The sequence below is a fragment of the Schaalia sp. ZJ405 genome (genome assembly GCF_011038885.2).
GTDB lineage: Bacteria > Actinomycetota > Actinomycetes > Actinomycetales > Actinomycetaceae > Pauljensenia.
Genome location: NZ_CP064952.1, coordinates 2,239,966 through 2,297,636 on the forward strand (window position 1 = coordinate 2,239,966; position 57,671 = coordinate 2,297,636).

A 57,671-nucleotide genomic window follows, 5' to 3' on the forward strand; every position below is an offset into this window, starting at 1 on the left:
TCGAGACGCGGTCAACGAGGATGGCGACGATGATGAGGACGCCAACAACCGCTCGCTGCCAGAATTTGTCCACTCCGATCGCTGTCAAAGCGGATGTGATGGTGTTGAGCAGGAGAGCGCCAATAGCCGCGCCGTATGCGGTTCCCACGCCGCCGGTAATGGCCACACCACCGACCACGCAGGCCGCAACGATGTCGAGTTCCATTCCCGTTCCGGTGGTTGCCCCAACTGAGTTGAAGCGCGAGGCGTAGAGGACACCGCCGAGCCCAACTAACGCACCGTTTGCAACGAAGGCCGCGAATACTCGCTTGCCCACGGGGATTCCGTAGACGGCGGCGGCCGCGCGGTCAGAGCCGATGGCGTAGAGGTCGCGTCCCGAACGGGCGTACTTTTGATAGAGGGACACGAGGACGACGACGACAATCGCGAGGATTGTCAGAACCGGGAAGCCAAGCACTGTGGCAACACCCATGTCACCGAAGGATTTGGGGCGGTCACCGGCGAAGTACTGCGTGGAACCGGCCCACCAGTTCAACGCCCCTCGGAAAACGTAGAGCGTGCCGAGCGTGATGACCATCGCGGGCACTTTCGCCTTGGTCACCAGCAGACCGTTGATCGCTCCCAGGAGCGCCCCGAGAAGAGTCCCGGCGATAAAGACAACGATGATCGGGATATTTGGGACGTTCACGAAAAGGATTCCCGTGAAGAATGCGGAGAATCCCAGGATCGAGCCGACGGAGAGATCAACGCCCTCGGAGGAAATAATCAAGGATTGTCCGGCGGCCATGAGCATGGCGATCGTTGCGTTGAGGAAGAGGTCTTTGATGCCTTGCGCAGTGAGGAACCTCGGGTTCAATGCCCATGTGATGAGGACGAGGGCGATGAGCGCAACAAAGACCGGCATTTCTCGGATCGAGAAAATCTGTCTGAACAGGTTCGGACGAGATGTCGAGGGACGCACATTATTCGCAGCGGAAGTGGAAGCGGTTGTCATCGTGATGCCGCCTTTGCGTGATCGGTTGCCGCAGTCATGACGTTCTCCGAATTTGCTTCTTCGCGGGAGAATTCACCGGTGATGACGCCTTCACACATGACGAGGACCCTGTCGGACATTCCGAGAACCTCGGGGAGTTCGGAGGAAATCATGATGATGGCAACCCCGGACTGGGCAAGGGTGGACAGGAGGCGATGGACCTCGGACTTTGTGCCGACGTCAATGCCTCGGGTTGGTTCGTCAACAATGAGGATCCGAGGATGCGTGGCCAGCCACTTCGCTAAAACGACTTTCTGCTGGTTTCCCCCTGACAGCGCGGAGACGGGGTCGTGCTGGCTCGCGGTTTTCACCTCAAGTTTCTTCGACCATTCGATGGCTTCACGAGCTTCGCGGCTGGAGTTAATCAGGCCCCATTTCGCTAGCCGGTCCCGGAGGGTCAGTGCTGTATTTCTCAGCACTGAGACGTCCATGACGAGTCCCTGTTTGCGTCGGTCCTCGGGAACGAATCCCAGGCCAGCTTTGATTGCTCCCGTCGTGTCACCCAGGCGCAAGGGTTTACCGAAGACTTCGACGCGTCCAGCGTCAACTGAGTCGATGCCCATGATTGCGCGGACAACTTCGGATCGGCCAGCCCCAACGAGCCCGGCAAGGCCAACGATCTCACCGGAACGCACCTCGAATGAGACATCTCGGAAAACACCGGTACGTGTCAGTCCCTCAACTTTGAGAACGGTGTTGCCGATGTCTGCTTCAAGTTTGGGGAAGAGCTGATCGATACTCCGACCAACCATGTCGCGCACGAGTTCTGGCTCATTGGTTTCGCTGATCATGCGGGTCGACACGTAGCTTCCGTCGCGCATGATGGTGACTCGATCGCACAGCTGAAAGATTTCTTCCATGCGATGAGAGATGAACATCAAAGCGGCACCGCGGTCACGAAGCGCAGTTGCGATCTGGAAGAGACGCTCGACCTCGTGCCCTGAGAGCGCGGCTGTTGGTTCATCCATGATGAGGACTTTGGCGTCCAAGGAAATTGCTTTCGCAATTTCTAGGATCTGCTGATCAGCGATGGACAGTCCTTCGGCGGGATGAGACGGGTCGATGTCAACTTCAAGGCGATCGAACAGCTCTTGCGCATCCTTGCGCATCTTCGCGTGGTCGATCATGCCGAACTTATTCGTTGGCTGGCGTCCGATGTAGATGTTCTCAGCAACGGTCAGGTCTGGGAAAAGCGTGGGTTCCTGATAGATCACGGAGATGCCAGCGGCTTTCGATTCCGTTGGGCTGCGGAAAGTCACGGGTTTTCCGTCGACGAGGAATTCACCGGAGTTCGGCTGGTGAATACCCGCAAGCACCTTGACGAGGGTGGACTTGCCAGCTCCGTTTTCTCCGGCGAGAGCATGGATTTCTCCCGGATACAGCTCAATACACCCGTCTCCCATCGCAACGAAGTTTCCAAATTTCTTCACTGCGTGTTGGAGCGAGACGATCGGCTGAATATGATCGCGTCTCACACGACCACCTCCACATTGAGGGTGAAACGATTCAGTGGACTGAGTGTGGCATGTTTGCGCACATACTGTCAACAACATCACCGTGGCGTCACACTGTTGTTATCCGAAGATTCATTGAACAATTGAAACGTTTTTACGACAGAAACACCGCCGACGTTCTTTCCGTATCGCACAGCCTCACTGTCAGCTCGCCCAGCCCAATCGCCTGGCCCCGCTGTCAGCGTTCACACCCTGGCGCGCCCCTCCTTCAGCGGTATTTCACGCTCAGTGCAGCGTTCACATGCAAGAATGAAGCAGCTTATGTTTCGCATCTCAAGGGATAGACATGGTTTCTGCTCGTCGTGCCTCTTCACGTAGCTCATCCGCAAAGGCACCCAGCGTCAAAGATGTTGCTCTCACGGCCGGGGTAAGCGTCGGAACGGTATCCAACGTCATCAACGGACGCGGAACTGTAGGCCAAGATGTTCGCCAGAGAGTCAATGACGCGATACGCACGCTCGGCTACGTCCCAAATCCAACAGCCCAAGCACTGCGGCGCGGAGTTTCCCCGCTGGTGGGCGTCGCCGTTTTCGACTTGACCAATCCGTTCTTCATGGAAGCAGCCGCCGGAATGGAACGCCGCCTTCACGAAGCCGGATGCGTCATGTCTCTGGCATCAACCCATGCTGACCCTCAATCGGAGGCAACACTGCTGCGGGCGCTCGCTGGCCAGGCAGTCCGGGGAATCCTCCTGACCCCGGCAGATTCCGATCTTGAAGTCGCCCATGAACTCGTTCGCCGCGGACTCCCCGTGGTTCTCTTCGACTCTCCCGACACCCCAGCTGACATGTCAGCAATCTCCATTGATGACCGTGCCGGAGCAACCCTCGCGATCGAACACCTCCTCGGCCTCGGCCACCGTCGCATCGTGTTCCTCAACGGGCCATCGAATGTACGCCAAGCACGGCAACGTCTCCTCGGCGTCGAGGATGCCGTTCATCACTGGACCAAGCGCCTCAACGGCAGCGGTGAAGAAAGTGTGTCACTTGAGGTGCTTGAGGCCGAGGACTTCACCGCACGGGCCAGCCGCGCCTGCATGTACGACCTCCTTGAAAAGCACACGATCCCGCTTATTGATCCAAACTCCCCGTCCGCACAAACGGAGACATCATCGCGACAAGACCCGCTCCCCGCGGACTTTCCTACCGCGATTTTCTGCGCAAACGATCTTCTCGCATTCGGAGCAATTTCCGTTCTCAAGGAAGCGCATATCCGCATCCCCGCTGATGTATCGATTGTCGGATTCGATGACATCGCCCTCGCCGCACAGCTGTCCGTTCCACTGACAACCGTGCGTCAACCGATGGAAGAACTCGGAGAGGAAGCCGCCGATCTGCTCCTGCGAGCGGCCACCGACAGGGAATCCCCCGTTGTTCATCGGAAATTCTTTCCACACCTCGTTGTCCGCAAGTCAACAGCTCCTCCCACACGCCGGTAATTCACACCACCCCCATTGCCTGCGCGTGTTTTCTCTAACATGCACTGACATGAGCGGGTGAAAATAAGGCAGAATGGGCGCCGTGCGTTCCCCGTCAACACTTAGCCAGGCCACACAACACGGCGCTGCGGACAGCAAGGACAGCAATGACTCCCCCTCGTTGCTTCTGACCGTTGTGTCCTCGCTGGGAGAATTCGGGTCACGCAGCGTTGCGCGTCTCCTTGAAGACTGGGGCTTCCACGCTGGAATCGTGGGATTTGGCGGCTACGGGTCCACGCGACAAGCACGTGTTCTTGGACGCGTCGTTATGGAACGCGAACACGACCAGCGCTCCTGGCTCAGCCAAAGGCGCGGATGGCGTCAATTCTTTGACGCTCAGGTCCCACGCCAACCCGTCTTGGTGACAATCGGGGATCGCCGGTCTATTACCTTTGCCGATCGCGGAGGCTACATCGATCTCACGCTCTCAGGTCACGGGCTGAGCGCCGGCTGGCACACCGCGTGGATTCAGGTGCTCCACCCCGGCGATGTCAACGCCCTGGGTTTACGTGAAGGCGACACCGTGGTTCCCCGGTTCACCTACACGGGTCGCACCTCGTCCTCGTCAATGACGAAACCCAGACGCACGTCACGTGTGCGCGCAGGAAAACCCGTTCCCGTGACCATCCGAATCATCGGCGACAGGGAACGGCTCGGCATTATTTCGGACATCGACGACACCGTCATGGTGACGATGCTGCCGCGTCTCCTGGTTGCTGCGCGCCACTCCTTTGTTGATCGCGTGTCTTCACGCGAAGCCGTCCCAGGGATGGCGAAGCTGCTGACAACGATGGCGAATGCCGGTGCTGTACTGCTGCGCAGCGAAGATCAACAGGATGAACGTCGGCATCTTAAAGGGCCGGCGCTGTCACGTGAGCCGTCGTCGAATCTTCCGCAGGCCGCTTTACGCGCCGACATTCTCGCCGGAGCAATGGAGAGCCTTGAAACAATGGGAACGGTTCCGCCCCCCGGAGTTCCCGAAGGTACCCACATTCCCGTGATCTACCTGTCAACGGGCGCGTGGAATGTTGTGCCCACACTGCGGGATTTCCTCGCCCGATGCGACTACCCGCTCGGCGGCTATCTGATGACAGATTTTGGCCCGTCAAACACCGGGTGGTTCCGGTCAGGGCGCGAGCATAAGCGTCGGGAGTTGCGTCGCCTCGCGCGGGCTCTACCGGATGTCAAGTGGCTGCTGGTCGGAGATGACGGTCAGCGTGACCCTGAGATTTACGCCGAGTTCGCTCGCGAATATCCCGATCATGTTGCCGGAATTGCGATTCGTTCACTCTCGCAAATTGAGCAATTCATGTCGCACGGATCTTTCGAGTCGATGGTTCCCGATGCTCTGTGGTCTGTTCCCAGGGAAATTCCCGTGTGGTACGGATCCGACGGCGATGTACTTCTTGAGGAGATCCGCGCGGGCGGTCTCAATGAACGTTTCTTCCGTCACCACATCACGGGGAACGAGGACGAGCGCGGGGACGAGGACGAGCGCGCGCCTCGGGGCTAGCAGACTACTTCTTCTTTGACGAACCCGACTGAGCACCCAATTGGGCTCCAGATTGTGCTCCCGATTGTTCGGCAAGATCAGCTAGCTGGTCAGGATCCAGGTTCAGGCACGACTGCGGGGCAACGAGCGGAGACTTTGATTCGACGATTTTCTGCGTCTCCTCGGCGCTCAAAGGACCGGTGTAGAACGTCCCCAACACGACCGTGACGGTCTTGTCGGTGGCAGCGGTCAACGACACCTTGGATTTGGGGAAGAAACGGGCAACGGTGTACGCCTCGTTGATGGCCCGGGGACCGGCGTCGATCTCAACAACTCCGGGGTATCCCACATTCGAGTTACCCGGCTCCATCGGCTTGAATCCCGCTGCGGTGAGCATCGTCGTTGCCTCACCGGCAATTCCTTGACGATCCGTGGCATTGAGAACTTGAACGTTGATCGATGCGGGATCAACCGGGCGCGCGCCCTCAGCCGGACAGGGCATGTCACCCGGTTGGGCGAACTTGACGGCACGCGAGAACTCATTGCCGAAAGGAATGGGGATGATTCCCACGAAGACAAGCACCGACAGCAACGCAGCAACAAGCATGACCGCAGACGAGATCGCGAACGCAAGGTTCTGCTTCATGCGTCGCTGCTCAAGAAATCGTTGACGCGGGGTCATCGGAGGATTGGGAGAACTCACGCAACCAACCTAGCGGAACACGGGGCCTATGCGCATCTGATTTCGGCGTGAACTTCCCCCTCGGGTCTTCCTTGGCGGATGTTCCTGAGCATCCTGCCCCATGTGCGACTAGCGTGGGTGTCAGCGTTCCAGACGGAGCGTTCGTGAAACGTTGACCGCGAAAGGGCCTGTGATGGAGTTCCTGACCGACGAACTTTTGGACAGAATCCACTCCCGTGCCGCCACACATGACAGCACGAATACTTTCCCCAGCGACGACCTCGACGATCTGCGTGCAGCCGGCTATCTTTCAGCCTTTGTTCCTGAGCAGTACGGTGGCGCTGGCTTGACTTTGCCGGAGATTGCCGCGGAACAAACTCGCCTGGCGAAAGCCGCACCCGCAACGGCTCTGGGGATCAACATGCATCAGATCATCGTTGGTCTCGGCAGACACCTGGTGCGCCACGGCAATCCTCGCGGTGAAATCATTCTTCGGGAGGCCACCAAGGGTGAGCTTTTCGGCTTCGCCATTTCGGAACCGGGCAACGACCTCGTGCTTTTCGGTTCAATCACGCAGGCAACACCTGACGCAGACGGCGGCTATTCGTTCACGGGAACGAAGATCTTTACGTCATTGGCACCCGCATGGACGCGGATCCTGACATTTGGCCGCGACGACTCTGACCCCGATGCACCTCAATCTGTGTTCGCGATCCTTAACCGCGAGGACGGTGGCTTCACCATTAAGGATGATTGGGACACCCTTGGGATGCGTGCCACGCAGTCAAATTCGACGATCCTTGAAGGAGCGCATGCCCCCGAATCGCGGATTCTCACGCGCACCGATCCGGGGCCGTCGAAGGATCCCGTTGTTTTCGGTATTTTCTCTAACTTCGAGATCCTCCTCGGTGCCACGTATCAGGGAATCGGCGAACGCGCCGTCGAAGTTGCCGCTGAGCATGTGAAGACTCGCCGGTCCGTGAAGAATCAGACGACCTACGCCAACGACCCGGATATTCGGTGGCGTATTGCCGAGGCCGCGCTCGCGATGAACGCTGTTGGCCCTCAGATTCGGGAATTGGCCAATGACATTGAGCACGGCGTTGACCGCGGCCCCCTGTGGATGCCGCAGCTTTCTGCCGCGAAGAATGCCTCAGCCGAAGCCACTCTACGCGCCGTGGAGCAGGCAATTCGCGCATGCGGCGGATCCTCGTATTACAACTCTCATGAGTTGTCTCGTCTCTACCGCGATGCTCTGGCGGGCCTTTTCCAACCGTCGGACCAGGAATCCCTGCACGGGGCGTGGGCAAACGTCATTCTCGGTCCCATCGAGAAGTAGGCGTTTGTTGCCTGCTTAGTCACCCGGACGGAACACGAACGAGTCGAAACCTAAGGATTCGATGTCGTTTGCGAGCGCTCGGACCTGATCGTCCCATCCTGCGCCCTGCGCTCTAAATCCCTTAGGGGTTCCCTCTTGGCGTGCCTGTTGGAGAGCGAAGACCCGTGCCCCCGCGTCGCGGACGCGACGCGCCACGTCCAGCCCGTCAGCTGGTCCGTCAGGGTACACGGTCAAGCGCACCTCGTGGTCAACCTCGGGATGAGACAGGAGGATGTCCAATGATTCCCAGGCCCGGGTACCCGAGGCGTCGCCGGGAATACCGGACACCTGGGAATAGTTCGCGGGCGTTGCCTTAATGTCGATCCCCACCCAGTCAACAAGCCCTTCGTCAAGGAGAGCGCTCAGGCGCGACGGGTAGGCACCGGCGGTGTGGAGACCCACGGCATAGTCAAGTTCACGCAGCCGACGCATCGCGGATGCCACAGCGATCTGGCGCGTGGCCTCACCGCCGGAAAAAACCACACCGTCAAGGAGTCCGCGTCGCCGAGACAGGAGATCTTCAACCGCTGACCACGCAACAACTCCGGGAATCCGCGGGTCAATGATTGCGCTGTTATGACAGTACGGGCATGACCACGGGCATCCTTGAAGGAACACCGACGCAACAAATTTCCCCGGCCAGTCAACGGTTGACAGCGCCACGAGCCCCGCGATCTGAAGATCATCCGGGGAATCATGTCGCCCACTGAAATCCCGGGGGGACGAGGCCGAGCTCGTCCTCGTCCCCTGAGATTCCGATACCGACGCAACCCCCGTGTCTAAGCGGGGCACGTCCATCTCGGGAAGTGACTCACTCACGACCGGGCCTGACGCTCCTCGACGGAGGCGAATGCAGACACCAGCTCGCCGTGGCGCTCAGCAGCCGACTCGGTGAACATCTCACGTTCGGCGTACTCGCCTTTCTTGCCGATATTGAAGGACTGAACGGGACGGAAATAGCCCATCACCCGGGTCCACACTTCGCAGGGCTGAGGCTCGCGGTCTGGGTGAGCCTGCGCGCACTTCTCACAGGTGAAATGCTCACCCGCAAGGTATCCGTGGACCGGGCACACCGAGAACGTCGGTGTGATCGTGATGTAGGGAACCTTGAAGGCCGTCAACGATCGGCGCACCATCGTCTTGCAGGCCTCACCTGAACTCAGACGTTCACCCATGTACAGGTGCAAGACCGTGCCACCGGTGTACTTGCCCTGGAGTACTTCCTGATCCTCTAGAGCTTGGAATGGATCATCGGTGTAGCCCACTGGGAGCTGCGAGGAATTCGTGTAGTACGGCTGCTCAGAGGTCCCGGCCTGAATGATGTTGGGGAAGCGCTTACGGTCTTCCTTGGCGAAGCGGTAGGTCGTGCCCTCAGCCGGAGTGGCTTCGAGGTTGTAGAGGTGGCCTGTTGATTCTTGAAGCTCCACCATGCGGTCACGCACGTGATCGAGCACGCGCACGCACATGTCGAAGCCACGAGGATCCGTCAGGTCATAGTCGCCGCCGGAGAAGTTGCGGACCATCTCGTTCATCCCGTTGACGCCGATCGTTGAAAAATGGTTGTCCAGCGATCCCAGGTAACGCTTCGAATAGGGGAAGAGGCCGTGGTCCATGTGGAACTGAATCGTCTCACGTTTGCTTTCCAGTGACTGTGAGGCCAGGTCGATGAGTTCGTCGAGGCGAGCGATCAGTGCATCCTCGTTCCCCGCAAAGAGGTAGCCCAGGCGCGCCATGTTCATCGTGACAACTCCGATGGAACCGGTGAGTTCTGCCGACCCGAAGAGCCCGTTGCCACGCTTGAGCAGTTCACGCAGGTCCAGCTGGAGTCGGCAGCACATCGACCGGATCATGTGGGGATCCAAGTCTGAGTTAATGAAGTTCTGGAAATACGGCAGCCCATACTTCGCAGTCATCTCAAAGAGGAGGTCGGCGTTAGGGGTGTCCCAGTCGAAATCCGGCGTGATGTTGTAGGTCGGGATTGGGAAGGTGAAGACTCGTCCGTCAGCGTCACCCGCCATCATCACTTCGATGAATGCGCGGTTAATCAGGTCCATTTCTTCTTGAAGATCACCGTAGGTGAAGTCCACAACCTCGTCACCGATCATCGGGTATTCGTCACGGAGGTCATCGGGGCACGTCCAGTCGAAAGTCAGGTTCGTGAATGGGCACTGCGATCCCCAGCGGCTGGGGACGTTGAGGTTGTAGATCAGTTCCTGGAGGCTTTGGACGATCTCCTCGTAGCTCATGTTGTCGAGCCGCACGAAGGGCGCCATGTATGTGTCGAAGGAACTGAAGGCCTGCGCTCCTGCCCATTCGTTTTGCAGTGTGCCGAGGAAGTTGACGATCTGCCCGCATGCTGATGAGAAGTGTTTCGGTGGCGCGGACGCGATCGCACCCGTCACTCCGTTGAATCCTTCCTGGATGAGGCGTTTGAGTGACCATCCCGCGCAGTATCCTGCGAACATGTCGAGGTCGTGGATGTGGTAGTCGCCGTCGCGGTGTGCCTGGCCGATCTCCGGGGTGTAAATCCGCTCTAACCAGTAGTTCGCGATGATCTTCCCCGCCGAGTTGAGGATCAGTCCACCCAGGGAATATCCCTGGTTTGCATTCGCATTGACCCGCCAGTCCGACCTGTCGAGGTATTCATCGACCGTCGCGATAACATCAACGTCATAGCGTGGTGCAGGGTCTGCGAGAAGAGCGCGGTTGTCCATGATTCACCTTTTCGGCTTTGTTCGTTTCCACGTCACCCGTGATGTTTGCCGACATTCATTGACGAGGACGACGCTGCGGTCCTCGCACATGGCATTGTGTGAGGAGCGCACATTTCGGCGGTCAAGTCGGATGGGCACTCGGTGACAAATATTTTCCGTCGAAGCACTAGTTCTAGTGCCCTGAGCGGATGCTGACCACTATATCTAGTGGATGTTGTGATCTCGACGCACAAACACCGAGACACGCCAGAGGCAATTGACCGTTCCGCGCCCGCCAGTCTTTTTCGGGACCTTTGACCCAGTTGGGCTCTACGGGTCATCAACACGTTCTCACTGTTGACGCTTCGTCAATCTTCTCGTGTCTACCTGTGTTCACTCTGATGTTGCCCTTAGGCAACTCCATCCCTTGCGCATGGACGCTCACGTCGCAATGAATCTATTCGCTGTGACGTTTTTGGCGCAAATCAGCCAAAATCGAGGGTTTTTAGGCCACTCACGTCACAACGAAACTATTCATTGTGACGTTTTTGGCACAGATCAGCCAAAATCAAGGGTTTTCCGACCACAAACGTCACAACGAAACTATTCGCTGTCACGTTTTTGGCGTGACCACGTGTTTTCTCCAGGGCGAAGCTCGAACACAGAGGGGGTTGAAGTCCAAAGAGGCCATGACGAAGAAACACAAAGGTGGCCCCGGGAGATTTCTCTCCCGAGGCCACCTATCTGCTGAGAATCAGCTGCGTGATCTACTGATCATCAGTCGTTCTGCTTGCGTCGACGAGCCAGCAGAGCACCGAGACCGGCGAGACCACCTGCTGTGAGCAGGGCAGCACCCGCAGTTGCACCGGTGTGCGCGAGTTTGCGCTTCTTGGCAACTTCACGGTCCTTCGAGTTGGCAACGAGCGGATCGGTTCCGTTCTTGACCTCGTCACCGTCATTGATGCCATCGCCATCGGTATCGGGGTTGTTCGGGTTAGTCGGAGCGGGCTTGCCGTTCTTATCAACTCGGTTCACCTCGTCACCGTCGCTCAGACCGTCACCATCGGTGTCGGGGTTCTTCGGATCGGTGTTACCCGGCTTACCGTTCTTGTCGAACTTATCGTCCTTGAACGGATTCTTCGCCCCGCTGACCTCGTCACCGTCGTTGATGCCATCACCGTCGGTGTCGGCCTTCTTCGGATCGGTTCCGAGTTTCTTCTCTTCACCGTCGTTGAGACCATCACCGTCAGTGTCAGCCTTCTTTGGATCAGTGCCATCCTTCTTCTCGTCACCGTCGCTGACACCGTCACCATCGGTGTCGGCAGTGTTCGGATCGGTTGGAGCGGGCTTGCCGTTTTCGTCGACTCGGTTGACCTCATCACCGTCGTTCACGCCGTCACCATCGGTGTCGGGGTTCTTCGGATCAGTCGGCTTACCATCGAACTTGTTCCCATCACCGCTGACTTCATCACCGTCATTGATGCCGTCGCCGTCGGTGTCGACCTTCTTCGGGTCGGTTCCGAGCTTCTTCTCTTCACCGTCATTGAGACCATCACCGTCAGTGTCAGCCTTCTTCGGATCGGTACCATCCTTCTTCTCGTCACCATCGTTCACACCGTCACCATCGGTATCAGCCTTGGTGGGATCAGTACCGTCCTTCTTCTCGTCACTATCGCTGACGCCGTCACCATCGGTATCCTTCGAGTTCGGGTTGGTCTTGGGATCCTTTGCATCCGGATCATCAACCGTCTTACCCGTAGTCGGATCAACCTTGGTGTTGAGCTCTTCACCATCCTTCACACCGTCATTGTCGGTGTCGGGATTCTTCGGATCAGTGTTACCCGGCTTGCCGTCCTTATCGAACTTATCGTCCTTGAACGGATTCTTCGCCCCACTAACCTCATCACCATCGTTGACACCATCGTTATCGGTGTCAGGGTTCTTCGGATCAGTGCCGAGCTTCTTCTCTTCACCGTCATTGAGACCATCACCGTCAGTGTCAGCCTTCTTCGGATCGGTACCATCCTTCTTCTCGTCACCATCATTCACACCGTCACCATCGGTATCAGCCTTGGTGGGATCAGTGCCGTCCTTCTTCTCGTCACTATCGCTGACGCCGTCACCATCGGTATCCTTCGAGTTCGGGTTGGTCTTGGGATCCTTTGCATCCGGATCGTCAACCGTCTTACCCGTAGTCGGATCAACCTTGGTGTTGAGCTCTTCACCATCCTTCACACCGTCATTGTCGGTGTCGGCGTTCTTCGGATCAGTGTTACCCGGCTTGCCGTCCTTATCGAACTTATCGTCCTTGAACGGATTCTTCGCCCCACTAACCTCATCACCATCGTTCACGCCGTCACCATCGGTGTCAGGGTTCTTCGGGTCGGTTCCGAGCTTCTCTTCATCCTTGTCGGTCAGGCCATCACCATCAGTGTCAGTATCGTCCGAGTTCGGGTTGGTCTTGGGATCCTTTGCATCCGGATCGTCAACCGTCTTACCCGTAGTCGGATCAACCTTGGTGTTGAGCTCTTCGCCATCCTTCACACCGTCATTGTCGGTGTCGGCGTTCTTCGGATCAGTGTTACCAGGCTTGCCATTCTTGTCGAACTTATCGTCCTTGAACGGATTCTTCGCCCCACTAACCTCATCACCGTCATTGACACCATCGTTATCGGTGTCAGGGTTCTTAGGATCGGTTCCGAGCTTCTTCTCCTCACCATCATTCAGACCATCACCATCGGTGTCAGCCTTCTTCGGATCAGTGCCATCCTTGACCTCGTCACCATCGTTCACACCGTCACCATCGGTGTCAGGGTTCTTAGGATCGGTTCCGAGCTTCTCTTCATCCTTGTCGGTCAGGCCATCACCATCGGTATCCCTGGTGGAGTCCTTGACACGAATAACGAAGGTTTCGGTATCGGTGACCTCACCGTTATCTTCTCCAACCGTATCGGTCACAGTGACACTAACGGTGTACTCCTGGTCCTCATTTGTGGTCGGAGCACCCGAAATGACATTCGTCGCACTATCGAAGGTTACGCCAGCAGGCAGTCCTGCGACTGTCACTTTTCCGGTGACGTCAATCGGCGCGCCAGCCAGGTCGGAGGCAGTTACGGTGACCGGCTTGATCGGATCACCCGACCACACAGACTGATCGGAGATCGTCCCAACATTCAGAGCAGTACGCTCTCTGACGGTCACAGTAAAGGTCTCCGTATCGGTTGAACTATCCGGGTAGGTATGGTTCACAGTCACTGTGATTACGTCTCCCGGCGTTGCGCTCTCGGGAATCATCACGGTTACGGTGCCATTTTCATCAACAGTTGCGGTGGCACCTTTGTCTGCCGTAGCGGTCGATGTTGTTCCATTCGGGAGACCTGTTCCATTGTTGGGAACATCAACGCTCTCACCCGGTCGTCCGGAAACATTGTCATAGCTCGGGGTGACCCGGTCAGTGATCTGAGCTTTCCTCGTCACTTCAACTGGGACATTCACCTCGTCGGTGGAACCGTCCTTGTACGTCACCTTCACAGGGATCGAGTAGCTACCGACAGGCGCATTATCGTTCGGATGAACTGTAATCGAGCCATCTCTATTCACCGTGATTGTTCCGGGGAAGTCACCTTTCTGGCCACTGGGCAGCGTGATATCGCCGTTCTTCTCGAACCTGGTCCCTTCGGGGGTTGGGTTCTTTTCAACCTTGTCAGTGGTCTTGGGATCATCGAAGGTCGGAACCGGAATTGACACTGAGCCGCCCTGCGGAACGCTGGAGTTGGCAACGTACGTTGGGTCATTACCCCTCGTCTGCTTCGACAAAAGACGGACGAAAAGGTTCGGAGTCTTTCCGGTGATCGTGATCTTACCGTCATTAACAAGGTCACCGTTGGAGTCAACTCCGTACTCGGAATTTGCAGCTAGGCCATCAATTTTCACCGTGTACTCCCCCTTGGGGAAGAACACCGCGCCGAAGTTGCGGACGAGCGGCTTTTCCTCGGCACCAAGCCACGCATCCGCATCACCCGATTCGAAGCGCGTTCCCTTGGCCACCGTGACCGTTCTGTCGGGATCGAAAGGATCCGTGTAGGTCATCTCCTTGTTAGCAATCAAGGTGACAGTCACATCGCGCAAGGATTCAGGAAGCTCAATGGCCCCATCCTCATCGTCACCATTGGACTTGATAATCTCGCCATCAACGGTGATACCGTGCGTCAGATTCTGGTAGTCGGCGTCTTTCGCATCGTTATCAGTTTTGCCACCATTGGTGTCATCGGGATCGGTGGCATCAGGAATACGGTCACCATCCAAATCATTGAGCACAATGAAGGAGTCAGCAGCAATATCGTTGTTTCCCGCAACGAGAACGGCGGTAATCGCTGCTCCGTCTGGCACATTTTCGGGCACCGTGAAGGTGCAGGCATTGGCCTGGACAAGCGTTGTCAGACCCTGTCCATTGTTGTCACAGGTTGCAAGAACCTTGTCACCCTGCCTCCACTCAATTTTATTGAACAGGGGGGACAGAGTCTGTCCCTTGACGCTCAGACGAGCCGTATCACCATGACGGGCGGGGTTATGAGTCGTGTCATAATTCGTCACATCGAGAGAAACCAGCGTATCTGGAACGACGGCGAAGTTCAGGTCATTGATCGCATGACGCACAGGACGAACATACGGCCTTACCTCCGGAGTCCACGGCTCATTTGTCTTGATTCCACGGAATTCGGGAACAGTGTACGGTGAGTACGCATTGACGATTTTCCCTTTCGGATCCATCACATATGCGTAGAGCTTCCCGACGTCGAGTTTGCCCTCATCGAAGCGCAGCGTGTACCGACCATCCGCGTCCGTTTCGCCGTAAACGGTTTGCGAAATATATTCCGGATGGTCAAGCAAGAGACGCTTTACAGCTTCAGCCTTAGCGGGCTGCGGAAGGTCATCAATTTGGGCCCGATAAGCTTGGACACCCTCAGGGGTAAGGGAAGAAGCCACCACGGTATACCCCACAGCATTAGCTTCATCTGTTCCATAAATCTGTGTGTTGTCGTTACCTGACTCAAACCACACGCGTCCCGCGATGAAGTCGTTGAGCCGAGTAGTCGTATCCGCTTCAGTTTGGGAAAGGGGTTTACCGGTGTCGTGCTTCCACGTCTCACGTTTTCCGGTCATGTAGTCGCTGTCAGTCCGCACGGTCATAAATACCGCGGTCCTTTGCACGTTGACGCCTGCGAACAGGAACTGACCATTGTTCCTAGTCGTGAGCGAATTGGTGAAAACACCGGGGAAAATTCCGCCGGCCTGTCTAAACATCGAGAAGGTGTTTCCTTCACCTGTCTTGAAATCCTGGATCCACAAACGGTAGGACTGACCTACTACAGCTTTGTACTTGTGCAGCTTTCCAGTCGCATCCTTCCACCCAGCACGGAGGTCAAACGCATATCCACCTCCTGCACGAGCCTCGCCATAGACAGGAACCTTGCTTTGGACTTTTGCGGAATACACGGGCGAAACAGATCCGTCCTTATCCATCCACTGCATGTAGACAACAGTTCCATCCGGGACCGGCGTCAAGCCATTCAGGTTTGAATTTATCTGGCCAACATCAACGATGAATGCCCCGCCCGAGAGTGTGTTCGCGGCATTGGTCGCATCGACATTGCTTCGAATATAGCCGTTAGCGATAGCATCAGCTTCGATGACGCGAGCATTGTTTTCCTCAGGAGTTGGACGAGCTTCGGCAGTGTTAGCCGTGCGATCCGTTCCTGGCTGAGGATTATCTGCGGCAAATGCGTGCCCTGAGCTCACGCCCATGCCGGCAAGAAGAGTGAGCGCACTGAGCGCTGCCAGAGTCTTTCTCCTAGACCTCATAAGACCCCATTTCGATGGTTTCGACGTGAATGTTTCACGTACATTCCTCACTTGGACAAAACATCTGATCAAAGCGACACCTGGGCAACGAGATGAGTAACCGTTGCCAGCAATGGATTGTTCGCTAAGCGTCTGACCTTCGGCAGCATAGCAAGGATGGTTACCGGATGGAAGCAATTGATCGAACGAGCACCCCCCCCCCGTGCGATTTCACGTATTTCGGCTAATCAGAGGGGATAGTGAGACTTCATTAGCGGTCACCATTTGATCGATACCATCGACAATACCGGTGATTCTGAGAGCAAAATCACACGATATTCTCTCGGTGACGCCACATCTTTGACCGCGCGAGCCACGGTCGTCCCACGGATAGAGACTCTGAAAAATCTCACTCCTCGCAGAGCACATCGACCTCGTGAATGATTGCCCCGCAGAACCCAATGACCCACAGGCCCGCCGCAATCGACAGGAGCCGAGCACGCCACGGCTGAGAATCGAGGAACTCTCTAAAGCCGTAACCCAGTGAACGCGGGGACGCTACCGAGGTGACATCAATTCCGACCAGAGCAACAACGAGCAGACACAGTCCAAGGACCAGCGCCACGCCCGTGATGACCCACATGATCCGCGCAGCACGCGGCACATGCCGACGCCTGCGCTCAATCGGCGTCAGAAGCAACGCCCAGACCCCGCAGATCGCCACAGCAACAAGCACGTCAACAATGCGGTGCCACCCCTGCATCATCACCGTGATCCCAATGATTGAGGCCCACGCCCATCCGATCCAGGCAGCCGGCTCACGGAGCCACTCAGGGGCAACAATGATCAACGCCAGACACAGCGACATCGCGATTGTTGTGTGCCCGGAGGGAAGGGAATTCGGAAGGTCAGCTGTGGACACAAGCAGGGGACGATCCAGAACACCTTTGAGTAGCTGCGTGGTCACATTCGCAGCCAGGACCATGCCCAGAGCGCGTCCAGCAAGAGTGGTGCGCCGACGAAAGACCGCCACAACGGCAACAAAACCACCGACGATCACAATGACGGGAATCGAGATCAAGCTGGTCATCAGGCGCGCAAAATCACCGAGCCGATGACCCCACCCCATGACCGACTCCATCAGGAGCGTGTCAACCGATTGACCCCACGCCGAATACAGAGCAATCCAGGTGCCCACGATGGCAAAGAGTGCACACAAGCCAGCCCCCAGCAGCCGCCGCCGGAGTTTGCGGCGGTACCACTGACCACCGCCCACATGCGACGACAACTCACCCGAGGGATTCATACCGGACGGTCGGCCAACCGCGCGCTCCCTTTGCCCTCGTCGTGCAGGCGAAGTTGACCGCACGCGTTGAGACTCAGATCGGAACTGATTCCGTGGCCGGGAGGGTGACGGAGGGCGTGAACGCGTCATGCGAACTCCCCCTTCATTTCGGCGTGATCTGCTAGTTCCCCCCTACATTAATTGCCATCCACGCTGGCCGCGCTCTCGACGCGTCAGATCCAGAAACGACACCCGCAATTCGCACCTGACGGTCGGTCACCTATACACGACTGGAGCACATCGCGAGGGCAAAACGGAGGAACCTCATTCATGCGCAAGTTCACACGTGGATGAACTCGCGCTCAGGGTCGACACCATCGAGCGCAAATATGCAGGTCACGTGGCACGTCGGACGCGGATATCGGACGGTGGTCCTCACGCAACAACACACAGGGAAAAATTCCAGCGCGCCCAACGAGTCCACCTTAGATACAGTGAGAGCCCCGACCGATACACACGCAGATGACAAAGGAGAGCGATCGTGGCAGCATCCGCACCCGCACCCGTTGACATTGAACGCCTCCGACAAATGCTTTCGGGGCGCAACGTCGAATTCGGCGAATACGAGCAGTCAGCGCTCGCGTGCCCCACCCATAACGCCGTCTATTTATGGGACGCAACGAACCCGAAAGTCCTTCAACTGCGCGCTCAATGGCGCGGAGTGGCAACGAACGAAGACCAGTACTGCCAGCTCGTCGAACAAATCGCCCTGTGCAACTCGGTCCGAACAGGCCCGAAAGCCTATCTCGCTCCCTTCGAGGACGGCCAGAACTACGGGCTCATCGCCGAATGCAACATCATTGCAACGTCTGGACTCACCGAGAAACAGCTCAACGTTTTCTTCGAGACATCCATGTCAATGATCATGGGGTTCTTCGCTGATCTTGAAGTCGAACTCCCGTCATTCGTCACGTGGCCGGATGAGAACTCCTCCTCGTTCCCAGAAAATCCCCAAGCAGGTGATCACGCATGACTGGGCCCTACTCAGTTCCCGACGACTCATCCACCCCCTATCCCATCACCTTCGAACGCGTTCAAGCGCTCATGCATTCAATGGGCTACCAGATTGACTTCCTGGTCGAAGGCCGAGTGGCAGGCGCCGTTTTCGACAAGATTCCCTTCCTTTTCTCCGTTGATTCAGCCGGTCGTTTCCTCTCGGTACGCGCAATTTGGGAGGTCGACACTCCCGCGCAGGAACTTGATGGCACGTATTTCACAGCCGCTGACCAGTGGAACCGCGAGAATTACTTCCCAACGATCTATTCGACAACAACAGAGAACGGACGTGGCCACGTCTGCGCAGATTTCGCTCTCGACGCGGAAGCAGGCGTCTCTGACGATCAGCTGCGTGACGCGATTTCCGTCGGGATCTCCACGGGAATCGAAGCGATCACCTACATGAAGTCCACGACCGGCACGAATTCCGCAGCGGACCGCTGAGAGTCAATGGGTTCGTCCTCGCGAATCGACGGCACACCGGAGCCTAAACTTCCCGGGAATGGCTCCGACGACCTCGTCACCCTCCTCGGGCAACTCTCGCAGGGAAGCGATTCCCTCGTTCATGTCCACACCCTTCAGGGGCGTTCCCAACGGTGCGTTCCCTGGCCCGAGTGGGTGTCTTCGGAGACCATCGACGCGTGGGCGCGGCGCGGCGTCACCCAGCTGTGGTCACATCAGCGCGATGCCCTCGACGCGATTCATCAGGGTGAGGACGTTGTTGTTGCCACGGGAACAGGATCAGGAAAATCGCTGGTCGCGTGGACTCCGATCCTGTCCGATCTCGCGCGCGCAGAGGATTCAGCGCGGATCTCCGACGTTCACCGACGACCAACCTGCCTCTACATCTCTCCGACGAAAGCCCTCGCTGCCGATCAATTCGCCGGGCTTGACCGGATGCTTCACGGGGCCGACGCCGCCGACGCCCTCCCGTCGTTACGAAATGTCCGAGTGACACCCGCCGATGGGGACACTCCCCGCGAAGCAAAGGAATGGGCGCGGGCAAACGCTGACATTTTGCTATCAAACCCGGACTTTCTTCACTTTGTCATGCTGCCCTCACACGAGCGATGGACGCGTTTCCTCGCATCACTGCGCTACATCGTCCTCGACGAGGTGCACAATTGGCGCGGAGTCACGGGATCCCACATCGCCCTCGTCATGCGTCGCCTCCTGCGAATCTGCCACTACCTCGGTGCATCTCCCCAGATCATCATGCTGTCAGCGACTGTCCGTGACCCGGCGGCGGTGGGGGCTCAGATGATTGGCCGGCCCGTGCGCGCCATATCCAACGACGGTTCCCCCGCTGCGCCTCACACGCTGGTCCTGTGGCAGGGGACCCTCGTTGCCGATGACACGGACGTTGATATTTCCCAGTTTCTCCGCGCGGTTGCCGGTGAAGACGTGGTCCTTGAAGCTCCAACGCGGCGGTTGTCGGCGCAGACAGAATCGGCCAGGCTGATGACGGCATTCATGGAACACGGCGGGCGCCTACTGACCTTCGTGCGTTCGCGAAGCGGAGCAGAAACAGTGGCACAGCAAGTTCGTGAGCGCCTGAGTTCGCGCGGGTCTCCCCTGGCGGGACGAGTCAGAGCATACCGAGGCGGGCTGCTCCCCGAGGAGCGTCGTGCCCTGGAAAAGGACCTACGTTCCGGTGAGATTCGCGCCCTGGCAACAACGTCGGCCCTTGAGATGGGGTTAGACATTTCGGGTCTCGACGCAACGATCACGGCGGGCTGGCCGGGCACGCGTGCCTCACTTTTTCAACAAATGGGTCGCGCGGGGCGGGCCGGGCAGCGCGGTGTTTCCGTGCTCATCGCATCGGATAACCCACTGGATACCTACCTCGTTCATCATCCCGACGAAGTTCTTGGCGACGTCGAAGCAGCCGTCATCGACCCGTCGAATCCGTGGGTCCTCGCTCCCCATTTATGTGCGGCCGCCGCGGAACTCCCCCTCATCACTGACGAGAACGCACACGCCTCCACTCGTGTCTGCGACACCGCCTACTTCGGCAACGACTTCCCCGTCCTCGCTGATCAGCTGACAATCGAGGGATATCTGCGTCGGCGACCGTCAGGATGGTTCTGGGATGCGACGCGTCGGGAGCGTCCCAGCGATCTCACGGAGCTGCGTGGGAGTGCCGGGGATGTGCAGATCGTTGACGTTCGCACAGGTCAGGTCATTGGGACAATCGACGACGCTTCCGCGGATGCTCATGTCTTTCCTGACGCGGTCTATGTTCACCAGGGTCAAACCTTCCACGTGCTGTCGCTGTCGTCCCTTATGGAATCCGCGCCGGTGCCCGTCGGGGAGCAGTCGCCTTCTGCGTGGGTGCCTGTCGGAGACCAGTCGCCTTCTGCGTGGGTGCCCGTCAGCGAGCAGTCGCCTTCTGCGTGGGTGCGCCCCGATAGCCAGGCCGGTTCCGCGTCGCCGCCGTTTTCCCCCATGAACAAGGCCGGGAACGCCGCCTCGTCCTCGTTCATTCCCCGTCCGCGTGGACCGGGGGACGCACAGAGAGTCGCCGTCGTTGAACGGGTGCGCACACCTTTGCGAACTCGGGCAAAGCAGCACGTATCGGTGGAGATCACCGGGGTGGAACGCACGTGGACCAGTGATGACCGCCTCGTGACGTGGTCCTTTGGAGCGGTGGATGTCTCAACGCGGGTGACGGATTTTGATCTGCTACGTCTTCCCGGACTGGAATTCATCCGAAACGTTGAGCTGTCGCTGCCGACGCGGACTCTGCCGACAAAGTCCGCGTGGTTCCAGCTCAACGCGGGAGCTGTGGCTGCGATTGGATTGAGTGCCGAAGATGTTCCCGGGGCTTTGCACGCCGCTGAACACGCGATGATCGGTATTCTGCCGCTGATTGCAACGTGTGACAGGTGGGATTTGGGTGGACTGTCAACGGCTCTCCACGACGATACGGGAACGCCGACGGTGTTCGTTCATGACGCATACCGCGGGGGTGCTGGACACAGTGCCACGGGTTTTCACCATGCCCCCGAGTGGGTGACGACCACCCTCCGCGCCATTGAGTCATGTGACTGCGAGGAGGGATGTCCCCGATGCATTCAGTCGCCCAAGTGCGGTAACGGCAACGAGCCTCTGTCGAAGAAAGGCGCGATCGCGGTTTTGGCTTTCGTCGCTGAGCGCTGCCCGTGAACCGAGGCGTCCGAACCCTTGGGGCTCGCGTCGCTCACGCGCGTCGCTTCTTATTATCTGAGCACTTCCGGAGACATCCTTGAACTCGTCCTCGGCGCCTCTGGGCAGATGGGCTGACACGATGACGATTGCGAGACAAAAACGTCACACTGAAAGAATTCGGGCTACGCGACGTATTGTGTTGGTTGTGGGCCTATACGACGTTCTGGCAAAAGCAAGGGCCGCTCACTCCGTGAACGACCCCAGATACTCCTTCAACACATGGTTGATGAGCTGTTGCTCGGCTTAACGTAGATTGGGGACTGGGCGCAGACCATGCTGAATTCGATAAGCTCATGGAACGAACCGATGCAGATATTCTAAAGCTTCTAGTTGACAATGGTCACCTGTTATTCTTCGGTGAAACAACTGAAGATGGAATTTCATTCTATACCGATTGTATCGGTTCCGTTAACCTTAAAAATATTTGTCTCGCAGCGGTTTCCTGTGTCGAAGTAGAAAGCTTTAGCTTCCTAAATTTGATTTGGTAGGTGCTTTCACTGTGCTGGTGATGGACTCACAGGCTCTGATGTACTGCGCTGTGTCCAATCGTTGATTCAGGTTACGACGGATGGCGGTCTATGACCGAGGCCGAGTAAACCCCGTCATTGCCAATTCTTTGGAGTGTGCGTTGAGTGCCCGATGGTACTTGGAACACTCTCTCGGAGTACGAGTTGAGAAAACCGTGGTGCAAGCATGGTCGTGATATGCGTAATTCGCAGACTAAACTTGGACTGGAAAGACTCAATCGTTACCCACATGCCGTGGGCTGACCCACCCAGAGGAGTCCTGAATATGCCAAACACCCCTGCACTTCTGTCAGGCAAGACGTATGCCGCTAAGCGACATGGGCTGACCGAGCAGGTGCAGGAGGCCTTGGTCGACATGATGATTCAAGGTGTCCTTGCTGATGATCAACCCATTCGAATTGAAGCGCTTGCTGAGGTGCTGGGGGTTTCTGCGACGCCCGTAAGAGAAGCGCTAGCTCGCATGGAAGGCCTCGGGCTGGTCGTCAGGCATAGCTACAAGGGGTATCGGACTGCTCCAAAACTGTCCGAAAAAGAGCTGCATGACCTGATGAGTGTCAGATTGCTACTTGAGCCAGAAGCTGCTCGTTTGGCTTGCCTGAATACGGACCCTGATTTTCATCAGGCGCTAGAGCAGACCATTGCCGACCAAGTTGCCAATCTTTCACTGAGCAATCCCGATGAGAGCCGCGCCTTCATGCGAGCAGACCAAGACTTCCATCGGATCATCCATGCAGGTGCTGGCAACCGTTTCCTCATGCAATCTGCAGATGTTTTGGGAGGGAATGTGCAGCGTTGGCGCCATTTCAAAGATCGTGTGGTGACGGACGCGAAAGACTCATTAGCCGAACATCGAATGATTTTTGATGCCATCGTTGCGGGAGATGAGCATGCATCTAGGGAAGCGATGACTGGCCATATCGAGCAGCTCATTGCTCGCTTGCGAAACGAGGAGCAGTAACCCTCTAGCTCTTGTGCAGGGCAACCCCCTTGCGATTTGTGATGCAAAATATATAATCGATGATGTAGACAACTTGATGTCTCATCCGCTAATGTGACTACCGACACGCAAGGATGCGTGGTTGTCGGAAGGCAAGCCCTCATGAATGAAATCCGTTTAGCACTTGTAACGGGTGCCGCTCGCGGTATTGGCCGCATAGTTTCCGAACGTCTTGCTATGGACGGTATGCGGATCTTCATTGCTGACGTCAATGAAGATCTTGCCCAAGCAACGGCCGACAGATTCATTGACGACGGCTACGAGGCCGCAGCTATCAGCATTGACGTGACTGATCCCAGTTCCGTTCATGATGGTGTCACCCACATCATTGAGAACCACGGCCACATCTCTGTTCTGGTCAACAATGCTGGGATTGTTTCGAATACGCCGTGGGAACAAACGACCTTCGAGGAATGGAATCGGGTTCTCGCCGTCAACCTCACTGGAACTCAATTCATGACGCAGGCGGTACTACCCGACATGGTTAAAACGAGATACGGACGCATAGTGAACATAGTGTCGCTTGCTGGTCGCAACGGAGGTGTTTCGGTAGGCCCGTCTTACGCCGCCTCAAAAGCAGGCATGATCGGATTAACGCGACACTACGCCGGCAAGGTCGCTCGCATGGGAGTCACCGTAAATGCCGTTGCTCCGGGCACAACGAACACGGAAATGGCTGCGCAATTCACCGAGGAGCAAATGACTGCTATCCGCTCCGCAATACCCGTTGGCCGCTTAGGAGAGGTTAACGAGATCGCTGCTGCCGTCGCATATTTCGCGAGTCCCTATGCCGGATTCACCACCGGAGCTGTTCTCGACGTTAACGGCGGCATGTATTTCGGCTGACGCTGATACTCACTCAACTCCAACAACCACCGCTATACAAGGAGGTACAACAATGTCCCAAAACTATCTCGCATGGATGGCTGAAAATACGCCTAGTCGCTTCTGCAACGATTCCGCTCTCACGACCACTGTAACTCGCGCCCTTGAAAATGGGGCCATTGGTGTCACCACGAATGCTCCGCTCTCATACGAGGCTCTTACGACCACTAATCTCCAGGACCTCGATCCGGTTGAAACCGTCGATGAAACCCTTGAAGGCGACGAACGCGTCCTTGAACTGATCGGACGCGTTGTACGTCCTCTTGCGCGCCGTTTTAAGCCGATGTTTGAAGCATCAGGCGGTAGTGATGGATATGTTCGCTGTCAGGTCCAGCCGAGCGCGGCGGGTGACTATGACAAGCAATTAGAACAAGGCCTTCGCATAAGCGAATTTGGTCGTAACGTGATGGTCAAGATTCCTGGAACGTGCGCCGGTATTCGCGTCCTCGAAGAACTAGCTGCACGAGGGATCCCCACAACCGCCACGGTTTGTGTTTCCGCGTCTCAGATCATGGCTGCTGCCGATGCATACGAACGTGGGTGCGAACGAGCCCGAGCCGCAGGCATTGCTCCTGCACCCTCAACCTCGGCTTTTGTTATGGGGCGCCTTCAGGACTACCTCACATCGGTCAATGAAAAAGAAAAACTTGGCCTTGCTACAGAGGACTTAGAAGAGGCGGTACTTGCTGTCGCACGTCGACTGATCGACGCGCTCAAAGATCGTCCGAATGCTCCTAAACTCATGCCTGCGGCGTTCCGTACTCCTCGCCAAGTCACACTTCTTGCGGGTGCACCCTTCGAAGCAACTATCCATCCCAAGATCCAAAATGCCCTCCTCGAGTGGGATGAAAAGGAAGGCATCCCTCGTGAAATCGGTATTCACAATCCTCTTAACCAAGAGAGTATCGAGCGAGTCCTTAATGCGATTCCCGACTTCAAACGTGCCTACGCGCTCGATGGACTCACAGTTGAGGAATTTGATGACTTCGGTGCGACGGTCATGACACTTGGAGGATTCTCTGCTGCATGGGATCAGCTCAGAACCCTGTAATAACGAGAGCTCAAACGAATCAATAAGTCCCCCGTATTCCAAGGCGGCCTAGCATTGCGCTGGAGAAGTGCTGGGCCACCTTGTACAACATTCAATCTTCAGAATTGACTGCCTCGGTAGTGCAACGATGCGCGAAGAGAATGTCACATGCTCCTGACAGTTCCTCTGACACCGATGTTAGAAGAGCCAAGCTCAAACTGTCACGCCTCTCGGAACACGTTCCAGCTGTCATCCGAGAACGCATCAATCACAGTTCGTCGGCACCAGCCGACGAATTTTCCCCCATTACTCATCCCGAGTGGGATGGAGGAGGACCATCATGATCAATCTCCTGTGGTTGACGGTGTCAATCGTCATCATCGTCACCTTGATTCTATGGGTGAAGCTACACCCGGCAGTGTCGCTTATTATCGGCACAATTCTTCTCGGATTCATGTTGCAAATGCCTGCTTTGGATATCGCGACGACCGCGACGGAGGGTTTCGGCGGTTTGATGACCAGCCTCGGACTTTCGGTTGGGTTTGGCATCATTCTTGGACAGCTCATGAGTGACTCTGGCGGTGCCAAAGTCATTGCACGCACGCTGGTCAATCTTGTGTCTGAGCGCTTCGCGATGTATGGGATTGCATTTGCTGCCTTCGTCCTGGCGATTCCTGTATTCTTCGATGTCACGTTCGTTATCCTGGTTCCGCTCGCAATCGCTATCGCACGAGAGGCCGGAAAGCCGATGCCACTGGCAATCGGTGCGGTTGCGATGGGTGCAGGCGCAGCGCACACATTAGTCCCGCCAACGCCTAACCCGCTTGCAGCAGGTGACATTATGGGATTCTCAGTCGGCTACATGGTTGCTATCGGTGGAACAGTCGGACTCGTCGCAGTCATCGCGGGTGTCACGATTTACTCGTGGATTCTGCCAAAGGTATGGAAACCCGAAGTGGACGTCACAGAAGAACCGTCTCTTCAGGCGATCCCCGGAGAAGACAAGGAGCCTAACTTCTGGCTGGCCCTTCTGCCGATCGCGACCCCACTTATCCTTATTCTGATAGGTACGGTTTGGGGTGCAAAGGTCGACGAGCTTCCAGTGTGGGCCGCATTTATCTCCGACAAGACCGTCGCTTTGCTTATCGGTACTCTTATTGCCTACTTGGTGGCTTCTACTGATATGTCACGTCGTGAGATGGAAGCCTCGTCGAATAAGGCAATCGAGTCCGCAGGTATAGTCTTGATGATCACCGGTGCTGGTGGCGCATTCGGCGCGCTCATCAAGGCTGGTGGTGTCTCCGATCTGATTTCCGAAGCTGTTGCTGGCTTGGGTGGCGGGCATTTCGTTGGTCTGCTCGCCTGCTACTTCGTAGGTATGGTTTTCCGCGTTGCAGTCGGCTCTGGAACGGTGGCATCGATTACTACGATGACGATCTTCGCTTCCCTTGCCCCAACCATTGGTATCCATCCCGTATGGGTCGCAGCTGCTTGCCTTGCTGGAGCGCTGTCGGTCGGACATATCAACGACTCGGGTTTCTGGGTCACTGCGAAGATTCCTGGATTTTCCATCACCGGTGGTCTCAAGGTTTACACCCTGCCCCAGTTTGTTTCTTCACTGTGCGCGATCGTGTTGGTGATTATCGGTTCCTACATCATTCCGATGGGCTAATGACCTAGAGCAAATCACCTCATGGGAAACCGTGTGACCTTGGCTTCTCGCCGGGACACACGGTTTTCCTCGTTTTACGAAATTACGAAAATGAATAGAGGGAATTAAATCATTGCAAGCACTGCCAATAATAGTCGGAAAATCGTCATTTTGGGTTTCTCGTTCGATAGAATCTCAATCACGTTAGAATTGCAACCACCGGTAGGGAGTTTAAGGTCACAAGCGCTGCCCCTCTGATCGAGCTCCGTTCACCAACGATGGTGATGAGCAGCAATTCCAAACAGTTAGAAAGAATATGTGACGCCCGTGGATAAGGGTGCCACATACCGTCAGAATCCAGTATACAGCCAATTTTAATATCGATCCGGGTGAATTCGCTAAAGATTTGACGATAGAAGAGTGCGAGAGCTTCATCCGCAGCTCTCTACTAGTCCGCGATTGTCATGACATTGTAATGTGAAAAACGTTGTTATTGCAGGCCTATCTCAGCCTGTTGAGTGTTCTCCTGTCAGGAGTGAGAGAGTCAATTAGGGTTTTGTCTTGAGGTGCTGAATAAAACAAGTTGGCGAGGTCTGAGATACTCAGTATCGTTGATATTATCTTTCAACCAGGACAACAGTCGGCCTGTATCGCGGGTCTACCCAAGAGTGTTTGAGTATTTGGTCCTGGAATGTCTACAGCCCCGACGGTGTTGATTCTGGAACGCTTGAGATTACTGCTCGGACCACTCTAGATATAACGCAGGTATTACCATCAGATTTTTTCAATGGTGCCGGCAGCCCAGTTGGACGCATATTGATCAGGAATGGAAGCAAAGCGTTTCACTTCTGTTATTTGCGGGTGCGCTATCAAAAAGAACCTAACTCAGACTGAAAGTGATCTGTGGGTTCCATCAGTTTTGTAAAAGTATCTCCAGGAAACTCAAGGTGTTCCAAATGCTCAGGTGAATAATCTCCATTGGACCGGTTAAGCAAACCTGACAACGGAGCGCCTGAAACAGGCTCTATGCATCGACTAGTAATAGACTCAAATGGGTAGTTTGGACGAAATGCTGCGGTGGTCTGTCTTGAAGCCAGCGGATTCTTGGAAGGTTGTACGAAGGGTAAAGTCGGGTGCCTACACCTTGATGAAAACCCTCTCATCTAGCCCACTTCGTAGGCTTCGCAGATGTGGTGTGCTGATTGGGCATCTGTGTAGGTGTAGCTGGGATCGATAACTTGGCCGTTTGCCCAACACAGATCAGAGATGATGTAAAATCATTTTGGGTGACTCCCAAGACTTTTCGACTTTTCAGTGCCTGCGAAGACGCATCAATGGTCTTAACGCAATGAGAGACAATTAAATCTCAACCTACAGTGCTACGAGCGGTGAGCGCTGATGTGAAAGTTGTGTGCTACTTAGTGCGATGTTCCAGATACAGTGCGGCCTTTCGCATCAAAGATGCAGGATCCAAGTGACGTCGAGTCGATGTCGACGTCAAGAAGGGTCGGCTCAACCGCGCAGGTAGACGAAATGGTGACATCTGTTTGCCTCTGGTAACGCGGACTGATCACCACGGTGTCCTCCTACAATGTGATTTCGGAGTACTAATGGGCGTTATTTGAACCAACTTGTTGGTGAATTCGAGCCCTCTGGTGGTCGATGTGGTCAAGCATGGCGGCAGAGGCAGCTTGTGAGTCTCCGGATTCAAGTGCCAACAAAATTGCTTCATGCTCTGCCACTGCTACGTCGCGATCGACAATGAGCCCTGGGGTAAAGCGCCTCCAGCGATGGATTACTCCGCCCAGAATCTCGAGCATTTCCGCGATATAAGGATTGCCGGTTCCTTCCCAAATCGCTCGATGGAATGCGTCATCAGCGTGCATAAACGCCAAGTAATCATCCATTGTCTTCGTATGACCGGTTCGTTCCTGCTCCTCATATGCTGCGCGGACGCCAGTGACAACGCTGGGTCCCTGTATACACGCAAGCTCAGCCGCCACTGGTTCAAAGAGTCGTCGTGCCATCATGATCTGGTCCATCTCATATAAATTGGGCGGATTTCGGACCTCAAAACCAACATGGGCGTGTCGGGACACAAGTTTGACGGACTCGAGCATTGTTAGAGCTTCCCGAACCGGGGTAGTCGATACTCCGAACTCTTCCGCAAGAGTTCGGGTGCGTAAGAAGTCTCCGGGGTTGTACTCTCCAGCCATAATACGGTCGATGAGGATCGACTGAATCTGTTCAGCGAGAGTACCCCGCTGCAATGCCGACGGTGTGTTCACCACGTCGTTACCTCCGGATAGCGAGAAAATCTTTGCTTGTGATCGCAGCATATCTTGAGAATAGACCTCTCATAGGGGTGAGGTCGGCCGATGGCTAAGTTCCGTGGGCAGTCCATGCCTGTCCAAAGTAGGTGCCTCCGTTAACATCAACAGTGTCCCCGTTGTAAACGCTCCCTCATCAGAGGCGAGATAACATACGGCATCAGCAACTTCTGATGGCGGCCCAAGCTTTCCCAGCAAAATCTATTTTGCTTGGTGTTCAATGCGTTCAGGGGCGTAACCATCCAGAATTGCTGTATATGTCGTTGTTGGACACACTGTATTCACGATGACACCGTGCTTCGCCAAATAACGTGCCATGTCGTGGGTAGTCGTGTTGATACCACCTTTTACTGCGGCATAAACACATCACGCTCTCGATGCCACTATTTCGCCCAGCGAGTGAGGAGGTGTAGATAATTCGTGCTATCTTTGACTCTTTCAGATAGGGCAAGGCAGACTGTTCTGCAAAGCGTCATCCGGGAAGATTTACGTTGAGCACGCAGTTCTATTTTCCGTTCGATCCATGTTTTTGACCGATGTTGTGCAGAGAATTCCCATGTAATTGACAATGATATCAATTCCAGCAAATATTTTGGAAATTGAGGTCAATCACTCACGAAGACCATTGTTATCGGCGACATTTGTGTGAATGCTGATTGCCTCGCCGCCTTCACCGCAGATGAATTCTGTAACTTCATGAACTTTGTCTCCTCGCAAATCAGCTGCTGCACCTCAGTACCAAAGTGTGAGTCCATGAAGTGATCGCTTCGCCGATACCCTGGGCTGCGCCGATAGTCACCGCTTTTTGCCAGTCATATCAGGCATGACGTCTCCTATTGGCCGAATCAGAATCGGATAGAGGACTTATCGAGGACGGGGAGGAGCTCGATGCGTGCTGCAGCTTCAACGTTCTTCAGGTATTGGATACCACGTTGCGCACAGTCGCGGCCTGTAGGGAAAGGCTGGGATTCGATTGTGATCCAACCGCTGTATCCAGCATCGAAGAGCGCGTGATAGTAGCTCATGAAGTCGATGCATCCTCCGCCAGGGTATGCGCGGTTTGCGTCAGAGAAATGAACGTAGCCAATACGGTCAGCCCACCGTCGTATCGCGGCGAAGGGATCTGTTTCTTCCATGTGCATGGAGTGAGTGTCGATGTGCATGGATACGTTTGGGCGATTGACCTCCTCGAGGAAATTGCCGACCTCATCGAGCGTGTTCAACCAGTTCGAAATGTACTGGAGGATATTTTCTACGACGATCTGACCTCCAGTTGAATCGGCATGATCAGCCAACTCACCTAAAGCATCGACGAGACGTTGACGAGTAATCTGGGCTTTGTTGGGGTGCGGGATATTGCCGCGCATTGTCCCAATAACTACTGAACAATCGAGTTCATTGGCCAGATCGAGGTGTTCTTTTAAACGCTCTACGGCTCTCTTGCGTATGTCGACCGAATCGACAGTTAATCCCAAACCGTTATAAAGCAGCTCAAGTCCGGTACAGATGCTGGAGAATCCCAGTCCCTTGTCAGCTGCTTTCTTCTTATATAGGGCGCCGTCGTGCTCACGGGGGCTATGGAGGTAGAACTCAATGCCGTCATATCCCAATTCGGCCGCAGTGTCGGTGACCTCTTCGAAACTTCCCCGCAGAACTACGGGCATACGTGTTGGTAGCTCTTCAAGGGAGACTTGGATTCCGTATCTGAACGTCATCGTTCGCTCGCTTTCTGTCCGAGGAAAGGGTGCGGGGGCATAGAGAAGATCTGTGCCCCCGCATTGATCTAGCAGTCTTCGCCCAGTACGGTGTTGCTGAGTTGCTGAACGATCCTCAGGAGGCTCGAGTGATCCTCTCCTGCGAATCCTTGCGCTTCAAGCGATGACATGTGCTGGCGCACGACTGCGGTCAACGGCATAAAAGCGTCTTCTTCAGCGGCGGTGGTCAAGGCATTGTTGAGGTCTTTGATGTGCAGATTGATGCGGAAACCGGGAGAAAACTCCTGAGTGAGCATCTTTGTAGCCTTCTGTTCCATGACCGCAGAACCTGCTAGACCGCCCCGGATCGCTTCAACGACGGACGCAGGATCCACGCCAGACTTTTGCGCGAGTACAAGCGCTTCTGCGAGGACAGCGATGTTGACTGCGACAATGGACTGGTTTGCAAGTTTCGCGATATTGCCGGCTCCGAGAGGACCGACATATGTTGCGGACTTACCCATCGTGAGTAGAAGATCCTTGACGGACTCGAAAACATCCTCTTCCCCACCCACCATGATGGCGATTGTTCCGGCAATCGCGCCTGGTTCACCTCCGGAAACAGGTGCATCGATCATCTTTGCTCCCGTGGCTTCAACAAGTTGACCAGCTTGGCGAGAAACACCCGGGGCGATGGAAGACATATCGACAAAGATCTTGCCTTCAGACAAACCTGCCGCAATTCCGTTATCCCCCGATAACGCGGCCAGAACATTGGGTCCGTTGGGAAGCATGGTGATGACGACATCAGCTGCCTCTGCTGCTGCCTTTCCTGACTTAACAGCTGTTGCGCCCGACGCCACGACGTCCTCAACGGCGGCCTCGTTGAAATCGAAGCAGAAGACTTCATGGCCTGCCTTGAGGACATTCTTTGCCATAGGACGACCCATGATGCCGAGTCCGATAAAACCAACCTTCATTGTGATTACTCCATTCGTGAGTTCGTGAAAATAGTCAGGAGTGAGAGTTCACTCCAAGTCTTTGGACTCTGGTAGGCCGTTCGCGGACCAGCCGGCGTCGACAAACAAGGTTTGTCCATTAATACCCGAAGCGTCACTGGATGCTAAGAACGCTACTGCAGAGGCGATTTCTGACGGCTCAAGCAGTCGTTTCATCGGAAGGACTGACATGATAGCGTCAATGTCGATAATTCCTTCCTTAATCCCCTGTTTGACCATGTCAGTCATGACATAGCCTGGTGCGACTGCGTTGATGCGGATACCAAACCGGCCAAGTTCGTTACCAAGTGCCTGTGCGAGACCGTTAACGGCTGCCTTAGAAATCGCGTAGGGTGAACGCTTGGAGGCGGGACGTATTGAATTCCCGGACGAAGTGCACACCACAGCTCCATAGCCTTGCTTTTTGAAGTAGCGAGCGGCGGCTCGTGTTGCGAAGAAGTAAGCCTTGAGATTGAGATCCATAAGGAAGTCGAATTCCTCTTCTGGGAATTCGGTGGCCCACTTGCGGATCTGCATACCGGCGTTGTTGACCAGTACGTCGATACGACCATACTTTTGTGCAATGTAATCGATCATCTGATCGATTTCACTGACGTTCGTCAGATCGATGATGTAGCCCTCAGCCTGGTATCCCTTAATTTGGAACTGTTTCACAGTCTCATCGAGGAATTCACCATCAACATCGGCCAGAACCATGATGCCCCCCTCGGAAGCTAGGCGTTCGGCCATAGCTTTCCCGAGGCCTCGTGCAGATCCTGTAACGATGCAGACTTTGTTGCTGAAACGCATCTGGCTCATTTGTCACCAACCTTGTGAGCGAGGAGCACTCCCCAGCCGTCATTGATGAACTGATCTGTTGTACGGTTGGTTGAACCAAAAGTGATGAACTGTTCAGGCGTCATGCCGTCCTCGTTATATGCCTTGACGAACTCGGGCATAGTTAGAAGGCGATCAATGACATCTTGGTCAACGGGAACATTGATTCGTTCTTTGAAGGGGCCTTCAAATTTGGCTAACTCGTCTGCAATCTTCGGAGCAATCGACATCACCATCTTTGCACCTGCCAGTTCGGTGATGTGATAGGCACCGCGGCAACCCGCTGGCATGAGAAAGGCCTCGTAGCCGCGTTCGTTGAAGATCGTGTAGGCCTTCTTGATACACGCAGTACCGGACTGAATAATGTCGGATTCGGTGACAACATCGGATGTGTCTTGAGCGACGTCGCGCAGATAATCATCAAGTCGTCCGACCATCAACACCGCGCAGTTTAGGCCAGGTTCGATGCTGTCTTCGCGTGCGCGTTCAATCCCTCTCTGAAGGGCAGCCCCAGCTGCAAGGACCTGGGGGACTGTGAATGAGACGGTGACGACGACATTGTAGCCCTTGGCAGAGAGCTCCTCCGCGGCCATGATCCCGGACCTAGTCGCAGGAACTTTGAGGCAAACTCGCTTGGGATCCCATTGAGCATAACGCATAGCTTGATTCAGGATTTCGTCGTAGTTGCCGGTCGTGTTTGGATTAGTCTGAGCGCACAGGCGACCCGTTCGAACGTCGTGTTCATCGTAGACTTGGTCCAGAATATCTTTGATGTGCAGAGTGACTCGTTTAACGAAAGCCTCAACCTTTTCTGTGCCCTCCAGATCGTCCGGAATGTCAGCTAGGTAGGGAGCCCAGTAGTCGGGTCGGGCGTTAATTGTCGAGGCAACCAAGAACGGATTCGTGGTGACGCCTTTGGCTCCATTGCCGATGGCGACTTCCAGTTCGTCGACAATTGCGCTGTCGTGCCAATAGATGCTGTCGGTGTTCGCAGTCATCCACTTTAGGAATTCATTGTTCTCTTGCATGTCACTTCTCGCCGCTGACGGCGGCACTCCTTCCAAGTCTGAATTCATCGCACGGAGTGAGGCGTCGGCGACGAAGTTACCTATGATCTGCCGTTTCTCTTGCTGTTGACTGGTGGTGGAAAGTTCGCCAGGAACTGCACTGTTCTTGCTATGGCTAAGTTAACACAGTGATGCATCATGTGCAATGCATCTGATATGGTTCTCTTCCATTGGAGCTCACGCTGCTCCATGACGCTCTCGTGCAGCGACGCACGGGATCCGAATCCTGCATAAAGCGAGGGGAAAGGAAGCCCTGAGCTTCAAAAGGCTGAGAAATCTACGAATCCAAGCCTGTACAGCACTGCTGCCAACTCGTCGGCATAGGTGCACACCACTCTTAGATCTTCCGCACTCGCGCAATTGCGGAAGTCGCGGCCTGCAGCCTCGGATGAGGCTCTTGAAAGAAAGGAAGGTGAAAGCTCATGAGTGCTCTGACACTGTTGATCATCGCAGCTGTCGCCATCGCGGTTTTGCTCGTACTTGTCATCCTCCTCGACGTTCCTGCTTACGTCTCCTTGCTCCTTGTTGCCATGGGTACAGCCCTGGTAACCGGAATCTCTCTGGCTGACATCGTCGATGTCATGATCGGCGGCATGGGGAAAACTCTGGGGTCTGTGGCAATCGTCGTCGGCCTCGGTTCAATCCTTGGTCGACTAGTCGAGGTCTCTGGAGCCGCTGATCGCATGGCTCGAACATTTACTGAAAAGCTTGGCGCCAAACGTGTCGTAATGGCGGTAACTGCCGCCGCATTCATCCTCGGAATCCCAGTCTTCTTTGACGTTGGTTTTATCATTCTGACACCACTAATCTTCGCCTTCGCCAGAAATGCAAAGACAAACCCACTGTCGATCGCATTCCCCGTGTGTGTTGCAATGGCAACGCTTCACACGATCATCCCGCCACATCCTGGACCCGTCGCTGCAGCAGCAGCGCTCGAAGCAGACGCGGGCCTCATGACGATTTGGGCGCTCGTAATCGCTCTCATCGTCACAGTCGTCGGCTACTTCGCGCTCCAATTCATCAACTTCAATTCCATTGAACTTGTTCCGTCTCCTGCAGACTCCACAAAGAGTGAAGGAGCTTCACAGTTCAGCCTTGGTGAGGGCGGGCGCGTTCCTGGCGCCCCGACAACCATCTTCGTCATTGTTTTACCCATTCTGATGATTATGGCTGGGTCCATCATGGTGATGAACCTGCCTGAGGATTCGCCGCTGGCACCGATTGCGACTTTTGTTGGCAAGCCCGCAACTGCACTCTTAGTCGGAGTTCTGGTTGCCTATGTGCTCATTATGAAGATCACCAAATGGAAAAAGAATGTTATTTCAAAGGTTGCTGACTCTGCTCTGGACTCTGTCGCGGTCGTAATTTTTGTGACTGGCGCAGGCGGAGTATTCGCCAGCGTCCTCGTTGAAACAGGTATTGGTACGGCATTCTCTGATGTGCTGACCAGTATTGGCATGCCCACCATCCTCGCGGGCTTCGTCATCGCAGCGGCGCTCCGTATCGCTCAGGGTTCCGCATCGGTTGCGATCCTGACGGCAGCGGGATTGATCCTTCCCGCAGTGCAAGCTGGCAACTACAGTGCGAATCAAACCGCTCTCGTCACGATTGCTGTCGGTTTTGGCGGCTTGATCTGCTCTCACATCAATGATTCTGGATTCTGGATCGTCACTCGTTACCTCGGTCTTTCGGTATCACAAGGACTGCGTACCTGGACCGTTCTGACAACAGCCGTCTCGATCGTCGGTTTCCTTGTCACAAGCGCGCTCTTCCTGGTTGTCAGTTAGAGCTATGAACTAGGAGCGGCAGCCCGTGTGCCATCCTCCTGCGGTAGATGGGCTGCCGTTCCTCTGTGACATGACTGTCTGAGAAAATCACGGCGATATTGAAAATAGTTGACACGATGAAGTGGAGCTTACCAATGAAGTTTGTTCTCGCCCCTGACTCCTTCAAAGAGAACATGACCGCGCAGGAAGCTGCCGAAGCCATGGCCCGTGGAGTCCGCGATGTCTACCCCGATGCCGAATGTGTTCTCGTGCCCATGTCTGACGGCGGAGAAGGATTCATCCAGGCAGTCGCCGCAGCATGGGGAGTCGACACCGTGACAACCAACTCCGTGGACGCCCTCGGCCGGCCGATCACATCCGAATATGCTCTGGCAGATGGTAGCGCAGTCCTCGACGTTGCCTCGTGCGCCGGTATTGAACTTGTCGCTCCCGAGGAACGGGACGTTGCCCGGTCAAACACCCGCGGACTTGGGATGATCATCCGCAACGCTGTCGAACGCGGCGGCAAAACCCTGCTCATTGGCATCGGTGGCTCAGCCACCAATGATGCAGGGATCGGCATGTTGCACGAGCTGGGTGCCCGCTTTTTTGACGAGGACGAGGCCGAACTCACTCCCTACCTGACCGACCTAGCCAAGGTTGCCCGCATCGATACGTCGGCTGTGGACGAACTGCTTGAAGGAGTTGAGGTTCAAGTTGCATGCGATGTCACTAATCCTCTCTACGGACCAAAGGGAGCTTCAGCAGTATTCGGCCCACAAAAGGGCATGACGAAAGAACAAATTCCCGAGTTTGATCAGATCCTCAAGCACTTTGCGCAAGTGTCTGGCTGCGGTGATGTTGCGATGATGGAGGGTTCGGGAGCAGCTGGAGGTCTGGGATTTGCTCTTAGAGCGTTCCTAGGGGCCCAACTCAAGCCTGGGGTCGACCTTGTCGCCGATGCGGTTGAGCTTGATGCGAAGGTCAAAGATGCTGATTGGGTGTTCACGGGTGAAGGTTCAGTTGATTCCCAGACCATTGACGGTAAGACACCAGCAGGTGTTGCCCTGATTGCTCGGGCGAACAGTGTGCCTTCAATGATTTTCGGTGGTCGCATTAAGGACGGTTCAGAAAACCTCTTGGAAATTGGTGTTGCAAGGATCGTCAAGGTTGGTGACCCGGATGAGCCCTTGGAGTTGGCGTTGAAGAACGGTCAGAAGAATCTGCGTCGTGCGGTTAGTGAGACGCTTGCCAAAAGCTGAGAGCTTGTCAAGTTTTTTGTGTAAGTGGTGGGTTTATGTGGTGGGGAATCGGTTGGGGTAGTGGAGGGCAAGTTCGCCGAGGACGGTTTGCCGGGTGCTTTACGTGGACTGCCTTTGGGAAGGCCTGCTTCCTTGGCTCGTTCGCGTGGGCGTTTGTCTTCGATGTTCGTGAATTGCTAGCCATAAGAGTTTGACTGCGGCCGTGTCAGAGGGGAAATGGCCCCGGTTCTTCGTGATCTTACGAAGTTGATAGTTCAGTGACTCGATTGAGTTCGTGGTGTAGATAGCTTTTCGGGTGGCTGGCCAACGCCAAGAACGGAATAAACCGGCTCCCCTGGCGTTCTTCCAGGTGGCAACCGCAGCTGGATACTTCGCTGCCCAGGCAGAGGTTTCAAACGCGTCCAGTGCCTTAGAGGGCGGTGTCTTCGTTGACCGCGGTATAGATCGGTCGCAGAGCCGCGGCGAGGGGTTTACGATCCGTAGGCGACGAACCTCATCGAGGCCCGGATCAAGTGCACCACACAGGTCTGGACCACTGCCCTGGACCAGGTCGCATTGATCGCTTCAGGAAACCCACTCAGCCCGTCACAGACGATGATAAGGACGTCACCCACGCCGCGGTTGGCAAGCTCGGCACAGACTCCGGCCCAGAATTTTCGCTCCTTCGCTGGCCTGGACCCAGATCCCGAGCACATGTTTGACACCGTCGAGATCCACCCCGATCGCGATGTGAGCAGCTTTGGAAGCGACCCTGTTGTGGTCCTTGATCTTGACGAATCGCGTCCATGAACATGACCGGATAAAACTCTTCCAGTGGTCGTGCCTGCCAGGCGATGATCTCCTCCAAGACAGCATCAGTGATATTCGAGATCGTCTCGTGGGAGATCTCGGTACCGACCGTGGCCTCTCAGTGGTGTTGGATCTCCCGGATCGTCATTCCCCCGGCATATAAGGAGATAATCATGTCATCCAGGCCCCCGAGGCGGCGCTGGCCGGGCGCAACAAGGTAGGAAGAACGTGCCAGCCCGGTCCCGGGGCTGATCAATCCTGACCGGTCCGACCTCGGTCTTGATCGTTTTCGGTGTTGTCCCGTTACGAGAGTCCCCACTGCCACGACCTGTCGCCTCGTGCTTGTCATAACCCAGGTGCTCGGTCAGCTCGGCCTTCACCCCTCCGCTCGAGGACAGCTTTAACCAACTCGGGAAAAACCTCCCTCACCCGTCAGCCAGAGCCCACGATCAGACGTCGATCTCACAAGCTGGTCAAGAAAACCATCACCAATCAGCTCACGACAAAGCCAACGAGCCTCCGACTCATTCCCCGCAACACCAGCCACATACATAGCCAATCCTCATTTCTTCCCGATTGACCACTTACACAAACAATCCGACACGCTCGAGACATGTACGGCTTGGGAGACGCTTGTCGGGTGTATCCCACCGGATGTGGTTGCGCTACCAGCACACCCCATACCCTCAATCGCCCGCCCTGTTGGTGGCAACCATGCCAACCGACACCCAAATCCGAAACCCTGACGGCCAAGCTGCACAACGAGAAAAAGAAGCCAACCAAACCCACCGACTCCAATAGGGACAAGTCATCACCTGGCACAAACTCACCTAGTCACCAAGCAACCCCACAGCCATCAACGAATAAAACAAAACTAACAAAATACGTCGCATAGCCCGAAGTCGGTGGCCCCAGTGCTGTCCCCAGCGGCAGTGCCGGGGCTCATTCGTTCTCATTGACTTATCATCGCGTACCTCCGGGAGCAAAGCGGAGGCGGGCGATCTGCTCATCGCTCAGACGCGGCGCAGCGTCGACGAGGGCCTCGCGGAGGACCTTCACGCGCTTGCCCGTTTTGAATGCGGGCAGTTTGTCCTGGGCGATCCATGAACGGAGAGTGGAGTATGCCCCGAAACCTTCAGCGACGATTTCTTGGAGCGTGAGGTAACGCGTCCGCTCGGACGCGGAGGAGTACGTTCCCATGAGGGTCTCCAGACAGAGTGAACTGTCCGGAGACGGGGGGTATTTTGTCCGGCTTGCTTATCCCGGTCGCCGTGCGCGATGCTCCACTGGACTCCCGAAGAGCCGCTGTGCCTTACGGGAGAAGTCATTCCCAGCCGGGTCGTCTGTTCATAGACTTCGACGTGATTTCAGTGCTACCTGACGCTGACTAGGCGCCACTCAACACTGTCCACGCCTCACTTACAAGCGGCTCGCGTCTTGTCGCAAAGAAGCTAACGCGATTCTGGCAGGTCCTGTCAAACAGGCGCAATTAGCGTCGCGCTTCGACTTGCTTCGAGACGGCAGTCATGTTCGACACGAGGCGGGCGTCCTAGTTATGACAATAGAGCAACAGAATGACTACTGTAGTCACTTGTGCAAATATAATCTCTATGTCTATGATGAGCCTGTTGACACAGGCATCGACGTGGATGCCAAGAAGACCTTCAATGGTGAGGAGTTTTCAATGGAGGCACAGGTTCCCACCCTCGACGCGCTGGCTCTATCCGAGCCGACCAATCTGCACGGTCCCGTGATTTCCGCTGATGGAGTCAATGGATATGCCCAGATGCCCTACCTGCCGGATTTACTTAAGTGGGTTCATTTCGGAACCGAAGGTGATCACCCGAAGTCCTGGGGGCTCATGGGTGGTGGTGTTGGGCCGGGCCTGGGCGCGGTTGTCCTATTTGTCCCGATCATTGATGGGACTGCATTCCCTCCGAACGAACGCACTCCAAATCGAAAGCAAGAGATCTCGTGGTACCTGGCTGACGGATATCAGCCGTCACCTATTTCCGAGTGGGATGCGAACTGTATCCATATGCGAATCCAACACTTTTCGATTCGTACGATGGACAGAACATCGACCGTTGTACATTCAAGCGTTCAGATGACAAATCGTTCCGACACCACCCTCGAGATGAAGCTCGCGGTGAACTCCTCGCCGAAACTCATGGTCCCACTGTCGATCCAGCCAACCGAGTCCTCAAATTTCGACATGATGTTCTCTGTCGCCATCGAATCGGGCAAGACGATCGAAATTGAATTTGTTGCCCATGCAGCAGGGAGGTCCCTGGATTTTGAGCAGCTCGCAAATCAGGGCCGGTTCTCGCAAGAGTACGCGCGACTCTGCAAGGAAAATGATGAGCGAATCGCCCAACTCGCCCATCCTGTGACATTGCCGAATCAAGGCGTTGCGAACATGTACAAAGCAATCCAGATTCAGCTCTGGGGTCTGATCACCGACACACCAAATGGGGATCGGGAAATCCGAGCTGGCGCACCAAATCCGGGGCGTCTTGAAAGCTATGACCGGACATTCCCACACGATGTTCCAAACTATGTTGATCAGTTCATTCGCGAGGGTGATTACGAGTTAGGCTTGGCAATTCTTGAGTCCAGCTACTATCAGGTCCTCAATTCGTCCGACATTTCCGACTGGGGAAACCTTAACTACATGGATACCATCGGAAAGTGGATCCTTCCCTATGCTCAATACCTCCAAAACACAGGGAACACGGATTACTTCACTGATGAAGTCATGGATATCCTCCACAGATGGGCGAAAAACCTCCACGACTGTCGTGAATGGGATGATGAGGAACATCGCGGACTCATTCGCAAGGGTGAAGACTTTGAGAATTGGGCGGAAGACGGTGATTTCCTCCTCTGCGATAACTGGGCAGCTCTTCACGGATTGCAGGCATATACGTACATCTGCGAAACGATGGGACAACTTGACCGAGCAACCTGGGCGCAAAAGGAAATGGAATCGATTAACGATGCTGTCAATCGGTGCCTTGACTCCATGATGAAACGGCGTGGAACAGACTACTACTGGGGTGCCTTCGATGACGTCTCGTTCAAGCGCTACACCCGAGGATCCTTCTACGCCTGGGTGCCCTATGCCGGTGCTCTTTCAACATTCCCCTGGGGCGCACGCCTCAAAGGGTGTCATCTCGGTGGAACGTGGAAAGACTACTTCGACGCTTCGATCACGTGGTCTCTGAGCGAACGCGATCGGCGAGTTATTCCCGAAGGGTCGTGGGGTGCGTGGTGGGGACACGTGACATATGGATCGACATACAACGCGGCAGCGGGGGTTCAGTGCCTATTTTCGGATGAACATCGGACTCAGAGCCTGGGAAATGTCGAGTTTCTCTACGAGAATCAGTGCGCACCGAACCAATGGTCCGAGGCATTTGAATTCAAAGGCGAAGGTCAGTGGCCAGGTATGTATCTTCCGCAGGAGTCCTACGGAAACTATGAGTCATGGGGCACCTCATTTACGAAGCAGTCAACCCTGCAATCCTGCGTATCGGTTACTGTTGATGGAACCGTGATCATTGGTCGTGGTATCCCTGACCGGTGGCTCAAACCCGGAGATGTCATTGAGTGGGCGAACGTCAACATCAATAACGGAAAGATAGTGAATTTCAGAATCACGTCTGCGGGTACGGAAATCCAGCTGGAACTCTGGGGAGACACTCCTGAGGGAGATGTCCTTTTCAATCTCCCAGCTTTCACGAACAACATCGTATCTGCAACAGCCGGCAGCATCGACCAGCAGGCCGGACTCGTCCGCCTGGAACCCGGAGAAAATAATACAACCGTCCTTCTCCAAAACGCAATCTCCATTGAGAAATAACGGTTCCACCGGGGTGATGCCCAACTCAATCGGGTATCACCTTCACACTCACACCTTGAATACCATCAATTAATCCCTATCGGCCAAATGATGGTCGACTTTCACTTCACACGCGCGATGGAGCGCAGATTGGATGAACAGCATCATGAGAACCACAGCAGTGAGCCGCACAATACCGATTGTGACAACAGCATTTCTGACCTTTTCTCTCGCGGCATGTGCGAGTCCGGGAGGCGCCAACAGTACCAACGAATCCGGGAAGGAAGTTGAACAGGATGCATCCCAACCGCTGACGGTGTGGGTTGATTCAACTCGGCAACCGATGGCAGAGGCCTATAAGGAAGCCCATCCGGATGCCAACGTTGTGATCGAAACATACGATGGAAATGCGAATGGAGCAACCACGCTACAGACGAAAATTAGCCTGTTTAACCAGTCTGGAGAGGGATGGCCGGATGTTGTCTTCTCCACGCAACCTCAAGAAATGTCGTGGATGACTCAGGACCGATACGCTTTCCCACTCGATATTACGGAAAAGCTGGAAGATTCTGTGAAAGACTCTTTTGCGAAAGGGGCACTAGTTCCCTGCACAGTAGATGACAAAATCTACTGCTTGCGCAACGACCTGGCAATGAATGTCACCTGGTATAACGACGCACTGTTCAAAGAGTTTGGATACGAGGTTCCGAAAACTTGGGAAGAATGGGGTGAACTGGGAGAAAAGGTCGCGGCCGAGCATCCCGGATATATCATCGGAACAATTGGGGATAACTGGGCGACCGACATCTACCTGTGGGCCAGCCAATGCCCAGCTAATGCCAACGAGGGTGATCGTCAGGTTCGCATCGACTTGACAGACCCAAAGTGCACAAGAGTTCAGGAACTCATCGATCCCCTGATTGCCAATGGATCCGTTTCAACCGACACGGTCTTCTCCTCGTCCTTCGCAAACACCTACAAAGACAAGATGCTCATGCTCATCGGTCCAAACTGGTACGGTGGTGCCCTCCTGGAGAAGGGAGCAGCGCTGGAGCAGACTCCGGGTACCTGGGGAGTAGCTCCGGCACTGACCTGGAAAGATGGTACTGAAACCACCGGAAATGTCGGTGGAGGCCTGTGGATTGTCTCCCGACATTCTCAGGTTCAAGACAAGGCAGTCGATTTCGTGTCGTGGGTGACAACTTCTGAGAAGACGCAGGGGACAGCTCCTGGATATCCGGCAAATACTGAGGCAGCAAAGGCCTGGCTGAAGAATTTACGCGATCGGAAGTTCTACGTCAACGACCCATCGGAGGCTTTCGAGAATGCCGCCGCTAAGGTGTGGGACGGATGGGCGTACACCTCGTATTCCTGGTACACGCCGTGGGCGGATAAAGTGGTGACGCGACTGCTTGAAGGCTCAAGCCTCAAAGACACTCTGCCAGCATTCCAAGAAGAAATGCGCAATAAGGCGGAGGCCACGGGCTACAAGGTAGTTGAGTAAACGATGCCTACCCCCTTTGCTTCTCAAAGCCACCGGCATGTGAAGAAAGAAAAAGGAATGGGGGTTGTGCCGTATCTCTTCGTGGCACCGTATGTGATCCTCTTGGTCATTTACGGAATCGTCCCGGTAGTCTACGCATTCCTCCTGTCCCTTTCGCATCCGGATGGTTCATTCGCTTTCCTGGACAACTTCATTCAGGTGGTCAACGACTACAGGTTCCTCACATCCATGAAGAACGTTGGAATCTATGTTGTCATCTGGCTGTCATCACTCCTGATCCTTGTCGTCCTCCTGGCCCTCCTGACGCATCAGGCTTTCCAGCATTTCTCGAAGATTGCGAGGTTTGTTTACTACATTCCCGGAGCATTGGCGGGAGCCGCTTCAACTCTTGTGTGGATGTTCATGCTCGACCCGTCGGTTTCTCCCGTGAGTTCGTTCCTGAATTCCATAGGGATCGAGTCCTTCGCTCAATCCGTTGGGCCTGACAAGTTGCCTTGGATCTTTGCGGTCATCGCTTTCTGGAGCGGAGCGGGTGGATGGATCATCATCATGTATGGCGCACTCAACGGAATCCCTCACGAGGTTATTGAAGCAGCTCGAGTTGATGGGGCAGGAATGTTCACCACCGCAACACGAATCCAAGTTCCAATGATCTTGAAGTGGATCGCGTACATGCTCATCATGTCATTTGCCACAGGTACCCAGCTCTTCGTCGAACCTCAGCTGCTTGCGTCGGCGACATTCGGTGGAGTTTCCGAATCGTGGTCACCAAACCAGCTTTCACTGGTCTACGCGTTCCACTATGCCGACTTTAATTCGGCGGCAGCACTCAACATGATCCTCCTGATCATTTCGTTGATCGTCGCGATCATTGTCATTCGCAAGATCAAGCTCTTCGAAGTGGAGTAACGGTATGTCAACTCGTCGTACAGCAGAATGGCATCCGTCGAATGATCACATTCCACGATGTGTTGGAAGTGCATTCTGGTGGATGATCGTCCTCGGCTTCATGCTGTTCTTCATTACGCCAGTTCTTTGGTTGTTCCAGGCGCCGCTTAAATCTGACCAACAATTGGTGCATGAGTTTTGGTTGAACCCCGGTTCCTGGAATGCGCTGGTCACCTCTTGGTCAAATCTCATGGCCTACCAGGACGGCATTATCTGGCGATGGATTGGAAACTCGATTCTCTACGCGGGAATCGCCATGATATTCGCGGTCATCACCTGTCTCTTTGCTGGATATGCGCTGGCAGTCATGAAGTTCCGTGGGCGCAAACTCATCCTGATGATCACGATGATTGTCATGATGATGCCCAATGCAGTCCTTGTTCTCCCGCTGTATCTCGAGGCAAAGATGCTCGGAACCGCCGGAACCCCGCTCTCGGTGATTTTGCCTCTGGCAATGTATCCGTTTGGCGTGAACCTCGTGTTCATCTACTACTCGACCAATCTTCCCCGATCAATTCTTGATTCGGCACGGATCGATGGATGCACTGAGTGGCAGGTCTTCCGGAAGATCGCATTACCGTTAGGAAAACCATCGATCGCCTTGGTTTCATTCTTTTCGTTCACTACATCCTGGAACAACTACTTCCTCCCGTTTGTCATGTTGCCATCGACAAAGTCCTACCCGGTGACGGTTGGGCTGAACAACTTGCTGACCTCCACGCCGGCGTTCAACCCAACGGTCGGAGCTTCCGGTCTGTCGATCTTCAGACCTGAACTCGCGTTGGCCACGGTACTTGCGGTCGTACCCGTTCTCGTTCTCTTCCTTTTTAACCAGAGAGCGCTCGTCGCGGGAATGATGGCCGGGGCAAACAAGGAATAGCCCGCAATATCCTCGTTGATCCCAACGATTTTCATCAGAGAAAGGCACATTCATGATCAACTTTAACGATGCCAAAGAAGTCGCATCGGCAATCCAATACACCAATGTCAACCCGAACCTCACTCGTGATCAAGTGCTTGCGCACCTCAAAACGTGTGTAGATTACGGATTCAATGCCGCGATGATCGGTCCATGCTGGGTTCCGCTGGCAAAGTCCGTGCTGGCAGGTACCGAGGTTCGGGTTGCATCGACATTGAACTTTCCTATGGCGAACGACACCCTCGAAATGAAACTAGCAGCGCTGAAAGAACTTGCGAAGGCCGGCGCCGACGAATTTGATTTCCCACCGAATCCTGGCTATCTGCTCGGTGGAGATGTTGAACTGTACCGTGAAGAACTTAACCTCATCGTCAAGGCAGCTCACGATGAAGGGATGGTAATTAAAGCCATGCTGGAGTTCGGTTTCATCACGGATAACAAACTTAAGGCAATCTCCGCGCAGATTGCCTATGAATCTGGAATTGATTGGGTCAAACAGTCGTCGGGCTGGGGAGTTGGCGGATGCGTTGCGACAGAGGAGGATGTGCGGATTCTTGCCGAGAACATTCAGGCACCTTGCCGAGTCAAGGTATCGGGCAAGGTTAACACGCGCGAGAAGATGGAAGCCCTGTTCAAGGCAGGAGCTGAGTTGGTCGGAACATCCTCTGGTCCAGCAATTGTTGATGGCCTTGTCGGCGACATTGAGGGTTACTGAGGTCATCATGGATTCCACAGCACATGTCGTTGTCATCGGGTCGTACGCCAAAGCACTCGTCATGACCGCCGACAGAATTCCACTTGCCGGTGAGACCCTTGTTGGTCGTGACTACCGCCAGACATACGGTGGTAAAGGATCAGACATGGCAATCCAGGCTGCGAGGCTGGGCGCCGAAGTGGACTTCCTCGGAGTCGTCGGCGCAGACCTTTTTGGAGATGAGTTCCGGGAGCTACTCACCGCCGAGGGTATTTCGAGCGATAGAACACGAGTGAGCGAAACACGCCCGACGGGTGTGGGATTCATCATCAAGGATACAGACGCACGAAACGTCATCGTCGTAGATATGGGAGCGAACGAGGAGTTTTCTCCCGACGATATTGATCAGCGACTTCCTCGGGGAAGGCAGAACTCGGTTGCTCTGGCACAACTTGAAGTTCCTCTCGATACTGCGCTCTATGGACTGAGGGCAGCGAAGGATCGTGGCATGCGTACGATCCTTAACCCGGCTCCTGCGGTTTCTCTCAGAGGGAGGACCTTGGAATACGTTGACATCCTGACTCCGAACGAAAGTGAAGCTCGCGTGCTGCTGGGACTAGAACCCGATGATGATATCTCGAACGAAGAGGTTGCACGTCGGCTCTTCGATATCGGCGTGAAAAATGTCGTCATCACACTCGGCAGCAAAGGGTCGTTGATCGCAACGCCCGATAAAACACTGATGGTTCGTCCCATTCCTGTCGATGTTGTTGATTCCAACGGTGCGGGCGACTCATTCAATGCAGCACTTGCCGTCGGGTTGTCCGAGGAGATGAATCTGGAGCAGGCGTCGGAGTTTGCATCTGCCGTGTCGGGTTTGTGCTGCATGGACTGGGAGACTGTGCCGTCGTACAAGTATCGGGATGAGGTTTACCGCTACCTCGAATTAGTGGAATAAGGGACTACAGCTGAAGAGAAGGGAAAATGATGAAACCCAAGACAATTCTTCACCCAGAGCTGGCGCAAGCTCTGGCGGAGTTGGGCCACACCGACGTGGTTCTCGTGACGGATGCGGGCTTCCCAATTCCGCGAGATGCTCGCCGGATCGATCTGGCGCTATACCAAGATGTACCGACTGTGTACCAGATCCTCCGGGTGCTTCGGCAACATATGTTTGCCGAAGAAGTTCATTTCGCTCCGGAAGTGAAGACGCATAATCCCGATCTTTATTCCGAGATTCAGGATATCTATAAGGGGTCCGGTGCAAAGTTCATTCCGGCGATTCACGAGGAACTCATCGAGGAGTGGGCACCAAAGGCCAAGGTTGTCGTTAGATCTGGTTCTTTCGAGCCCTGGGCAAACTTCGCAATCATTGCGTCGACGGACCCGTTTGCGTGGTTCACGTCGGAGACGGTAACGACGTTGCCGGCCTATATTGAACGCCGCGAAGCAATGAGCAAGGGAGTTGTTCCCGACTTCGACATGTGATCTGACGACCTGATTCATGGGGAAACCGGACCGGGGGTTCGATTTTGTTTCAATCGCACCCCCGGTCGTGTGTTGGGCAGCTACGACTCACTCAGGAGTGAGACCGCCGTATCCGAATCGGTGATGAGGACATTGATCCATCTACCTCTGAGGACTGCACGTATCGCGGAGCGTTTCCGAAGGCCTCCGCATACGCCGACGCGCGTGGGGATCGCGAGGAAATCGTCGGGCTCAATCCCGACGATTCGGTGATTGAATTCGTGGTCAACGAGAATTCCATCTTTATCGAAGAAACGGAGACAGATGTCTCCAACAGCTCCGGCGTCAAGGAGGGATTGTCGGTCATCGTTCGACAACGCATAACCGGAGGCTTGGAAGAAGGGTGATGCTTCCGGTGTGCCTACTCCTACGAAAACCGCAGACATATTTTTCCAGCAGCGGATGACATCGGTAAAGGCTCGATCGGCAAGTAGTTGGTGAACAGCGCTTTCCGATTCCATTGTCACGGGTGCCGGAAGGAAGACAGGGGTTGCGTGGAGCTTCTGGGCAAAACGATCCATTGTTCGATTTGCAAGGATCTGCACTGTGGATTCGCCGGAACCTCCAATGACCTGGACAACCTTGTCCGCTTTCACGGTTGAAGACTGCTCAAGCGCATCCACCGAGGCTAACAAGGACGCCGACCAGGACGAGAAACCGAGAATATCGACATCGTTGACCGTCGTTTCAACGTATGCGGCGGCTGCGGCTCCGAGCGCTCGGATCAGGCCGTCCTCTGTGGGCTGCGAGGTAATAACTACGGCACGCTCGATCCCGAACTTCTTTTCGAGTTCACTTTCGAGATCTGAGTGGACATCTGGCGGGATGACGACGACGGTGCGAACCAAGCCAACCCGGGTTGCTCTGCGCAGGATTCGAGAAACACGACTCTGGGAAATTCCGAGGACAGTGGCGATCTCTGACTGTTTGAGGTGTTGTTCGTGGTAGAGCTTCGAAACTCGGGTCATGAGACGGAGCTTTTCGAGAGGAATAGCCGACCATGCTGAGTGAGATTCCGATGCAACATTCACAAGACATCCATGCTTTCGTTGAAAAAACTTACCCGGGTGTTCATTTTCTTAACTCTAGACTGAGGTACCAGTAGTTTTCCCGCAAATTGTCAAGGGTTTCACCATGATGCCGCACGCATTTACTCGTGAGAGCGAGGTAGTCGCAAGATGATGCCTCCTCATGATAAACGAGGACGAGGCGGAGTTCCGAACGGGGCTTACGTCTGGCGGGAAGAAGTAGAGTCGGATCGTGACTGCCAGTCATTCGGCATTGTTTACCGATGAGAATGAGTTTGCCCATAGGCGGGTACCCAAGCCCAATGATGGCATCTTTTGTGTGATCTTCGGCGCAAACGACGTTGGCAAGTCGTCGATCCTCCGAATGCTTAACTTTCTTTTGGGATCGAGCACTGCTGGGTTGTACCAGACATTGACCCCTGGGGACCTAAGGGATTCCAGTCAGCCGCTCGTGGTTGATGCCGAGTGGACGGACTTCACGGACGAGAGCAGGCGGGTTTTCCCTGATGAGATCACCATCGCCGATGATCAGGTTAGCGAACACCTTTGGGTCCAAATGGTGGTGGAAGCGGACGAGGACGACGAGGCCGTAACGGTACGTCGGTGGTTCCCGGATAGTGGCCACCAGCGAGCGCTCAGCCGAGAACAACTTGAGGCCTTCGGATGGCGCTTTCTGAAGGCGACGAGGGGCGTGTCGATGATCGACGGTGGGCATAGCCCGGTCCGGACGCTGTTGGCTTCCGCTGACCTCGGTACCGACGAGGATAAGCTGAGAACCATCCTGGAGCAGTTCAACGAGGAGTTGGCTGGTAACGAGTCGGTCGGGGAGCTCCTTAACAGAGTGGCTGCCCATCTCAGCCGTGCGATGCCGCGCGCGGTCACGAAGCGCGACTTTGCTGTCCGCAGTGTTACTGACCCCTCCACAGACGTGCTCCAAGACGTGACGATCTTCCTTAACCGGGGTGACGACCAGGTCTCGTTGATGGAGCAGTCGGACGGCGTTCGTCAACTCATGTCGATGATGCTCTTCGACCTGGCTGAGGGGACCGCGAACGTCCTCGCGATCGACGAGCCAGAGATCCACCTCCATCCCACCAGCCAGCGGACTGTGGCTGATCTCCTAAGCGGTGCTGGGAACCAGAAGATCATCGTCACACACTCGCCATACATCCTCCACCGGTTCGAACCCTCGGAGGTCATCGCTGTCGACCGACACGGGAAATGCCGACAGATCGGCGACAAGAAGCTGACAAATGTTGAGAAAGTGAGGGCCCACTGGTGGTCGCCGCGCTTACTCGAAGCGCTCACAGCAAGGTTTGTCGTCCTCGTGGAGGGCGATGCCGACCGAGTGATTGTCGAGGCAGTTGCCAGGGAACTTGCTATTGACCTTGACCGGCTTGGTGCAGCAGTCGTCGAGCTGGACGGAGCCGACAAGTTCGCGAACGTCTTTCCCATCCTTGGCCCCGACGGATTCGGACCGACTCTGCTCGGTCTTGTAGACAAGGAGGAGAGTGACAAGTGGGTCAACGCGTTCGAGAGAAAGCCGAAGGAGGTCATCAACAAGCACGTCTTCATCTCTGACGCTGATCTCGAGGACGAATACACCCGTGCTCTCGGTGGACAGGTCGCCGCGCAGGCGCTCATTGACGGCGGGTTCTGCAGAGAAACGGGGATTCTTCAGGCGTCCGGAGCCGCTGCGATCGAGGACATTTCCGTTGAGGCGGTCGCGAAGTTCTGCCGTAACAAAGGGAAAGTTGCAGCAGCGACCTGCATCTCAGAAGCATTGGACGCCAGCAGTGCTGAGAGAATTGGCAGCGTGGCTAGGCTCATCCGCAGGCTCGACGAGTTGAGTCGGCAGTGAGTGTGTTTGAGCTCAGCGGGGAGCAGTATGCTGCAGCAACCTCGGAGAAGGACCACCTGCTGATCCTCGCACCGCCGGGCTGCGGGAAGACCGAGGTGCTGGCGCACAGGGCTGCCCACCAGATTGGCTCGCTGAAGCCGCACCAGAGAGTGCTTGCCCTCACCTTCACCAAGCGCGCTCGCGCGAATCTTGAAGAACGATTGCGCTCGGTGCTGGGACAGACGCGAGCGCACCGACAGATCGTCGTGCGCAACTTCCACGGCTTCGCCGCCCAGGTCGTCCTCGCACATGGTAGGACCATCGGTCTGCGTATGGAGGATCTGGGGATGCCTGAGACCAACACCATGCGACGCGCGATGCAAGCTGCTGGCGGCGGCAACGCGATATTCGCCGCGTGATGAACATGTTTTCAACGATCGATCTCGCAATCCTCTCAGTCGGGTCATGGGAACCAGCCGAGTCCCAACTCCGTTCGGTTTTCCCCGAAGAAATCAGCAACGAACTCTCACGTCTTGGCACGCGAGCCGAAGTTGCTGGACTCTTCATTAATGATGAAGGTGAACTTGTTGGCGAAGACATCTCAAGTCAGTGCATCACGATCTCCGAAAACGATCTTCTCAGCGTCCCGAGGGTTGTGGCGGTAGCCGGCTCCCGCAAGAAGGTTCGCGCCATTCACGCGCTTTCCCGATCCGGACTGATCACCGACCTCGTTACTGACGCAGATACAGCGCGGGAGTTATTGAAACTGCCCGCAATCAAGAAACACCAACACACTCGTAGGACCAATTGAGCGGACACGCACAAGCACCGAGCGTTCCTTAAATACGCAACTTTTCTTCTCTTGCGATTACCTGACATGTGTGACAACACCTGTCGAAACGGGCACACTTAAACCCATGCATAGATCGAGCGAGCACCCCAACGAAGGGACGCCACAAGACAAGGCGACGAGCTCCAATTCCGATCACGTCATCACCGCCGCCGAACTTGATGACCTGGTCCGGAAAACCCCGGCATCGGGTAAGCCCCGGAAGATGGCAGCTCTCGCAGCCATCGCAACGTTCGGGTCGCTGCTATTTGGCTACGACACCGGTGTCATTGCGGGCGCCCTGCCATACATGTACATGGCGACGGAAGCTGGCGGCCTCGCAATTAACGAGTTCGAGGAAGGTTTGGTCGGCGCGATCCTCGCAATCGGCGCGGCATTCGGCGCGATCCTTGGTGGACGAGTCTCCGATCGCAAAGGCCGCCGCTACAACATCCTCGTACTTGCAGCCGTCTTCGTCCTCGGCACCCTGGGATGCACGCTGGCCCCCAATGTCTGGATCCTCTACCTATTCCGCTTCATCCTCGGGTGGGCGGTCGGGGGCGCCTCGGCAACCGTGCCGATCTACCTATCTGAATCAGCACCAACTCAGGTGAGGGGTTCCCTGGTCGCCCTCGACCAATTCATGATTGTCTTCGGACAGCTCCTTGCCTATTCAATGAATGCTCTTCTCTCTCACGGTCACGGTGGCCCGCGAGCGCAAGTTGCTTCCGATCCCACCGGCACCCTGACCAGCGGCGAATGGTATTCGTGGGATCAGATCTCCCAAATTCCTGGAGTCCTCATTTCAGCGGGTAACGGTTCGGCGTGGAGATGGATGCTCGTCCTCGCCACCATTCCCGCGATTGTCCTGTGGATCGGGATGCGCCGTATGCCCGAGTCCGGACGCTGGTACGCCGCGAACTTCCGCTATGCCGAGGCCGTGGGTGCTCTCAAACGCATCCGTAATCCCGAGCACGACGACGTCGCCGGCGAGATTCACGAAATGATCGACTTGCACCGTGTCGAGCAGAACGAAGGAAAGTGGTCGCTGCGGCGGACGCTTGGCGTGCGGTGGACTCGTCGGCTGGTCTTCGTCGGCATCGGACTCGCCTGCTTTGACCAGCTGACCGGCATCAACACGGCAATGTACTACTTGCCGAAGATCCTCCATGCCGCCGGATTCTCCGCCGCCGACTCCATCACGATCAACGTCATCACCGGAGCGGTCGCCTGTCTGGGCGCTGGCTTTGGCCTGTGGCTGGTTGGCCGGCTTCAGCGTCGCCACGTCGGCATTTACCAGGAAGCGGGCGTCACTTTCTTCCTCTTTTCCTTGGCGATCGTTTTCGGTGTCGGTATCTCTCCCCACATGCTTCCGTCCGGTGCAATTAACGAGGACGTCCCTGCCTTCCTCCCCTGGTTGGTCGTTATCTTGGTGTCACTGTTTGTTTTTGCGAAACAGTCCGGAACCGTCAACTGGGTGCTGTTGTCCGAGATTTTCCCCTCTCGGATCCGTGGCGTCGCCCAAGGCTTCGCCGTTGGCTGCGGGTGGTTGATGAACGCGGTTGTCACTTACGTGTTCCCGGTGATGATTGAGCATCTCGGTGCCGCATGGACTTACACCGTGTTCGGAGCGATCAACGTCGTTGCCCTGGCGTTCTACGTGAAGATCGTGCCCGAGACTCGCGGGACATCGCTGGAGAAACTGGAAGAACAGTTCCAGGCCCGCTACGGTGCCTGAGCGAGGCGTGGGCAGCGGGCCTCTCGGCAACGCGCCGTACAGCTTTGACGTTCGTCGCCTCACTAACCGGCGCACATGACAACTAAATAGCAAATTAAAGTGCAAATGAAAGTGCAAATTTTGCACTTTCATTTGTATTTTCGCACTTTCATTTGCACTTTGAGCATGTCGAGTACAACTTTGAGTACGCTGGTCCCTCTCCCGACCCCCTCTGACTGCGGTCTCCATGCGCTCTCACCCTGTGAGTCGGAAGCGCTTGACGAGTACGGATGGACACGCGACCCGCCGGGAGAGTTACTGCCAGGGATCGACGCACCAGCTCAGCAATCACCCTCGGACGAGACCCGACCATTTGTCGATCACGGGTTACCGGTCCCGCAACGTGGAAGAGTAGCTGCTAGATCGAGGATCATCACCCGCTGACAGCTAGGCAATATCCTCGTCGATTTTCGAGCTGAATCGCTTGTATGCACCCGCCCGAGTCATACCCATGAAGTCACCGATCATCTCCCAGGTAGCGCCGTCGGAACGCGCAAGAGCGACAGCTTCGCGAATCTCTTCCTGTGCCTCGGCTTCCTTTTCAAGAGCATGAACGAGCGCGGACAATCCTCTCCCAAGAACGACAGGACCAACCGGATCCGGTCCTTCACCGTTATTTGCATTCTCAATCTCGTCGAGTATCTCCTCGATGCTGCGTTTCCTCATTTCCCCTCCAAGAATTTCGACCGCGCTTTCATTGCATGAAATACCACTGGCTCTCGTACACCAACCTCAATGAGAAGGCCATTTCGTCCTGCACCAACAACAATGTCGTACCCGTCTTGAGGTCGGATGAACACTGGATATTCCAATGCATGCAGAATGTCCGTCCGAGACACTCCGTGTTTGAGCGCACTCAAAAGAATACTATCTCTGTTAACTCTAGGAAACACGCCGAGATCCTGTCAACCACAGGGAACACATCACAGCCACTCGTCCTCCTCCACAGGAATTGCGCCATCGATCACCAATGATCGAATAACCACTCAACACCTATGAAACACCACATTTTGACGACGGCTTGAGTTATCCACAGGCACCCCGATCCGACCAACGATCAGCCCATGAGAATCAGCACAGCGAGATCTGTCAGTGCGATGTCACCGTCCGAAAATGGCCGCGATGGGATGCCCCCTGACGCGATAGGACGCCCCACCCGCAATAAGAGGCCCCGCCCCCAAGACTGCAACGGGACGCCCCAGACCGCGAGACGCCCCTCCCCAACAACCTCTCAGATCCGCTTGCCTGTCATGCGGTGGCGAATCTCGTAGCGCTCCCCCGCTTCCAGATGCACCGACGTGGCAATACCCTCAGCATTCAGCGGGTTCGGACCCGCAGATACCCCCTGACCAAAATCAAAGGCCGAGGTCACGGGCTCAACGCCCAAGCACAGGTTCGTTCCACCCCACGGCTGGGCAGTACGGCCACGGTTGGACACCCACAGCAGGCAGTGCTCAAGGAACTTCGGGTCCCATTCGATCGAAACCTCGTACCCCTCAACCTCGTTAACCAGCGTGACCTTGGGATCTGCGGGCTCAACCATCAGAACGATTTCGTCCACGTTTTCACCATCGAGGGGAAGCCTGGTCAAATCAAGGGTTCCCCCGTCTGCGCGTGGAGCCGCAGCCGCGTCCTCGTAAATTGCACCGACTTTGAGAACGGACGTGCCCGAGTCAATGGGGAGCGAATGGAAAGAGCGGGCTTTAGGCAGGACGAGGCGAGCACCCCCGGGCGTCTCCGGGAGGCGCAGGATCGGGTGGAGGCCCAGCGGCAGGTCCGCAGTCTGGCGCATGATGATTGTGTCGATGTATTCAACGCCGTCATCTTCGCAGGTAATCAGACGTTCGACGCGTTCAACGGGGGAGGACTCGGGGTAGGTCAGGCCAAGGCGGACACTTTCGGTGTTCTGAGACAGCAGTTCCCACGGGCCGGAGGCGCTGTATCCGTGTGTCCATTCGCTCGGACCGTCGTAGCCGCCGCGCCATTCTTCGGGGAGGGTCTGGGCACTAGCCGGGGCCGCACCGAAGGGAACGCAGAGGAAATCTCCGCGCAGCTTCTCCAGCAGGGGATCGCCTTCCCATCCGCTCCATTTGGCAATGTACGAGGGCGAGAACTCGTCCTCGGAACCGGCGTTGAAGACGGCAGTTGTCATCGCGCCCGCAAGCTGAATTGTTGCGCGGACCCGGCCGGTCCCGATCGTCACGTCCATGATCAATTCCTTATCGTCTATGAGGCCCTCTCGGATTGCTTCGCGTCGAACACCCATTGTCCCGGCGCTCCGATAAGCGGGCCGTGACCAGTCTATTGCGTTCGCGCGTCACGAAGCCAGTGGCGAAGGCATTTTGGGGATCGAGGGGACGCGGGTTGGAGCCGGGCGTGTCCTTGTTGTGGCCGTCAGTTGAGTCGGCAATTCGGGGGACGAGGACGAGCGCGGCTCATGACCCCAGAACGCGCCAGATGCGCGGTGTAGTAGGCGCAGTAAGCGCAGTAAGTCACGACACACGGCACACGGCACACAACAGCAGGAAGTAAAGGAAACCCCCGGAGACCGAAGCCTCCGGGGGTGCCCCAATCAACCAACAACCACAGAACGCTAGGAGGTCTTCGTCGCGCGAGCCTTGTTGATCTGGTCGAATGCCACGGCGAAGAGCAGAACCAGGCCCTTGATGGCCTGCTGCCAGGCGGAGTCAACCGACATGATCGACAGACCCATGTTGAGAACCCCCATAAAGAGAGCACCAATGATTGTGCCGGAGATCCGACCGATGCCACCCCACACGGCTGCGCCACCGATGAAGCAGGCTGCAATGACATCGAGTTCGTAGTTCTGACCGGCGGCCGAGACCGCGGCACCGGCACGCGAGGTCGTGACGATTGCGCCAACTGCCGCCAGGAAGCCCATGTTGACGAACATCCAGAAATTCACGCTGCGCACCGAGATACCCGACAGGCGCGCGGCCTCGCGGTTACCACCGACAGCGTAGATGTAGCGGCCAAAGGTCGTCTTATTGAGGACGAAGGTGTACACCAAGATGAGCACCGCGCAGATGACCAGCACGTAGGGTAGGCCGATCGCCGACCCCGACAGGATGAACATGAATCCCAGGACAAACAGGGAGACAAACACCAGTTTGCCGATGAGGAGCCACATGGGTTCCGGGGTCAGGCCATGCTTGACGAGGGAGGCGCGTCGGCGCAGCTGCGACACGATGAAGAGGGCAGCGAGGACGACGCCGATAATCAGCGTGAAGACATCGTAAACACCGGCGAATCCCAACCAGCCGAGGATCCCCGAGTTCGCAATGGACACGAAGCCCTTGGGTAGCGGAGCGATGGTCTGGGGAACGATGACGATTGCGAGGCCTCGAAAGAGGAGCATGCCCGCGAGCGTGACGATGAAGCCTGGGATGCCAACGAAAGCAACCCAGAAGCCTTGCCAAGCTCCCAGCGCGATGCCGATGAGCAGAGCGACGATCACGGCGACCACCCACGGCATGTCCCACTTCGCCATCGACACCCCGAGGAAGCCGCCGATGAGGGCGATCTGGGAGCCAACAGACAGGTCGATGTGGCCGGCGATAATAATCATCAGCATGCCGATCGCCATGATGATGACGTAGGCGTTCTGCTGGATCAGGGAGGCAACGTTATCGGGGCGCAGGAGGCGCCCGCCCGTCATGATCTGGAAGAAGATCACCACGGCGATCAGGGCAAGCATGATGCCGTACTGACCGAAGTCGATCCTCTTCAACCACGAGGATTTTTCCGCGGGAGCTGTCGCTCCCTCGGTCACTGCTTGTGTACTCACTGTCGGTATCTCCTTCAGTTCTCTTGCATCATGTGGGACATCAGGACTTCCTGCGTCGCATCCTTGCGCAGGACTTCACCCGTGATGCGCCCAAAACTCAGGGTGTAGATTCGGTCGCACAGGCCGAGGAGTTCAACAAGCTCAGAGGAAATAACGACAACGGCTTTCCCCTGGTCGGCGAGCTCATTGATGAGGGTGTAGATCTCGTACTTCGCGCCCACGTCGATACCGCGGGTCGGTTCGTCGAGGATCAGCACTTCCGGTTCAGTCAGCAACCACTTACTCAGAACAACTTTTTGTTGGTTACCACCGGACAGGGTCCCAACCTTGACGTCAACGGACTTCGCCTTCGTCCGCATTTTTGCGCGCTGGTCCTCGGTGAGCCCGTATTCGGTGATATCGGAGATCACGCCACCCTTGGTAATCCGCCCCATAGACGCGCTCGTCATGTTGTGTTTGATCGACGCAATGAGGTTAAGACCATAGCGCTTGCGGTCCTCCGAGGCGTAGGCGATGCCCGCTTCAATTGCCTGTTTGACGGAATGAAGCTCAATCTTCTGGCCCTTGAGATACAGGTCGCCGTGCTCGTAGGTACCCCACGACCGGCCGAAAAGACTCATTGCAAGCTCGGTACGACCCGCACCCATGAGACCCGCAATCCCAACGATTTCGCCGGCGCGAGCATTAAAGCTGACATCGTGAAGGGCTCGGCGTCCCGTAATTGGGCTGGTGACCGTCCAGTTTTCAACGCGGAGCACTTCCTCGCCGATCGTTGGTTCATGATCGGGGAAACGATTGTCCATAGAACGGCCAACCATGTCACGAATCAATTCGCCCTCGGTGATGTCGCCCTCGACGGCGATGTCGTGCGTGGTGATTGTCTGCCCATCGCGAATAACGGTGACGCGGTCGGCGATCTGGCGGATTTCGGAAAGCTTGTGCGAGATGATCACGCAGGAAATACCGCTTTCCTTGAGTCCAACGATGAGGTCGAGGAGTTTCTGCGAGTCATCGTCGTTGAGCGCGGCCGTGGGCTCATCAAGAATCAGGACGCGAACCTTCTTGCCCAGAGCTTTCGCAATTTCAACCAGCTGCTGCTTGCCCACGCCGATGTTTGAGACGATCGTGTCGGGAGATGCGTCAAGGCCAACTTTCTCCATCAGGGCCTTGGCCTGGGCATTGGTTGCGTTCCAGTCAATAACAGAGTGCTTGGCACGTTCGTTGCCAAGGAAGATATTTTCTGCGATCGACAGATACGGGGAGAGCGCCAGCTCCTGCTGGATAACGACGATACCGTCCTTCTCCGAGTCCTTGATCGACTTGTATTTCGCCTCTGTCCCATCAAGAACGATGCGACCCTTGTAGGAACCGTGCGGGTGGACGCCCGACAGCACCTTCATCAGGGTTGATTTCCCCGCGCCGTTCTCACCGCAAATCGCGTGAATTTCATGTTCGCGTA

Annotated in this window: 44 protein-coding genes and 2 pseudogenes (2 of these 46 only partly in view); 23 read left to right on the forward strand and 23 right to left on the reverse strand. The window is 55.7% G+C overall.

The genetic code is table 11. The features are described from left to right. A protein-coding gene (locus tag G7Y41_RS09550) for an ABC transporter permease (protein WP_165216803.1) crosses the window boundary here: on the reverse strand, positions 1–994 show its 5' portion. It extends 50 nt beyond the left edge of the window; the window shows 994 of its 1,044 coding nt (coding positions 1–994); it begins with the start codon at positions 992–994; its stop codon lies beyond the left edge, outside the window. Continuing rightward, on the reverse strand, positions 991–2,508 hold the full coding sequence (locus G7Y41_RS09555; RefSeq protein ID WP_165216805.1) for a sugar ABC transporter ATP-binding protein: 1,518 nt from the start codon (positions 2,506–2,508) through the stop codon (positions 991–993). Before G7Y41_RS09555 ends, G7Y41_RS09550 begins: the two co-directional genes overlap by 4 nt. Positions 2,509–2,833: 325 nt before the next feature. On the opposite strand from G7Y41_RS09555, the gene G7Y41_RS09560 reads away from it, so the two are divergent. Then, positions 2,834–3,985 (forward strand): LacI family DNA-binding transcriptional regulator, encoded by a 1,152-nt coding sequence (locus tag G7Y41_RS09560; protein WP_165316262.1) that lies wholly within the window; start codon positions 2,834–2,836, stop codon positions 3,983–3,985. Between the two features lie 82 nt (positions 3,986–4,067). Then, complete coding sequence (locus G7Y41_RS09565) at positions 4,068–5,537, forward strand: App1 family protein phosphatidate phosphatase (protein ID WP_231367293.1); 1,470 nt, start codon at positions 4,068–4,070, stop codon at positions 5,535–5,537. Between the two features lie 4 nt (positions 5,538–5,541). Here the strand turns inward: G7Y41_RS09565 and G7Y41_RS09570 are convergent, their stop codons facing one another. Continuing rightward, the gene (locus tag G7Y41_RS09570) at positions 5,542–6,219 is read right to left on the reverse strand and encodes a LytR C-terminal domain-containing protein (protein WP_231367294.1); all 678 of its coding nucleotides are present in this window, start codon (positions 6,217–6,219) and stop codon (positions 5,542–5,544) included. 172 nt (positions 6,220–6,391) lie between these two features. Between G7Y41_RS09570 and G7Y41_RS09575 the strand changes: the two genes are divergently transcribed. Continuing rightward, a complete protein-coding gene (locus G7Y41_RS09575) occupies positions 6,392–7,537 on the forward strand; it encodes an acyl-CoA dehydrogenase family protein (protein WP_165316264.1) in 1,146 nt (381 codons plus the stop codon). Between the two features lie 15 nt (positions 7,538–7,552). Here the strand turns inward: G7Y41_RS09575 and G7Y41_RS09580 are convergent, their stop codons facing one another. The 4 genes from G7Y41_RS09580 to G7Y41_RS09595 all read right to left on the reverse strand — a co-directional run bounded on the left by G7Y41_RS09580 (position 7,553) and on the right by G7Y41_RS09595 (position 17,416). After that, positions 7,553–8,395: an anaerobic ribonucleoside-triphosphate reductase activating protein gene (locus tag G7Y41_RS09580; protein WP_231367295.1), complete on the reverse strand. Its 843-nt coding sequence runs from the start codon at positions 8,393–8,395 to the stop codon at positions 7,553–7,555. After that, positions 8,392–10,290, reverse strand: a complete 1,899-nt coding sequence (locus tag G7Y41_RS09585) for a ribonucleoside triphosphate reductase (protein WP_165316265.1) — start codon at positions 10,288–10,290, stop codon at positions 8,392–8,394. The genes G7Y41_RS09580 and G7Y41_RS09585 overlap by 4 nt, the downstream gene beginning before the upstream one ends. Positions 10,291–11,046: 756 nt before the next feature. Continuing rightward, positions 11,047–16,131 carry a Rib/alpha-like domain-containing protein gene (locus tag G7Y41_RS09590; protein ID WP_165316266.1) on the reverse strand — a complete coding sequence of 1,695 codons (5,085 nt, stop codon included), beginning with the start codon at positions 16,129–16,131 and terminating at the stop codon, positions 11,047–11,049. A 388-nt stretch (positions 16,132–16,519) separates the two neighbouring features. Beyond that, positions 16,520–17,416 (reverse strand): phosphatase PAP2 family protein, encoded by an 897-nt coding sequence (locus G7Y41_RS09595; protein ID WP_165316267.1) that lies wholly within the window; start codon positions 17,414–17,416, stop codon positions 16,520–16,522. Positions 17,417–17,984: 568 nt separating this feature from the next. Between G7Y41_RS09595 and G7Y41_RS09600 the strand changes: the two genes are divergently transcribed. From G7Y41_RS09600 to G7Y41_RS09630, 7 genes are all read left to right on the forward strand, one after another. Then, positions 17,985–18,428, forward strand: a complete 444-nt coding sequence (locus G7Y41_RS09600; RefSeq protein WP_165217780.1) for a histidine kinase — start codon at positions 17,985–17,987, stop codon at positions 18,426–18,428. Next, positions 18,425–18,895, forward strand: coding sequence for a YbjN domain-containing protein (locus tag G7Y41_RS09605; protein WP_165316268.1), 471 nt, complete (start codon positions 18,425–18,427; stop codon positions 18,893–18,895). The genes G7Y41_RS09600 and G7Y41_RS09605 overlap by 4 nt, the downstream gene beginning before the upstream one ends. A 6-nt stretch (positions 18,896–18,901) precedes the next feature. Continuing rightward, entirely contained in the window at positions 18,902–21,619 is a 2,718-nt protein-coding gene (locus tag G7Y41_RS09610; protein ID WP_165316269.1) for a DEAD/DEAH box helicase, read from the forward strand. Positions 21,620–22,453: 834 nt separating this feature from the next. Then, on the forward strand, positions 22,454–23,146 hold the full coding sequence (locus tag G7Y41_RS09615; protein ID WP_165316270.1) for a GntR family transcriptional regulator: 693 nt from the start codon (positions 22,454–22,456) through the stop codon (positions 23,144–23,146). 141 nt (positions 23,147–23,287) lie between these two features. Further along, positions 23,288–24,031 (forward strand): SDR family NAD(P)-dependent oxidoreductase, encoded by a 744-nt coding sequence (locus G7Y41_RS09620; RefSeq protein WP_165316271.1) that lies wholly within the window; start codon positions 23,288–23,290, stop codon positions 24,029–24,031. A 52-nt stretch (positions 24,032–24,083) separates the two neighbouring features. Next, on the forward strand, positions 24,084–25,121 hold the full coding sequence (locus G7Y41_RS09625) for a transaldolase family protein (RefSeq protein WP_165316272.1): 1,038 nt from the start codon (positions 24,084–24,086) through the stop codon (positions 25,119–25,121). 319 nt (positions 25,122–25,440) lie between these two features. Further along, a complete protein-coding gene (locus tag G7Y41_RS09630) occupies positions 25,441–26,772 on the forward strand; it encodes a GntP family permease (RefSeq protein ID WP_165316273.1) in 1,332 nt (443 codons plus the stop codon). A 1,586-nt stretch (positions 26,773–28,358) separates the two neighbouring features. On the opposite strand, the gene G7Y41_RS09635 is transcribed toward G7Y41_RS09630, so the two are convergent. From G7Y41_RS09635 to G7Y41_RS09660, 6 genes and pseudogenes are all read right to left on the reverse strand, one after another. After that, on the reverse strand, positions 28,359–29,042 hold the full coding sequence (locus G7Y41_RS09635; protein WP_196819511.1) for a GntR family transcriptional regulator: 684 nt from the start codon (positions 29,040–29,042) through the stop codon (positions 28,359–28,361). 240 nt (positions 29,043–29,282) lie between these two features. Further along, a pseudogene (locus tag G7Y41_RS10290) lies at positions 29,283–29,435 on the reverse strand (hypothetical protein); the annotation flags it as partial. A gap of 491 nt (positions 29,436–29,926) precedes the next feature. Beyond that, entirely contained in the window at positions 29,927–30,796 is an 870-nt protein-coding gene (locus G7Y41_RS09645; protein WP_165316275.1) for a sugar phosphate isomerase/epimerase family protein, read from the reverse strand. 68 nt (positions 30,797–30,864) lie between these two features. After that, the gene (locus G7Y41_RS09650) at positions 30,865–31,755 is read right to left on the reverse strand and encodes a 2-hydroxy-3-oxopropionate reductase (protein ID WP_165316276.1); all 891 of its coding nucleotides are present in this window, start codon (positions 31,753–31,755) and stop codon (positions 30,865–30,867) included. Positions 31,756–31,803: 48 nt separating this feature from the next. Then, positions 31,804–32,583: an SDR family NAD(P)-dependent oxidoreductase gene (locus G7Y41_RS09655; protein WP_165316277.1), complete on the reverse strand. Its 780-nt coding sequence runs from the start codon at positions 32,581–32,583 to the stop codon at positions 31,804–31,806. A 5-nt stretch (positions 32,584–32,588) separates the two neighbouring features. Next, positions 32,589–33,608: a transaldolase family protein gene (locus G7Y41_RS09660; protein ID WP_165316278.1), complete on the reverse strand. Its 1,020-nt coding sequence runs from the start codon at positions 33,606–33,608 to the stop codon at positions 32,589–32,591. A 491-nt stretch (positions 33,609–34,099) separates the two neighbouring features. On the opposite strand from G7Y41_RS09660, the gene G7Y41_RS09665 reads away from it, so the two are divergent. Next, positions 34,100–35,464 carry a GntT/GntP/DsdX family permease gene (locus tag G7Y41_RS09665; protein ID WP_165316279.1) on the forward strand — a complete coding sequence of 455 codons (1,365 nt, stop codon included), beginning with the start codon at positions 34,100–34,102 and terminating at the stop codon, positions 35,462–35,464. Positions 35,465–35,598: 134 nt separating this feature from the next. Next, on the forward strand, positions 35,599–36,705 hold the full coding sequence (locus G7Y41_RS09670) for a glycerate kinase (protein WP_165316280.1): 1,107 nt from the start codon (positions 35,599–35,601) through the stop codon (positions 36,703–36,705). Between the two features lie 99 nt (positions 36,706–36,804). Here G7Y41_RS09670 and G7Y41_RS10295 read toward each other — a convergent pair whose 3' ends face one another. The 5 genes and pseudogenes from G7Y41_RS10295 to G7Y41_RS09695 all read right to left on the reverse strand — a co-directional run bounded on the left by G7Y41_RS10295 (position 36,805) and on the right by G7Y41_RS09695 (position 38,694). After that, on the reverse strand, positions 36,805–37,254 hold the full coding sequence (locus G7Y41_RS10295; RefSeq protein WP_165316474.1) for a transposase: 450 nt from the start codon (positions 37,252–37,254) through the stop codon (positions 36,805–36,807). After that, the gene (locus G7Y41_RS10300; protein ID WP_196819466.1) at positions 37,176–37,400 is read right to left on the reverse strand and encodes a transposase; all 225 of its coding nucleotides are present in this window, start codon (positions 37,398–37,400) and stop codon (positions 37,176–37,178) included. The genes G7Y41_RS10295 and G7Y41_RS10300 overlap by 79 nt, the downstream gene beginning before the upstream one ends. After that, positions 37,312–37,552 (reverse strand): annotated as a pseudogene (locus G7Y41_RS10305) (transposase). The gene G7Y41_RS10300 and the pseudogene G7Y41_RS10305 overlap by 89 nt, the downstream one beginning before the upstream one ends. Positions 37,553–37,670: 118 nt before the next feature. Beyond that, positions 37,671–37,874, reverse strand: coding sequence for a transposase (locus tag G7Y41_RS10310; protein ID WP_165316471.1), 204 nt, complete (start codon positions 37,872–37,874; stop codon positions 37,671–37,673). Between the two features lie 583 nt (positions 37,875–38,457). Next, a complete protein-coding gene (locus G7Y41_RS09695; RefSeq protein WP_165315541.1) occupies positions 38,458–38,694 on the reverse strand; it encodes a helix-turn-helix domain-containing protein in 237 nt (78 codons plus the stop codon). Positions 38,695–39,178: 484 nt separating this feature from the next. Here G7Y41_RS09695 and G7Y41_RS09700 point away from each other — a divergent pair, with 484 nt between their 5' ends. The 7 genes from G7Y41_RS09700 (at position 39,179) to rbsD (ending at position 46,891) form a co-directional block, all read left to right on the forward strand. Continuing rightward, a complete protein-coding gene (locus tag G7Y41_RS09700) occupies positions 39,179–41,359 on the forward strand; it encodes a hypothetical protein (RefSeq protein ID WP_165315540.1) in 2,181 nt (726 codons plus the stop codon). A gap of 181 nt (positions 41,360–41,540) precedes the next feature. Beyond that, positions 41,541–42,842, forward strand: a complete 1,302-nt coding sequence (locus G7Y41_RS09705) for an ABC transporter substrate-binding protein (RefSeq protein WP_165315539.1) — start codon at positions 41,541–41,543, stop codon at positions 42,840–42,842. A 3-nt stretch (positions 42,843–42,845) separates the two neighbouring features. Then, entirely contained in the window at positions 42,846–43,751 is a 906-nt protein-coding gene (locus G7Y41_RS09710; RefSeq protein WP_196819512.1) for a carbohydrate ABC transporter permease, read from the forward strand. Positions 43,752–43,755: 4 nt separating this feature from the next. After that, positions 43,756–44,670, forward strand: coding sequence for a carbohydrate ABC transporter permease (locus tag G7Y41_RS09715; protein WP_196819513.1), 915 nt, complete (start codon positions 43,756–43,758; stop codon positions 44,668–44,670). Between the two features lie 52 nt (positions 44,671–44,722). Then, the gene (gene deoC, locus G7Y41_RS09720) at positions 44,723–45,424 is read left to right on the forward strand and encodes a deoxyribose-phosphate aldolase (protein ID WP_165315538.1); all 702 of its coding nucleotides are present in this window, start codon (positions 44,723–44,725) and stop codon (positions 45,422–45,424) included. A 7-nt stretch (positions 45,425–45,431) separates the two neighbouring features. Further along, a complete protein-coding gene (locus G7Y41_RS09725) occupies positions 45,432–46,361 on the forward strand; it encodes a ribokinase (RefSeq protein WP_165315537.1) in 930 nt (309 codons plus the stop codon). Between the two features lie 26 nt (positions 46,362–46,387). Continuing rightward, positions 46,388–46,891: a D-ribose pyranase gene (gene rbsD, locus G7Y41_RS09730; RefSeq protein ID WP_196819514.1), complete on the forward strand. Its 504-nt coding sequence runs from the start codon at positions 46,388–46,390 to the stop codon at positions 46,889–46,891. Between the two features lie 80 nt (positions 46,892–46,971). Here the strand turns inward: rbsD and G7Y41_RS09735 are convergent, their stop codons facing one another. Further along, positions 46,972–47,961 carry a sugar-binding transcriptional regulator gene (locus G7Y41_RS09735; RefSeq protein ID WP_165315536.1) on the reverse strand — a complete coding sequence of 330 codons (990 nt, stop codon included), beginning with the start codon at positions 47,959–47,961 and terminating at the stop codon, positions 46,972–46,974. Between the two features lie 229 nt (positions 47,962–48,190). Between G7Y41_RS09735 and G7Y41_RS09740 the strand changes: the two genes are divergently transcribed. The 4 genes from G7Y41_RS09740 to G7Y41_RS09755 all read left to right on the forward strand — a co-directional run bounded on the left by G7Y41_RS09740 (position 48,191) and on the right by G7Y41_RS09755 (position 52,365). Beyond that, the gene (locus tag G7Y41_RS09740; RefSeq protein WP_196819515.1) at positions 48,191–49,819 is read left to right on the forward strand and encodes an ATP-dependent nuclease; all 1,629 of its coding nucleotides are present in this window, start codon (positions 48,191–48,193) and stop codon (positions 49,817–49,819) included. Then, the gene (locus G7Y41_RS09745) at positions 49,816–50,217 is read left to right on the forward strand and encodes a UvrD-helicase domain-containing protein (protein ID WP_165315535.1); all 402 of its coding nucleotides are present in this window, start codon (positions 49,816–49,818) and stop codon (positions 50,215–50,217) included. The genes G7Y41_RS09740 and G7Y41_RS09745 overlap by 4 nt, the downstream gene beginning before the upstream one ends. Beyond that, positions 50,217–50,609 (forward strand): sugar-binding domain-containing protein, encoded by a 393-nt coding sequence (locus tag G7Y41_RS09750; RefSeq protein ID WP_231367417.1) that lies wholly within the window; start codon positions 50,217–50,219, stop codon positions 50,607–50,609. The genes G7Y41_RS09745 and G7Y41_RS09750 overlap by 1 nt, the downstream gene beginning before the upstream one ends. 106 nt (positions 50,610–50,715) lie before the next feature. Then, entirely contained in the window at positions 50,716–52,365 is a 1,650-nt protein-coding gene (locus G7Y41_RS09755) for an MFS transporter (RefSeq protein WP_165315533.1), read from the forward strand. Positions 52,366–52,791: 426 nt separating this feature from the next. Here the strand turns inward: G7Y41_RS09755 and G7Y41_RS09760 are convergent, their stop codons facing one another. From G7Y41_RS09760 to G7Y41_RS09775, 4 genes are all read right to left on the reverse strand, one after another. Beyond that, positions 52,792–53,070 carry a hypothetical protein gene (locus tag G7Y41_RS09760; protein ID WP_165315532.1) on the reverse strand — a complete coding sequence of 93 codons (279 nt, stop codon included), beginning with the start codon at positions 53,068–53,070 and terminating at the stop codon, positions 52,792–52,794. Between the two features lie 565 nt (positions 53,071–53,635). Continuing rightward, positions 53,636–54,613, reverse strand: a complete 978-nt coding sequence (locus G7Y41_RS09765) for an aldose epimerase family protein (protein WP_165315531.1) — start codon at positions 54,611–54,613, stop codon at positions 53,636–53,638. Between the two features lie 384 nt (positions 54,614–54,997). After that, on the reverse strand, positions 54,998–56,212 hold the full coding sequence (mmsB, locus tag G7Y41_RS09770) for a multiple monosaccharide ABC transporter permease (protein ID WP_165216864.1): 1,215 nt from the start codon (positions 56,210–56,212) through the stop codon (positions 54,998–55,000). A 14-nt stretch (positions 56,213–56,226) separates the two neighbouring features. Then, on the reverse strand, positions 56,227–57,671 hold the 3' portion of the coding sequence (locus G7Y41_RS09775) for an ATP-binding cassette domain-containing protein (protein WP_331272603.1). It continues 97 nt past the right edge of the window; only the last 1,445 of its 1,542 coding nucleotides appear in the window; the start codon falls outside the window, past its right edge; it ends in the stop codon at positions 56,227–56,229.

Excerpts from the sequence above, each read along its gene's own strand:
- G7Y41_RS09560 (WP_165316262.1), top strand. The coding sequence starts at position 2,834 with ATGGTTTCTGCTCGTCGTGCCTCTTCACGTAGCTCATCCGCAAAGGCA.
- G7Y41_RS09575 (WP_165316264.1), top strand. The coding sequence starts at position 6,392 with ATGGAGTTCCTGACCGACGAACTTTTGGACAGAATCCACTCCCGTGCC.
- G7Y41_RS09585 (WP_165316265.1), bottom strand. The coding sequence starts at position 10,290 with ATGGACAACCGCGCTCTTCTCGCAGACCCTGCACCACGCTATGACGTT.
- G7Y41_RS09590 (WP_165316266.1), bottom strand. The coding sequence starts at position 16,131 with ATGAGGTCTAGGAGAAAGACTCTGGCAGCGCTCAGTGCGCTCACTCTT.
- G7Y41_RS09595 (WP_165316267.1), bottom strand. The coding sequence starts at position 17,416 with ATGAATCCCTCGGGTGAGTTGTCGTCGCATGTGGGCGGTGGTCAGTGG.
- G7Y41_RS09600 (WP_165217780.1), top strand. The coding sequence starts at position 17,985 with ATGCTTTCGGGGCGCAACGTCGAATTCGGCGAATACGAGCAGTCAGCG.
- G7Y41_RS09605 (WP_165316268.1), top strand. The coding sequence starts at position 18,425 with ATGACTGGGCCCTACTCAGTTCCCGACGACTCATCCACCCCCTATCCC.
- G7Y41_RS09610 (WP_165316269.1), top strand. The coding sequence starts at position 18,902 with ATGGGTTCGTCCTCGCGAATCGACGGCACACCGGAGCCTAAACTTCCC.
- G7Y41_RS09615 (WP_165316270.1), top strand. The coding sequence starts at position 22,454 with ATGCCAAACACCCCTGCACTTCTGTCAGGCAAGACGTATGCCGCTAAG.
- G7Y41_RS09620 (WP_165316271.1), top strand. The coding sequence starts at position 23,288 with ATGAATGAAATCCGTTTAGCACTTGTAACGGGTGCCGCTCGCGGTATT.
- G7Y41_RS09625 (WP_165316272.1), top strand. The coding sequence starts at position 24,084 with ATGTCCCAAAACTATCTCGCATGGATGGCTGAAAATACGCCTAGTCGC.
- G7Y41_RS09630 (WP_165316273.1), top strand. The coding sequence starts at position 25,441 with ATGATCAATCTCCTGTGGTTGACGGTGTCAATCGTCATCATCGTCACC.
- G7Y41_RS09645 (WP_165316275.1), bottom strand. The coding sequence starts at position 30,796 with ATGACGTTCAGATACGGAATCCAAGTCTCCCTTGAAGAGCTACCAACA.
- G7Y41_RS09650 (WP_165316276.1), bottom strand. The coding sequence starts at position 31,755 with ATGAAGGTTGGTTTTATCGGACTCGGCATCATGGGTCGTCCTATGGCA.
- G7Y41_RS09655 (WP_165316277.1), bottom strand. The coding sequence starts at position 32,583 with ATGCGTTTCAGCAACAAAGTCTGCATCGTTACAGGATCTGCACGAGGC.
- G7Y41_RS09660 (WP_165316278.1), bottom strand. The coding sequence starts at position 33,608 with ATGACTGCGAACACCGACAGCATCTATTGGCACGACAGCGCAATTGTC.
- G7Y41_RS09665 (WP_165316279.1), top strand. The coding sequence starts at position 34,100 with ATGAGTGCTCTGACACTGTTGATCATCGCAGCTGTCGCCATCGCGGTT.
- G7Y41_RS09670 (WP_165316280.1), top strand. The coding sequence starts at position 35,599 with ATGAAGTTTGTTCTCGCCCCTGACTCCTTCAAAGAGAACATGACCGCG.
- G7Y41_RS10300 (WP_196819466.1), bottom strand. The coding sequence starts at position 37,400 with ATGTGCTCGGGATCTGGGTCCAGGCCAGCGAAGGAGCGAAAATTCTGG.
- G7Y41_RS09695 (WP_165315541.1), bottom strand. The coding sequence starts at position 38,694 with ATGGGAACGTACTCCTCCGCGTCCGAGCGGACGCGTTACCTCACGCTC.
- G7Y41_RS09700 (WP_165315540.1), top strand. The coding sequence starts at position 39,179 with ATGGAGGCACAGGTTCCCACCCTCGACGCGCTGGCTCTATCCGAGCCG.
- G7Y41_RS09710 (WP_196819512.1), top strand. The coding sequence starts at position 42,846 with ATGCCTACCCCCTTTGCTTCTCAAAGCCACCGGCATGTGAAGAAAGAA.
- G7Y41_RS09715 (WP_196819513.1), top strand. The coding sequence starts at position 43,756 with ATGTCAACTCGTCGTACAGCAGAATGGCATCCGTCGAATGATCACATT.
- deoC (WP_165315538.1), top strand. The coding sequence starts at position 44,723 with ATGATCAACTTTAACGATGCCAAAGAAGTCGCATCGGCAATCCAATAC.
- G7Y41_RS09725 (WP_165315537.1), top strand. The coding sequence starts at position 45,432 with ATGGATTCCACAGCACATGTCGTTGTCATCGGGTCGTACGCCAAAGCA.
- rbsD (WP_196819514.1), top strand. The coding sequence starts at position 46,388 with ATGATGAAACCCAAGACAATTCTTCACCCAGAGCTGGCGCAAGCTCTG.
- G7Y41_RS09750 (WP_231367417.1), top strand. The coding sequence starts at position 50,217 with ATGAACATGTTTTCAACGATCGATCTCGCAATCCTCTCAGTCGGGTCA.
- G7Y41_RS09755 (WP_165315533.1), top strand. The coding sequence starts at position 50,716 with ATGCATAGATCGAGCGAGCACCCCAACGAAGGGACGCCACAAGACAAG.
- G7Y41_RS09760 (WP_165315532.1), bottom strand. The coding sequence starts at position 53,070 with ATGAGGAAACGCAGCATCGAGGAGATACTCGACGAGATTGAGAATGCA.
- G7Y41_RS09765 (WP_165315531.1), bottom strand. The coding sequence starts at position 54,613 with ATGGACGTGACGATCGGGACCGGCCGGGTCCGCGCAACAATTCAGCTT.